Raw genomic sequence first — 57,671 nt, 5'->3', positions numbered from 1 at the left:
AGGTTTACACTCCGTACGCTACTATTTTAGATAATTCAACAACTTTAATAGAACAACTTTTAACAGTTATTTATCAAACCAAACAATTCAAATATGACACCAATGAAGATTTTACCAAATTCTTAGAACAACTTTGGAGTTTTTGTTGCAATCATGAGCAACTGAAAGGAGTTAGTTCACAAATACTTTCAATGATAAACCAATCAGACGTACTTATTATTATGGCCGAAAAAATAGCAATAGAAAGTTTGTAGATAATTCACTATATTTTTTACTTTTACCCTATGAACAAAATTGAACATATTGGTATAGCCGTTAAAGATCTAGAAAAATCTAATTCGTTATTTGCTTCTCTTTTCGGAAAAGAGCATTACAAAATTGAAGAAGTTGCTAGCGAAGGTGTAAAAACTTCGTTTTTTAAATCAGGTCCTAATAAAATTGAATTATTAGAAGCTACAAACCCTGATAGCCCAATAGCTAAATTTATAGAAAAAAAAGGAGAAGGAATTCACCATATTGCTTTTGCTGTTGATAACATAAAAGAAGAAATTAAGCGTTTACAAAATGAAGGTTTTACTGTTTTAAATGAAACTCCTAAAAAAGGAGCCGATAATAAACTAGTAGCCTTTTTACATCCTAAAACCACCAATAGCATACTTATAGAGTTATGTCAAGAGGTAGAAGAATAGGAACATTTTAAAAATTAAATATTTGTATCTTGCAACTCCTTAAAATCAGTATTTACGAATGACAACCTCTTTTGATTCTTTTCAAAAACGCCGATTACAATCTTCTTATGTATCAGTAGTAGTTAGTATTGCACTCGTACTTTTTATGATTGGTGTTTTAGGCCTAGTTTTGTTAAAATCTACAAAAGTTGCGAATCATTTTAAGGAAAAAGTAGTTATGACGCTTTTCTTAGAAAATGAAGTTGCTGATAAGAATATTAAAAGTCTTAAAGAAGCAATTAAAAAAGAAGTGTTTGTTAACAAAGTAGTTTACATTTCTAAAGAAGATGCAGCCAAAGAATATAAAAAAGATTTAGGTGAAGATTTTTTACAGTTCCTAGGAGACAATCCTTTGAAAAATGGAATAGACATTTATCTAAAAGCTGATTATGTGACTCCTGAAAAAATGAGTGAACTTGAAGAATCTTATACTAAAAATAAATTTATTGCTGAAGTAAGTTACGACAAACCTTTAGTTAAGCTACTTACCAAAAACATTCAGCGTATTAGCTTTTGGTTATTGGTGTTAAGTGGTTTTTTCGGATTGGTTGCTATTATTTTAATTAATAGTTCTATTCGGTTATCAATTTACTCAAAACGATTCAATATAAAAACCATGCAAATGGTGGGTGCCACCAAAAGCTTTATTCGTAAACCTTTTATTTGGCAGAGTATTAAACTAGGATTACTAGGAGCTTTTATAGCTATAAGTGGATTGGGTATTTTAATTTATTATGTTGATAAATACATTCCTACATTAGAACTCCTAACAGATTATGCTGCTTTAGGATATGTAGCCGGAGGAATTATATTGATTGCTTTTTTTATTACATGGATTAGCACCTTCTTTGCTACACAACGATTCTTAAATTTACAAACCAACGATTTGTATTACTAAAATATTTATGAAAAAAGATAATTCATCAAAACAAGAATTTCTATTCGGTAAGCGAAATTATATTATCATGCTAATTGGTATTGCTGTGATTGCCTTAGGATTTATTTTAATGGCAGGGGGTGGTAGCGACGACCCTAACGTATTCAACCCTGATATATATGGTTGGCGTAGAATTCGTTTAGCTCCTGCCTTAGTAATTATCGGATTAGGTATTGAAATTTATGCTATTTTTGCCAATCCTAAAAAATAAGCATGGATTTATTAGAAGCAATCATTCTTGGAATCATTCAAGGACTTACCGAGTTTTTACCTGTATCCTCTAGTGGTCATTTAGAAATAGCTAAGGTGTTATTTGGAGATACTTCTGTACCTCAAGAAAGCCTAACATTTACAGTGGTTTTACACGCTGCAACAGCACTAAGTACCATAGTAGTATTTAGAAAAGAAATTGCTGAAATTTTCAAAGGCCTTTTTCAGTTTAAATGGAATGAGGAAATGCAGTTTTCGGTAAAAATTATTCTTTCTATGATTCCTGCTGTAGTTATCGGTTTAGCTTTTGAAAAAGAATTAGAAAGCTTTTTTGGAGGAAAAATTTTATTAGTAGGATTCATGTTACTAGTTACTGCTGTGTTGCTTTTATTAGCTGACAAAGCTAAAAACACTAACAGAAGTGTTTCTTTTAAAAGTTCTGTAATTATAGGTATTTCTCAAGCAATTGCGATGTTACCTGGAATTTCACGTTCGGGAGCTACTATTTCAACATCTGTGTTATTAGGTGTAGACCGAACTAAAGCTGCTCGTTTTTCTTTTTTAATGGTAGTACCTCTAATTTTAGGAAAAGTAGCTAAAGATATTTTAAGTGGAGATATTAATTTTCAAAGCTCAGAAATAGTTCCATTATCAGCTGGTTTTATTGCTGCTTTCATCTCTGGATTATTAGCATGTACTTGGATGATAGCCTTAGTTAAAAAGAGTAAATTATCATACTTCTCATTATACTGTGCTATTGTAGGTTTAATTGCCATTGGCTATTCTTTATTTTTCTAGATGACAGCAGAAGATTATAAAAACGGACAGGTTTTATTGATTGATAAACCTTTAGAATGGACTTCTTTTCAAGTAGTGAATAAGCTACGTTGGCATATTCGTAAATGTTTTGATATTAAAAAAATTAAAGTAGGACATGCTGGAACTCTTGACCCGTTAGCAACTGGTTTGTTAATTATTTGTACTGGTAAACAAACCAAAAACATTAACGAATATCAAGGGCAAATAAAAGAATATACTGGTACGTTTGTTATTGGTGCTACTACGCCTAGCTACGATTTAGAAACCGAGATTAACGAGACGTTTCCTACAGAACACATAACAGAAGAATTACTACATAAAACTACAGAACAGTTTATTGGTAAAATTCAGCAAAAACCGCCTATTTTTTCTGCTATTAAAAAAGATGGAAAACGTTTATATGAATTAGCCCGCAAAGGTGAAACTACTGAAATTAAAGCTCGTGAAGTAGATGTTAACACCTTTGAAATTACCAAAATTGATTTACCTAAGGTAGAATTTAGAATCGTTTGTAGTAAAGGAACTTATATTCGATCTATTGCGAACGATTACGGAGAAGCGTTAAATTCTGGAGCATATTTATCTGTTTTAAGAAGAACTAAGATTGGAGACTTTTCTGTAGATAATGCGTTAAGTGTTGATGAGTTTGTAGAGAACTTATAAGAATCTACTATACCAACTTTCAGTAATAGGTACTTCCCAATAATTTTCTAATTCACCTTTTGTTTGTACTAAGTTATCAAAAACGATTGTTTTAGCTGATACAGACTTCTTTTTAAGCAACTTTTTAAATTCTTTGACGTCTTTGTACTGAATAAATTCTCCTTGCTTAAAACACACATTCATTTTATCTAATAACTCTACTTCGTACTCTTGTTGTAGTTGTAAAATAAACGCTACTTGCTCGTCAATATCTGCATTGGTTAACACTGAACCTTCTTCCGCAGAAAAAATAATGAAACGATTGTATTTCAGTTCAAAAGAAGCTTTGAAATCAGCTTTTTCAGACTTCCATACGTCTACAAAATCTTGTATCTTTTCTTTTAAATCGTCAATTTCTTGAGGATAAAACTTACGACTTGAAGGATATACCCAAACTTTGGCTTCTTCTGATAAACTACTGAATTCTACAAACATACTTTTTCATTATGGCCGCAAAGATACAGAAAACAAATCCCCTTTTTGACAAAAATAAAAAGGGGAATTTCTAGCTATTTAATATGTTTTATTACTGAAGCATTGACACTATATCTTCCTGCGTATTTTCTCCTTTGTTTTTATTGTACCAAACTTGCAAATCTGTTTTAAAATCAGCATCTAAACTACCATGCTTCCCTTTATATTCAACAACCATTTTAGTTGCTGTGGTAGGTCTTGGCCCCCAAGTATTAATAACTTCATTTTCTTGATTTAAGGCTATTAATTTTGGAATAGATCTTCCACCATTTGTTAAGAATTCATCCATCAATTCTAAGTTTTCATCTCGTAAAACTAGTTTTAAACTGATATTCGGGTTTTCTGCTGCAATTTTATTAATTACAGGTAAGTTTTGTGCTGCATCACCACACCACCCTTCAGTTAACACTAACCAAGTTTGCGGAACTTTTACGTCTTTAATTTTAGCAAGCGTTTCTTTAGTAAGTTTTACCGTTTTATCTAAACGCTTCATGCGCTTATCATTTAGCTTACTGTAGTTTAATAAATCATCTGATTGATTAGGCCCGGTAGATTTTCCTTGCACTAATAAATCACTTACTAAATCTTTATATTCATCGTAAGAGAATGCCTTTTCTAAGCTATTTTGAATAATTTTTTTCATCGTAAATGTATTGTTATTACAAAAGTATTTTATCTATAATGAATCTTAGGTAACCTAAGTTACAATTCACTATCAACTTGAATAACATAGACGAAAACATAAATACAACCTTACACTTCTGCCGATTCTTCTGCCTTAGCTTGTAAATTGGTAATAATATCTTTAGTCATAGAGGCTAAATCAAACTGATGCCTCCATCCCCAATCTTTTCTTGCAGCAGAATCATCAATTAACTGTGGCCAACTATCAGCAATTGCTTGTCTAAAATCTGGGTTGTACGTAATAGTAAATTCTGGAATGTATTTTTTTATTTCTGTGGCTATTTCAGCAGGTGTAAAGCTAATTGCTGCTAAGTTGTATGATGTTCTTATTTGAATACTTTTTTCATCTGCTTGCATTAACTGAATGGTTGCATTAATTGCATCATCCATATACATCATTGGTAAACGTGTGTTCTCTGATAAAAAACACTCAAATGTTCCTTTTTTCAACGCATCAAAGTAAATATCTACAGCATAATCGGTAGTTCCTCCACCTGGTAGAGTTTTCCAACTAATAATTCCTGGGTAACGAATGCTTCGTACATCTACTCCATATTTATCGTGGTAATAATTACACCAATGTTCTCCAGCTACTTTACTTATTCCGTAAACCGTAGAAGGTTCCATAATGGTTTGTTGTGGCGTATTCATTTTTGGTGATGTTGGTCCAAATGCTGCCATTGAACTTGGCCAGTATATCTTTTGAATATGTTTTTCTTTAGCTAGCTCTAACACGGCTAATAAGGAAGTCATATTCAAATCCCAACCTTTTAACGGATACTTTTCAGCGGTTGCTGATAACATAGCTGCCATTAAATATACTTGGGTTACTTTATATTTTTGAACAACACTTAAAATTTGCTCTTGGTTGGTAGCATCGATGATTTCAAAAGGTCCAGAACTCATCATTTCTGCATTTCCTTCTCTAATATCTGAAGCTATTACATTATCTGCTCCATAAATAGAGCGCAGTTTTTGGGTTAATTCTGTTCCTATTTGCCCGCAAGCTCCTAAAATTAATATCGTATCACTCATTTTTAATTATTCAAAAATATATGTTTGCAAAGTTATTAAATTTAAGATTTCGCAAAAAGTATTTATTCTTTTTTAACTATCTACAAAAGAGTTTGCTAATTTACTGATTTCAAATTTCTATTTTAATTCTACAAAGAATACCAAGTAAAATATGTACTTTTATCACTTAATTACTTTATTAAAATGAGTCGTTTTTTATTTGTTTTTGTTTTATTATTTTTTACAATTACTTCTTGCCAAAAAAAGAATGAGCAAAAAAAAGAGTTACCTACAAAAACTCAAATGAATGTTTCAATTAAACATACTGATTACTCCAAAGTAAACCAAAATTATATTGATAATATTAAACCTTGGAAAGAATATTTTATTGTTGAAGATTTTTTGCAAGAGTTGAAAAACACAACACCTATAGAAGCTCTAAATAATGCCTTAGAACTAAAAACCCTTACCAAACAATTGAAGGATAGTTTGAATATTGAAACACTTAAAACACCTGCTTTCAAAGCTCGTGTTAATGTTTTTGAAAATGAAACTTTACGGCTGGCTGACATGACTTTTATACCTTCTATTTCTGCTGACGAAATAAATAATCAAGTTGAAAAAATTATGGTAATTTTTGGAAGTGTTAATGATAAGATAAATACTGTTTATGCTAAGAAGAAATTTGATAGTGAAGTAAACCTAGATAGCTTATTTAAGAATCAATAGTTTTTAAGGCTTCGTATATTAAATTGCTTTCAAAACCTCTGTACAAAAGATAGTCTGCTATTTTCTTTTTTCGTTTGAAATGATTGGTTTCTGAAACTGATGCATTTTTTTTCTCTACCAATTCATAAAGAGTTTTTATATATGCCTCTTCGTCAATTTCTTTCAAAGCTGATTTTATATTATAAGCAGAAATATCTCTAAATTTCAATTCTCTAACGATTCGGTCTTTTCCCCATTTTTTTATTCTGAATTTCCCTCTTGCAAAACTTTTTGCAAAGCGTTCTTCATTCAGGAAATTATGCTCTAACAAGTGTAGTAAAATATGCTCTCTTGCTTCTGGAATTAAGCTATAATCTTTAAGTTTTTTCTCTACTTCTTTATGACATCGATCTTGATACACACAATATTGCTCAATCTTCCTCTTTATTTCTTCAACTGTAAAAACCGGTTTGTTCATAGCGCGAAAATATAAATTCTATTTCCATTGATTCAAAAAAGAAATTACCTTTTCTTTATAACTAGCTCCTATGGGAATTTCTGTTGAATTTATTTCAATATCGTTACTGGTAAAGGCTGATATTTTATTCGTATTGATAATATAAGATCTGTGAACTCTTAAAAAATTACTATTTAATTTTTCTTCAATATCACTTATTTTATACTTAGTAACAATACGTTTATCATTAACAACATTAACTTTTATATAGTCTTTTAAGCTCTCTATAAATAATATATCTCCAATAAAGATTTTGTGGTACTTACTTCCTGATTTCAATAACAAAAACTCTTCTGTGTTTTCACTTTCTTTAGTTATAGGTATATCACTCTGCTTTTTTGACCTTAAAAAACGATCTACTGCTTTAAAAAAACGCTCAAAAGTTATTGGTTTTAATAAGTAGTCTAGCACTTCCAAATCATAACTTTCAAGGGCGTAATCTCTATAAGCTGTTGTAAAAATTGTTTTTGGAGGGTTTTTAATTGTTTTTAAAAAGTCTATTCCTGTAATATTTGGCATTTTTATATCTAAAAACAATAAATCTACTTCTTGAGAACTTATAACCTCAAATGCTTTAAGTGCATTGTCACAGCTCCCCACTATTTCAAGTGCTGGTATTTTTGATATATGATTCTCTATTAATTCTCTTGCTAAAGGCTCATCATCAACCACTAAACATTTTACTTTCATCAACTATTTAATTTGAATAAATCTTTAAAACTACATTAAATTCATTTTTTTTATTCTCTGTTGTCAAGTTATATTGGTTTTGATAGATTAAATCTAATTGTTTTCTAACGTTTGACAAGCCTATACTCTCTTTTTTTAAGACATAATCTTTGGAAACCGTATTAGATATTTTAAACTTAAAGCTATCCTCTGAGCTTAAAAGCTCAATTTTAATTTCAGGCGACCCACTATCTTCTCCTGCACCGTGTTTAAAAGCATTTTCAACTAACGATAGCAATATCAATGGTGGTATCTTGATATCTTTTTCTACATTATTTATCAAGGAAACTTTTAAACGTGAGTCATACCTTAGTTTTTCTAACTCTATATAATTTTCTATTAATTTAATTTCATTAGAAAGTAATACAAACTTGGTATTGCACCTATACAATACATAATCTAACATTTCTGACAGTTTACCTATTGAGGTTGGTGTTTTTGGCGAGTTACTCAAAGACAAACTATAAATATTGTTAAGGGTATTGAATAAGAAATGTGGGTTTAATTGTGCTTTTAATGTTTTTAATTCTGCTTCTGTTTTTTCTTTTTCAAATACCAGTTCTTTTTCTTTAACTCTCTTATAATCCAAAAAATATTTTACTGAAAGAAAGACCAACGTTGTTAAATACATATTGGGAATATAACCAAACAACAACTTTTTCCAATCGGTTAAAATCTCCAAAAGAGGCTCTTGTGTAAACATTCCTTTCCTTATTAATGTTTCCCCAACATGTACAACCAAGGTTCTATTAAACGCTGCAAATAAATATGTTCCTAGTAAAAACAAAACAACGGTCATTACATATTTTTTCTTCAATAAAAACTTTGGAATAACATAATAGGCTAAAAAGTAGGAAGTAATTATCTTGGGAATCATATGACACATAGACATTACAAAAGTTCCTAAAAAAGTAAACTCTTCTTGGTATATAAGTGAGTCTTTAGGAAAGTCTAAAACAAGAAACACACACCAAAATAGTACGTGTTGTAACACCCTACTCTCTGAAAAAAACTTAATAACTGCTTCTCTTGTAATCATAGTTTGTAAATATATAAATACCTTGAGTACTTATAACTCCAAATCGACAAACTTAGCTTTTCACCCCCTGAACAAAACCTTTCTTCCCCTTAAATTCTTCACCTATTGAATAGTTCTTTATACGTCGATTATTTGTAGTGTTTTATCTATTACAACAAACCCGCATGTCTTTTAAATTCATCTTTGCTGCATAATTCAAATATTAAGTAATAATGAAAAAGTCTTTATTTATTCTACTACTATTTATTTCTATTCAGCTATCTGCTCAAATAACACTTACAGGTAAAGTTGTAGAAAGAAACACCAAACAACCTTTAGAGTTTGCTACTATTATTTTAACCAACCCAAATACAAATGAAGTTGTTGCTGGAGAATCTACTAATAGCCATGGAGAATTTTTAATGAATATTAAAAAAGGCCAATATAATATTAAAGTGGAGTTTATAGGTTTTAAAAATTATTCAATGAATAATGTTTCGCTAACCAAAAACCAATCACTTCAAACTATTCTTCTTCAAGAAGACTTACAAGCCTTAGATGAAGTAGAAATTACAGTCGAAAAATCTACCACGGAGTACAAACTAGATAAACGTGTATTCAATGTTGGTAAAGATTTAGTTTCTAAAGGTGGTTCTGTTAATGATGTTTTAAATAACGTTCCGTCAGTAAGTGTAGATATTGAAGGAGGTATAAGCTTACGAGGCAATCCGAATGTTCGTATTTTAATTAACGGGAAGCCTTCTGTTTTAACAGCAAACAACGGCTTAGAATCAATTCCTTCTGAAAACATAGAAAAGGTTGAAGTAGTTACCAACCCTTCCGCTAAGTACGATGCTAGTGGAACTGCCGGAATCATCAATATCATTTTAAAGAAAAATAAAAACGGTGGTTTTGGTAGCTCTCTACAATTAACCACAGGAATTCCTGACAATCATAGCATCAACTACAATATGAACTACAAAAAAGAGAAATTTAATTTATTTTCTAATATTGGGTATCGTTATATGTCTTTCGATGGAAATGGTTATTTGAACAGAACTAACCTCGATAATGGGACAGTAACCTCTTATTCTAACAGAGTAACTAATACTACTAGAAGCCGTAGTACTTTTAACCTTTATTTTGGAAGTGATTATTACATTAATGATAAAAACACTCTTACTCTAAGTTACTACCATAGAAACAATACAAGTAAAAACAATGTTGATTATACCTTTAACTTTTTAGACAGCACACAACAAACAGATAGCATTCTTACTACACAAGAATCATATAAAGAACCTCAGAAAGCAAATCAAATTGAATTAAATTACGTAAAAACATTTACTAAAAAAGGACAGAAATTTACCGCTAACTTTCAATACGATTTTTGGAATGATGACGAAAATGAATTAGTTAAAGAGCAACAACAATTCCCTACGACCTCAGCTGTAAATATTTTACGAAGTAGAGACATAGAAAGTAGTAAAGATTTTTTATTCCAAACTGATTTTAAACTACCTATCTCAGAAAAATCACATGTAGAAATGGGGATAAAAGGAGAAATTAGAAATATTGATAGTGATTATAAAGTTTGGGATAATGCTGTTATAATTGATAGTTTAAATAACTTATTAAAATATAATGAACGTATTTATGGAGCCTATGTTCAATACGGAAATAAAAAAAACAAACTACAATATTTATTAGGTTTACGTACTGAGCATGCTAATACTGGAAGTACCGACAGAAACAATCAATTTAAAACTAGTAAAAAGTATACTGATTTATTTCCTACTGCCCATTTTACATACAGCTTTAATCAAGCTACTAATTTGCAATTAAGTTATAGTAGAAGAATTAGACGTCCTAGTTTTTGGCACTTAAACCCTTTCGGTGGAATTTCTGACCGTAGAAACATACGCGTAGGTAACCCAGATTTAAACCCTATGTACACGAATTCTTTCGAGTTAGGCTTATTAAAGAGGTGGAGCAAATTCACCTTAAATCCATCAATTTATTACCAACGAACTACCAATGTATTTGAAACTTTGGTATCAACAAATTCTTTTGGAGCTTTAATATCCAAACCTATCAACTCAGGAATAGAGGAAAGATTAGGAGCTGAGTTAGCTGTTCAATATTCTCCTTATAAATGGTGGAGATTATCAAGTGAGTTTAACTACTATTCTTTTAATCAGAGAGGAATATATACTGTTGATGACAACACATGGTCTACTCGTTTAAACTCTAGAATGAAGTTTTCAAGATTAACTATTCAATCTAGCTTAAATTATCTTGGAGAGAGACAAAGCGGGCAAATTTTTACTGAAGCTCAGTATAGAGCTAACATAGGTGTGAGCAAAGATTTTTGGAACGACAAGGCCACACTTACTTTAAACGTGAACAATATTTTTGACTCTAGGGTGAGTAAACAGCTAATTACTGGTGAAAATTACACCGCAACAAGGTATAACAAACCTATTGGTAGATACACTTCTGTAACTTTTACTTATCGATTTAACAGAACAAAAAAAGACAAAGATCGATTACCTGATTAACTTTTTGTTCTACACAATTAAAAAAGGGTTAAAAGTAAATTACTTTTAACCCTTTTTACAGTTAACTAAAAATCAATTATAAAACGCTACGTAACCACATTTTGAACTTAGTGATTAAGTAGAATAATATCGGCACTACAATTAATGTTAAGAAGGTTGCTATGAATAATCCGTAAATAACAGTCCATGCTAATGGGCCCCAGAAAATTACATTGTCCCCTCCTACATATATATGCGGATTTAACTCACTAGCTAAGGTGAAAAAATTAATATTTAGCCCTGTTGCTAATGGAATTAACCCTAAAATGGTTGTGATTGCCGTTAATAATACTGGTCGTAAACGTGCTTTACCTCCTCTAATAATGGCTTCACTAAGCGTATTTATATCTACAAACTCATCTGTTGATAGCCCATATGCTGCTTTTTTACGGTCTATAAGTAGCTGTGTATAATCTAGCAGTACTACTCCATTATTTACCACAATTCCTGCAAGGGAAATAATCCCCATCATAGTCATCATAATTACGAATGGTTTTGCTGTAATGATTAACCCTCCAAATACACCTATTAAACTTAAAAAGATAGCTAGCATGATAATTGCTGGCTTAGAAACAGAGTTAAACTGGAAAATTAAAATCAAGAAAATTAATCCTAATCCGCCAAAAAATGCTTTCATTAAGAATGCCATTTGCTTCTCTTGTTCTTCAATCTGCCCTGTGTAATCCACTTTTACTGAATCTGGTTTTTCAGTAAACATTTTCATTTCATTTTGAATTTTTGATACAATGGCTGCAGCATCTGTATACCCTGGAGCTAAAGCTGAATATACCGTTACCACTCTTTTTACATCTTTATGCTTAATAGCACTAAACCCTGAGGTATTTGTTTGTTTTGCTACTGCAGATACAGGAATTTCTTTAATGGTACCTGAAGACATATCTCTAAAAGTAATTTTTTGATTGAAAATTGCACTTTTATTATATCTGTTTTCTTTGTTAAAGCGAACGTAGATATCATAATCATCACCATCTTCTTTATAAACTCCTGCTTTCGAACCAAAAATAGCATTACGCAACTGGCTTCCAACTTGCGAAGAACTCACTCCTAATTCTCCAGCTTTTTTACGATCAACATTTACCAACATTGATGGTTTAGATTTGTTTACATCAATCTTTAACTCATCAATACCTGCAATACTTTTTGAATTGATAAAGTCCCTCATCTTTTCAGCAGTATTAATTAACTCTGCATAATCATTTCCTTCTAATTCGATATTAATAGGATATCCTGCTGGTGGACCTACCGCTTCTTTTTCAACTGAAATTTCTAACCCTGGATAAATTCCACGTAAAGCTTCGGTTACCTTCTTTTGTAACTCTTTACTATCTGCTCCTCTACGATATTTGTATTCACGCATGGAAGCAGTAATTTTTCCTTTATGAGGCATTTCCGCAGTTGAACCTCCATCTGTTTGTGGGTTTCCTGATCCTGCTCCTACTTGTGAAACGGCACTTTCTACTAAGAAATTATAACCGTTATCAACATATTCTGGTGAGTTTAATACTTTATATACACGCTCTTCCAAATCTTTCATTATCAGATTTGTCTTTTCAATATCAGTTCCTTGAGGATACTCGATATACACAATAATCTGGTTTGGTGTGTTGTCTGGGAAAAACTCAACTTTAGTACGTTGACTTCCTATTGAGGCTCCAAAACCTCCAAAAGCAATAAATAACAAGACTAAAGTACCTAAAGAAATAATGTATGGTCTCCATCCTCTTAAGGCTGCTCTCAACATTCTTTCATAAAAACGTTCCCAACGCGGTAATACTGTATTTTGAAAACGATTTGCCCATGGACGTAAAGCTAATCGGTAAATCCACAACATAATAGCTGTAAAAATCATTACCGTTCCCAATGCTTTGTACGTTCCTCCTAATAGCGCAATTAGCAAACCTATAATTGCCATAGTAGCCGATAAGATAATAATACGTCTTAAAGGCATGTTTTTATCTTCAACACTCATAAACTGCGATACTAGCACAGAGTTAAAAAATATTGCCACAAATAATGATGAACCTAATACTACAGATAATGTTACAGGGAAATAAATCATAAACTGTCCCATGGTTCCTGGCCACATTCCTAATGGAATAAATGCTGCTACTGTTGTTGCTGTAGAGATAATAATTGGAAATGCAATTTCTCCAATTCCCTTTTTAGCAGCTTCAATTCTAGGCATACCTTCATCCATTAAACGATATACATTTTCAACTACTACGATTCCGTTATCTACCAACATTCCTAGTCCCATAATTAACCCGAAAAGAATCATGGTGTTCATGGTATATCCTAGCCAACTCAATATCATTAATGACATGAACATTGACATAGGAATGGCAAATCCAACAAATAAGGCGTTTTTGAACCCTAAGAAGAACATTAATACTAATACTACTAGGATAACCCCAAAGATGATATTATTTACCAAATCATCTACCTGACCAATAGTTTTTGAAGATTGATCGTTAGCGACGGTTACTTTTAAATTACTTGGAAATATATTGGCTTTGGTATCTTCTACTATTTTCTGAATTTTTTCAGCAGCCTCTACCATGTTTTTTCCTGAACGTTTTTTAACATCCAGCATAACTACTGCTTCTCCAAACTCACGTGCATAGGTAGTTTTATCTTTATCTTTAAAAGAAACCTTTGCTATGTCTTTAAGGTAAATTGAGTTTCCTCTTTCTGATTTTACAACAAAGTCTTGTAACTCTTTCGGGTCTTCAATTTCTCCTAAAATTCTAACAGTACGTCGCTGTCCACTAGCAATTAAATTACCTGCCGACATTGTTAAGTTGCCTCCGTTAATTGCGTTAATTACATCTTGGAAACTTACTTGTGCTGCCATCATTTTGTAAATATCAACAGCTACCTCAACTTCTTTTTCTTCTGCTCCACGAATATCTACTTTTTTAATTTCTTGTAAATCTTCTATTTCATCTTCTAAATACTCCCCAAATTCTTTTAATTTATCTACTGGATAATCTCCAGAAATGTTGATGTTTAAAATTGGCATTTCTTCAGAAATACTTAGCTCAAAAACATTCGGTTCTACTTTAGCTCCATTAAACGTGGGCCAATCTTCTCCAGACGTTTCTTGATCTATTTCATCTTTTATCTTTTGTTTAGCTTGATCTACTGATATGTTTTCGTCAAACTCAACTACTACCATCGAATAATCCTCCTGCGATGTAGACGTAATTTCTACTACATTACTTACCGTTTTAAGTCTATCTTCTAACGGATCGGTAATTAATTTCTCGATATCTTCAGCTGTATTTCCTGGATACAGAGAACTTATATAAATTTTGGTTTCTCTAATTTCTGGGAAATTTTCTCTTGGCATACTTAAAAAGGCAGAAATACCTGTTATAAGTATCATAACCATCATTACGTAGATGGTTGTTTTATTATTTATTGCCCAAGAAGACAAACCAAACTCTTTATCTACTTGTTTTTTTTGTTTTTTATCAGTCATTAGACTTTAGTTTTTAGTCGTTAGTGTTTTTAAGATACTTTTGGAGACTGCTTATCATCTTTGATAATTCTTCTAATCTTTCTCTTAAATTATTTTCTTCTTCTATTGAAATATACTTTTTGATTTTTAGCGATTGCTACACAAACCACACATTCTTTAACAGAACCTAATGCTATTTGCAAAAATCTAGAAAATTGCGGGTTTGTATCTCCTGAGCCTTCTGCAATATTTAATGCAACAGAAGTGGCTGCCCTTATGAATTGTGACGTTAATCGATAGTTTTCTTCTTTTGGAAACGTATTGCTAACTTTATAAACAATATCTACAAAATCAAGTGATTTTTGATACATTTTTAAATTTTCGAACTGGAATTTAATTTCTTTCATTCTACCGACCAAAAAACTATTGACTAACAGCTAACACCTTAACCTCCTGTCCATTTTTTACACTACGAGCTCCTTCTTTTATAATTTTTGTCCCGCTTTCAATTCCGCTTAAAACTTCAATAATATCTTCTTGTGTTTTCCCTGTAGTTATAATTGTTTGTTTAGCAGTTCCCACCTGATCTTTTATATCTTCTACCACATACACATATTGCTCACCATTTGCGTTTTCTGAAATAATACTTTGCGGAATTAAAATTGCTTTTTCATTAGAATAATCATTGATTTTTAATTTAGCTGTTAAATTAGGCTTAATCTTACCTTCATGGTTAGGCACTCCTACTTCTACCTTAAACGTTCTATTTGCTGGGTTAATAAAGTTGCCTGCTTGACGAATTTTAGAAGTTAATTTCTCTCCTAATACAGGAAACTCAACCTCTACATTTTTTCCTTTTTTAATAGATGTAATATAACTTTCAGGTACATCTGTTTCGATATACATGTTTTTTAGGTTTACAATTCTAAAAACTTCCGATCCCATTCCTGGTGCTACTACAGTTCCTTGCTCTTTTATTACGTCATCAATCACTCCTGAAAAAGGTGCTGTAATTACCGATTTTGCCAACTGTCTTCTTAATTGACTAACCGCATTGGTTTGTGCTTCATAATTTGTTTTTGCTTGTAAAAACTGAATTTCAGACCCTATTTTTTGATCCCACAAACGCTTTTGACGCTTATATGTCGTTTCTGCTAATGCAGCTTGTGCCTCTATTTGAGCTAATTGATTTGCTAAACCTCCATCGTCAATTTTTGCTAAGGTTTGTCCTTTTTTAACATACTGACCTTCTTTCACGTAAATACGTACTAGAAGCCCTGGCATTTCTGGGTAGATTAATACATTTTGCTTTGTTTGTACTGCTCCCTGTAATTCTAAATAGTGATTAAAAGCTTCTTCCTTTGCTGAAAGAACTGTAATTAATGGAATTTTTTTGTTTGTATCTAATTCAGAAATTTTATCATTTAAAATTTTAATTTCATCAGATAGTGTTTGCATTTGTGTATCTAACGATGCTTTTTTCTCTCTAATTTTGGCTAAATCGTTAGATGCTATTACGTCTTGTACAGACTTCTCTTTTTTACCTCCACATGAGGCTAAAAGCAATGTAATTAAGAATAGTGAATATATTTTTCTCATTATAGTTGATTTTATTTTAGTGGTATGTTTAATGCGTTTTCTAATTGTGCCTTTTTAGCTATTACGTTCAACATTGATTGTACATAATTGTTCTGTTGTGTATATAACTGGTTTTGTGCTTGTAGTAAATCGAAGCTTGAAGAGATTCCTTCAAAAAACTTTACTTGTTGCTTTTTTTCTATTCGTTCAGCTAACGCTAAATTTTTCTTAGCTGTTTCGTAGTTTTCAATTCCTAATTGATACTCACTTTTAGCTCTTTCTACTTGTAAGTTTAACTTTTGCTTTGCTTCTTCTAATCGAATATCTGCATTTTCTAATGCTATTTTTGCTTGTGCTGTTCTTGAACTTCTTCCCAAACTACTGAAAATAGGTACATTTAAACTCACCCCAAATAATGAATAGTCAAACCATTTTTGATTGCTGTCTAAGAAATTAAAATCGTCTGAGTTGGCATTAGCTCCGTAATTGATAAATGTTGATAGGCTAGGTAATGCCTTACTTTGCTCTAACTTCATTAATAAGCGCTTACTTTCTCTATCGTTTTGAGCTATTTTAAAATCAATATGATTATCAATATTAAATTGAGCAGCTAATAAGCTTAAATCGGTATTGTCAACAACCAAATTATCTAAGGTGGAGGTTAAGGTTAATTGTGTTTTAATTGTATTTCCTAGTGAAACATTTAACATTTGATATGCAATTTCTTTTAATCGTTCAGCATTTCTTAAGTTGCTTTCAACGTTTCCTAAAGTAATTTGCAATTGTTCTACGTTTTCTAACTCTGTCAACCCATTATCGTAGGTTTTTTGAGTTTCATTCAAGTTTTTCTCTAATATTTTTTTGTTATTCTCTAAAATCTCAATTGATTTTTCAGTAACCAATACATTTCCGTAAGCATTGATAACAGCTTCACGTGTTGCTAATTCTGTTTTTTCTTTTGCCTGTTCTGATATTTTCAAATATGTTTTTGCCGATTGTAGCCCTACTAAATAAGAACCATCGAACAACAACTGAGTTAAAGTTACCGATGCATTCATTGTTTGTTTTGTTCCAAATCGTAAAGGAATAAAACCTGTTGGTGTTGTTACTTCTTTTCCATTTCTTACAGCACCATCAAAATATTCTTCTACAATATCTATTGTACTTTGGGTATTATCAAAAGCTGCAACTGGTAATAAAGACACTTGTTGTTTTATCCAGTTTTGATAATCAACTTTTCCATTAATTTGTGGTAAACCTATTGTAGTTGTTTCCCATTTTCTCTTTTTGGCTGCCTCTATATTATTTAAAGAGACTTTATTTTCGTAACTGTTTTTTATAGCATAATCAATCGCTTCTTGCATTGATAAACTCATTTCTTTTTCTTGTTCTTGGGCGGTAATACTCCCTATAAAAAAGAACACAAATACACTGTATATGTATTTCCTCATTGTTTTTAGTTTAGATTTATGTTTTTTAATTGTTTTTCTAATTCTTTTACTCCCTTTTCTGTAGCAATAGCTCTTATATGATATTCTAAAATTTCATACTCCATCTGCATAACTTCTTGCATGTCGTTACTGTATAATTCACTTTCAAACACCCCAAAGACCAATGTGAAATAAAAGTTTACTAAAAGATCACTCTTTATTTCTGCTCTATATAATCCTTGGTTAACGCCTTTTTCTAAATTATCTATATTACAATCTCTAAACATGCACACCTCTCTTTCTGCTAGCTTTGTATAGGTTTCTGGATAGTACTTTTTTAACTGATACATAGGAGACGTTTTTGCATTCTTAAACATTTCTTTAAAAATTGCTTTTACTGCAAACTCTTCTTCTACCGCATTGTAATTTTGACTTTTAACCTTGTCAATAGCTTCACTTATTGTATTATGAACCGCCTCAGTACTCGCATCAACTAAAGCCGTTTTGTTAGGAAAGTACTTGTATAATGTCTTTTTTGACACACCAAGCTCTTTCGCTATATCATCCATCGTTGCGCTTTTAAACCCTAGGGTTAAAAACATCTCACCTGCCTTATCTATAATTTTATCTTTCACAATTGCTTGCAAAAGTACAACAGGAAACTCTAGAAACAAAAAAAGTTTCCTAAGTTTTAATCTTTTTTACCATTCCTTTATAATTAAAAATTATGTTTACCGTATTTTTACAAAAATTTTTAGATTTGGACATATTATTATATCAATCAGACTTTATATCTTATTTAGAATCTCAAAAGGTTTCGAGAGAGCCTAAAAATCTTTATGAACCGATAGAATACATCCTACAATTAGGAGGTAAAAGAATTCGACCAATGTTAACTTTAATTGCTGCTGATGTTTTTTCAAACGATTATCAAAGAGCATTACCTGCTGCATTGGCTGTTGAAGTTTTTCATAATTTTACTTTAGTACACGATGATATTATGGATGATGCTCCTTTGAGAAGAGGAAAGGAAACTGTACATGAAAAGTGGAATATAAATACGGGGATTTTATCTGGTGATGCAATGCTTATTTTAGCCTATCAATATTTTGAAAACTATGAATCTACTGTTTTTCAGAAGCTAGCTAAGTTATTTAGCAAAACAGCCCTTGAAGTTTGTGACGGTCAACAGTTAGATGTAGATTTCGAAACTAGAAATGATGTAACCATTGATGAATATATTAAGATGATTACATTAAAAACATCCGTTTTAGTTGCTGCGGCTTTAAAAATGGGGGCAATTGTAGCAAAAGCTGATGAAGAACAAGCACAACATTTATATGACTATGGTCTAAACTTAGGTATTGCTTTTCAGTTACAAGATGATTACTTGGATACTTTTGGTGATTCTAAATCTTTTGGAAAACAAGTTGGTGGCGATATTATTGAAAATAAAAAAACATTCCTTTATTTAAAAGCTTTAGAGCTAGCTAATAATACCGACAAAGAAAATTTATTACGCCTTTATAACGAAAAACAAAAAAATAATACTGAGAAAATAGCTACTGTTTCTAACATTTTTAAAGAAAATAACATTCCTCAAGAAACACACAAACTTATTGAGTATTATACAAATAAGTCATTTGAAAGCCTCGAGCACCTTACTATTACTAGTAAACAAAAAGAGGGCTTACGTGTTTTTGGTAAAAATTTAATGAGCAGAAAAGTTTAAAAAAAAGCTTTTTATTTGAAAAATTATTTTATTTTTGCAGTCCAAATTTAAAGGGTCCTATAGCTCAGTTGGTTAGAGCACCTGACTCATAATCAGGTGGTCCATGGTTCGAGTCCATGTGGGACCACTTTAAAAACTCATAATCAATAGATTATGAGTTTTTTTTTCAAACAGGGGGACAATCAGGGGCTCTTTTTTTATAACTAAGTTAATATTTCCTATTAATTATTTTTTTCTAGTTACATTTGTTTGAGAATTCTTTTTACTATTAAGTAGGCTAATGGAAAACACAAAAAATAAAATTAGAGTAATAACTAAAAACTTCAGAGCTATAAATAATGCTGACATAGTAATTGATGGCATAACAGTAGTCGCAGGAGAAAATGGGTGTGGAAAAAGCACACTCTCAAAGTTATTATACTATTTATATCGTACAATTTCTAACTATGATTCATTAGTATCTAGAAAACTTGATTCAGAATTAAATAGTGTTTATCGATTTTTAGATATTACGCTTATTGAAATTTCCAGAAGAGGCAAAAACAGATACTCTAGAACCGAACTATATAATGATTTATCGCATTTAAGAGAACGTACTAGATATTACAAAGTAGATCAAAACTTATTAAATGAATGGGTTGAGTTTATTGAAAGAGTAGAACTAGCAGTTACACTTAGTTCCATCCCAAATGATGCTTTTTACAAAAGATTAGATTACATAGCTGAGGATATAGTTATAGAAGAATCAAATTCTAAATCTTCAAATGACAAAAATCCTTTCTCAAAAATAAAAGGTTTAATAAATTTTCATTTCCAAAAAGCTTTTGGACAACTTGAAAACAGAACTACTAATCTTTTTAAGGAAGGATTAAGAAATGCTTTCCACGACACTAAACTTCCACAAACCTTCAGTGTTTTTGAACTTGGTAGCGAAATAGTATCATTAAATAAAAATAACCTTTCTATTCCTTACTCCATCCAAAACACTGTATACATAGACACTCCTATGACCATTGGAATAGATACCTTTGATAGTAATCACTGGGATGATTTAGAGAACGCACTTAGAGAACCATATAAGAAAAATAAAAATGAATTTTTCTCTAATTTGATTTCTAAAGAGATTATCAATGGTGACGTTGTCCTCGACGATTCTATTCTTGGCATGAATGATTTTGTATTCAAAAGACCTGATGGAAAAACATTTAACTTACTAGACTGTGCAACTGGCATAAAATCATTTAGTATAATCCAACTTTTGTTAAAAAACGGAACTATCAATAATAAGACACTTTTAATTATTGATGAACCTGAATCTCATCTCCATCCTCAATGGATTATCGAATATGCTCGCCTAATAGTTTTATTAAATAAGCATATTGGGGTTAGTTTTTTTATTGCAAGTCACAATCCGGACATGGTAAGTGCATTAAAAATTATAGCTGAAAAAGAAAAAACACTTGAAAAATTAAATTTTTATTTAGCTGAAAAAGAAAATAAAAAATCCAACCTTTACAATTACAAGGATTTAGGAACAGACATAGAACCTATATTTGAATCCTTTAATATTGCTCTAGACAGGATGGACTTATATGGCAGTGAAGATGAGTAATTTTAAATACAACAAAGAGTTAACAATAAAATATCCTCTTGCCGTTAATTACCCTAATATTCTTGAGGACATATATTCCATTTTAACTAAGGAAGGCTGTAATTCATCATCATCTTCCTTTAAGGATAAGGAAATAACAGTTATAGATGGAGATAAATTAGAAGGGGAAATTTCTAGAACAGCAGGTAGAAGACAATATAAATCAATTGATATTATTTTTATTATTGAAAATACTTTAGTTCGTAAAGAGACATTAATTCAACTAGTTGAATTAAAGTGTAATTGTACGACTTTTGCTTCTTTAGGCGACAAAAAAAGCTTTACACAAAAAGTTCGTGGGGCAGAATCTAACTTGGGGCAATTTACTCCAACATCTAATACTTACTATATTATTTTCGAAGATAATTATATACAACAAGCAAGAAGATATTTATTTAGGTCACACCCAGTTTTAAACAGTCAATTTAAAGCTATAAAAGCCAAACAACTTTTTGAGTTGTTTTTCAATTAAATACTCATCCAGTCTACCAAGCCTAATTACTTAAACTTTAACTTTAAATGCTATTTTATTTCTCACCTATTAAAACACCAAGAACTCAAATATTCCTTCCTCTAATGTTCATTTGATTGATCTTAACAGGGTTTCTTTTATCTCTAAAAATTATTAAACCAGTTCCTTATATACTTTCTAAGAGAAAAATAAACTATAATCAATATTAAAACTATGAATACAGCTGTAAAAATTTTTGATTGTAAATTGTCTGCTATTATTCTTAGATTTTCTGAGGGATTATTTTTTTGCATTAACATAGTTATAAGAAGTTAAAAATTTGATACTAAAATAACAAACCTATCCAAAACAGTCTAGTTATTAAACAACATATTTTTAGTACATTTGATTAAGTAAGAGACTTCTTACATTTTTAAGATTCGGTTTTATCCTTTCATTTTTCCAATCTTTGAGTCTTACCTTTACCCCAGGAACATTCTTTCTTGCCCTTTCTCCATTGACTGTAATTAATAACCTAACTGGAATCAACCCATCTTTATTGATCTTATCTTTTCGTAGTGTGAATGAATATTGCAATTTAATTTTCTTTAATTTAAGTTAACTTAACCCATTATATACCTAGAATTTTTTCATTAAAAAAAGGGGGTATAGGGGGATATTTGTTTCGTACAATTTAATTAATTTTGATTAAACACCACTAACAAAAAGTCTTTAATTACTGTATTACATAGAGTTAAATATTAAAAAACTGTATTAAACAAAAAAGGTAGCCCATGTGGGACCACCTTTAAAGCTTCACTTTTTGTGAAGCTTTTTTGTTTTCACTAATTAATATTAATGGAATTCTGTTAATTCATCTATTTTTTTAATCTTCTTTAACCTAAAACTCATTTCCAACACCCAAGTAATAAAAAAACGTATTTTTTTGTAAATTTAAAGCACTCCTCGAGAAGTATTTTTTTCACTCTGAAAAAATAAATTAACAAATCACAAACGACTTAACTTTACAGTACCTTTTAGATTAGTAAATGAAACTAAATTACAACTCTTCACAAACTAAAGTGCTCTTAGTAAACTTTTATCGCATAAACTTTATAAAGATGACTGCCATGACTACCAAAGAAACCGATTTTCATAAAAATACAAGCATATACACTACTAGAAAAGGTCCTCGAAAATCTTTTGGTACTTACTAGAGACTACATTACCTCAATCAACTTTAGTGTTAAAATTATAGCTATTTTAATTATAACCTCCTTTGTTTTACTAATTTTTTCAATGTTAGCTTCTAAGCCTAACAGCCTCTCATTTCTCAAAAGGTTCAAAAGAGATATTGTATCTAAATACAAGAAAAAGAGGAAAACTTATTTATGATTGGTATGCCTAGCGACAAAACTTTAGAAGAATTTGAAGGAGTGTCTAATAAAGTGTTGAAAAGCTAAGAGTTGCAAATAGGAAACCAAGCTCTAATTATGTATTTATTTAGAACTAACATATAGCCATTTTTTAGTGGGTCTACTCATTTTAATTTTAGTCTTGTTTTTTTGCAAATCTTTTATAATTTTTCCGAATTAGTATTACTGATAAGGGTAAATACTTTCTTTTAAAAGAAAATATTTAATTACCTCCCTATTTGTGAATGATAAATATCATTGTCCTTCAATTCTTGAATTAATAATTTAGAGGCTGTTTAATTCATTTTCTTACCTATGAAAGTACTTGTATATAGTTCAAAAAAAATTGAGATCCCTTATTTAGAAAAAGCGAACAAAGAAAAACATGAACTAACATTTATAAAAGAAGCTTTATCTTTAAAGACCGTAATGTTATCTACGGGGTATGATGCAATATCTATATTCGCAGCAGATGAAGCTAATGCTGTTATTCTTGAAAAACTAAATGAGTTAAACATTAAGCACATTACTTTAAGGTCTGCTGGATACGACAATATAGATTTAAAAGCGGCATCTAACCTAAACATAAAGGTTGCAAATGTACCTGCTTATTCACCTTATGCTATTGCTGAACATGCTACTGCATTATTATTAGCTTTAAATAGAAAACTGATAGAGTCTAATAAACGTATAAGTAATTTTAATTTTACTCAAGACAACCTTCTTGGTTTTGACTTAAACAACAAAACAATAGGCATTGTTGGAACAGGAAAAATAGGTTCGGTTATGTGTAAAATTATGCATGGTTTTGGGTGTAAGTTACTGGGATATGATATTAAGGAAAGTAAAAAATTAGTGAATTCTTATCAGTTGCAATATGCACCTTTAAAAACCCTATGTAAAGAGGCTGATGTAATTTCTTTGCACACACCTTTAACTACTGAAACTTATCACTTGATTAACGATAGCTTGATTTCTGAAATGAAGGAAGGTGTTATTATTATAAATACAGCTAGAGGTGCTATTATAAATACAGAACATATAATAGCAGGGTTAGAAAAGGGGAAAATTGGTGCTTTAGGTATTGATGTATACGAAAAAGAAAAAGGTGTTTTTTTTAGTAACGATTCTCAAAAAGCTCTTGAAGATCTTCTTTTAATGAAGTTAATAGCAATGCCAAACGTACTCATTACTGGCCATCATGCCTTTCTAACCAAAGAAGCGATAACCAACATTGCTGAAACCACTATTTATAATTTAAATTGTTGGCAAGAGAATAAAACAACAGAAAATGAATTAACTAATGTGTAGTGTTAAATAAAAAATTACCTTTTATAAATATTTTTTAAATACTTTTTATTTCTTTCTTCGTCTAATACCTCTAAATCATACCTTATCTCTATTTTCGTACCTATAGGTGCATAATAATAAATAACCCAAGCGTCTGCCTCTTTTGTTCCAATACAGCCATTAGAGTATGCTTTTCCTAAAGTTGTTGGATTAGTTGTTGGGTGTATCATTTGTCCATAGCGTAATCCATTTATTTCTGTTTCTATAAAAGGAATTTGAGGGAGCTTAGTTATTCTATTATCATCTCTTTTGGTTGTTAAGTACTCAAAGTTGTTAACTGGATTTGCATATCGTGGTTTACGAATATGATTTACTATAAAACCTTTTCCCGTTTTTGTTTTTAAATCCTCTACTCTATCGGACATTTTAAGATATTTCTCCTCATTTTTCCCTACTCTTATAGGAAAATCATACAACTTCAAAGAATCTTCATATATCTTAAGTCTAAATTCTGGAATGTTAATATCGATACTAGTTCTTTGAAAAGAATCGAGTATCTTTTTTGAAGTTATAGAATCAGGAATAACTATTAACGCTCCTTTGGGCAAGACAATCATTTTTTTCTGATCATAAACAAAAGAATCTATAGCTTTCATCCTATAATAATCAGTATTTTGAAGTGTATCTATAATCCAAGGATTTGACCTAACCAAAAGATGTTCTGTTAACATATAAGGAACTAACGAATCATACTTTTTAACAATAGAATCTAAATACTCAAAATAATTCTCAACAATAATGTTGTTATGAACTTTAACCACAACAGGCAAAGTAGATTGAAGTAAAACTTTATTATCTATTGATTTTTCCTTTGAAATTATATTTTTATCATCAGGAAAGTGTAGCTTTAAGATAATCAAAAAGGCAAGGACGGAAGTTATTTTAAATATCTTAAGCATTTTTTGATTTTATCTGTATTTACATATAATAAAGTCTTTATAATCATTGTGATTATTTAGTAAAGATAAGTTTGTTAGTAGCATTTTTAAATGACAATTATCAGTTTATAGCTTTCTTTAATTTTGTCTCTTGGTTAAACATAAAATGATTTGTAAGCCCCTCTACTGCTTCATTATAACCAATATTGAAAATTTCATTAAGATGTTTTTTATCAAAAATACCATACTTGCTTATCTCTTTAGGTGAAATTACCAGTGTACAGTCATTAAATTTCACATAATCATCCTTAAAATACTTTAGCCTAAAAGCACGTTTCATAACATTATGAGAATATTTTAAATCTTTAATTGTTATAGTATTAAAACCATTAACATAACTGCCTATTATAATATCGCATTCTGGTTTTAATAACTCCACAGGAAAGTTATTAAGAGTTCCTCCATCTATATAATAAGAGCTGTTAATTTTAACAGGAGCAAAAACACCAGGAAAAGCTGCAGATCCTAATACTGGTCTTATCAGTTCTCCTCTATTAAATGTTTTTAGAGTTCCATTTAAAATATCTGTCGCTGTAATTACTAATGGCTTTTTAAGATGACTAAAGCTGTCTTCATTTAAATAAGTATTAAACTGTTTATAAAACTTTTCAGTATCGATAAGCCCTGGTTTTCTAAATGCATATTTTTTAATATCAAATATTTGAACACTTTTAAAAAACTCTAACATCTCTTCCCAACCATAACCATAAGCATACAACGAACCAACTATAGCACCTACACTAGACCCAGAAATATGTGTTGGAAAAAGACCAAACTCTTCTAATGCCTTTATCGTTCCAACATGGGCAATCCCCCTACTGCCTCCACCTGAAAGAACTAAACCTATACTCATAACATATTTATTTAAAATTTTATACTTAAATTTATAATCAAAATATTTCATTTGAAATGATATCTATCAGTTTCACCATATGATTTTTATCATTTTGAACACCATTTGATTCAAATACATTTGATTATAACATTAAACCTAACTTATGCTACGCTTTGATGTCATGACTAAGCAGCTAAAGTCTTTTTTTATAGAGATTGGAGAATTATCTCTTTTTACCTCCCGTTTTTTTAAGGAAACCTTTAAACAGCCTTTTGAATTAAAGGAACTACTACAACAATGCTATCAAATAGGCAATCGTTCGTTACTTTTAGTGAGTATTACTGGTTTTATAATCGGATTAGTACTAACCTTACAAACTCGCCCTACTTTAATGGAATTTGGTGCTGTATCTTGGATGCCCTCTATGGTTAGCATCTCAATTGTTAGAGAAATAGGCCCAATTATTACAGCTTTAGTATGTGCAGGAAAAATAGGTTCTGGGATTAGTGCAGAATTAGGTTCTATGCGTGTTACCGAACAAATAGACGCAATGGAAGTATCTGGCATAAACCCTTTTAAATATTTAGTAGTTACTCGAATTTTAGCTGTTACTTTTATGCTCCCATTGTTAATAATTATAGCCGATACCATTGCCCTTTTTGGATCCTTTTTAGTTGAGAACGCAAAAGGAAATGTCTCTTTTGTATTGTTTTTTAATCAAGTACTAGATGCTTTGAAATTTGGAGATGTGGTTCCAGCCACAATAAAATCGTTCTTCTTTGGAGCTGCAATAGGGCTTATAGGTTGTTTTAAAGGTTATAATTGTAAAAAAGGAACCGCTGGTGTAGGTAAAGCTACAAACACAGCCGTAGTAACTGCATCTTTATTACTCTTTATTATTGATTTTATAGCCGTTTTTGTAACTGATATCTTTTTTGAATTATGAGTAAAAAAGTAGTTCTAGAAATTAAAGACTTATACAAAGCCTTTGGAGACAACCAGGTGCTTAAAGGATTTAACATGCAGCTTTATGAAGGTGAGAACCTTGTAATTATGGGAAGATCTGGCTCAGGAAAGTCTGTTATGATTAAATGTTTAGTTGGCTTAATAGAAGCTGATAAAGGAATTATTTCTGTAATGCATCATGATATTACTACCCTAAATCAAGAGGCCTTAGATGTTCTAAGAGCTGACATAGGCTTTTTATTTCAAGGAAGTGCTTTATATGATTCTATGACCGTACGTGAGAATTTAGAATTCCCATTACGTGGCCATACAAAAAAGAATGAAAAACTAATTGATACTGAAAAGTTGGTTGTTGAAGCTTTAGAAAATGTTGGACTGGCAACCGCCATAGATATGATGCCCTCTGAATTGTCTGGAGGGATGAAACGACGAGTTGCTTTAGCCCGAACACTTATCTTACAACCAAAAATTATTTTATACGACGAACCAACAAGTGGATTAGATCCTATTACTGCGAAAGAAATTATTATCTTAATGCAAGATATTCAAAAGAAATACAATACATCATCGCTTATTATTACCCATGATGTAGACTGTGCGCGAGTTATATCGGACAGAATGATATTACTTATTGATGGTATCGATTATGCAACTGGAACGTTTAAGGAATTATCCAATTCTAAAGACCCAAAAGTTAAAGCTTTTTTTAAATAAGTATCATGAAAAAAACAAACTCACAAAAATTTAGATTGGGATTATTTGTATCTATAGGCACCATTATTTTTCTTGTCGTTATTTATCTTATCGGACAACGACAAAGTATGTTTAAAAAAAACTTTACTATTAGTGCTTACTTTCAAAATGTTAATGGATTACAAAACGGTAATAATGTTCGTTATTCAGGAATTGATATAGGAACAGTAAAAGAAATAACCATGATTAACGATTCTACTATTAAAGTAGATATGGTTATTGACAAAAAAATAGCTGGTCATATACATAAAGATGCAGTAGCAACAATAGGCTCAGATGGACTCGTAGGCAATATGCTTGTAAACATAGTGTCAGGAGAAAGATTAGAGACAGCAATTAGCAATGGTGATGTTATTAAGTCTTCCAATAAGCTTGGAACTGATGATATTTTAAACACCTTAAATATTACCAATAAAAATGCTGCAAAACTTACTGTAGATCTTTTAAAAATAACCAATAAATTATTAGAAGGAAAGGGTGCTTTAGGTGTTTTATTAAATGATACGCTTTTGGCTAAAGATTTAAAACAATCTGTTGACAATCTTAAAAAAGTAAGCCAGGGAGCATCAAATACTGTTAACGAATTAAACCATATGATAGTTTCGTTAAAAACAAACGATGATACCGTTTTAGGCATGTTAATGAATGATACGATTTCAGGCAACAAACTAAAAACTGTTGTAGCCAATTTAGAAGTTTCAAGCTCAAAAGTTGATAGCCTTATTGGTAATATTAATGTTTTAGTTCGCGATGTTAACTCTAGTAAAGGTGCTTTTAATTATATCACAAAAGACACTTCCTTAGTAAATAGTCTAAAATCTACACTTAAAAATATAAATGAAGGAACAGAAAAATTTAATGAAAACATGGAAGCTTTTAAGCATAATTTTTTAACACGAGGTTATTTTAGAAAATTAGAAAAGGAAAAGAAAAAAGCTGAAAAGAAATCAAACAACTAATGCATTCCTTTTTTAGGAGAGCTATATTGTTATAAGTAAATTATTTTTTCTTTTTGGAGTCAGTACTCTTAAAACCAATTCTTCTTCTCGACTCTTGGTCTTTTTTTTCCAATTCTTCCTCCAACATTTTATACCTGCTTATATCTTTAATCGTTACAACTACTGCTGCTATATTATTTTCATTATCAATTATAGGTCTTCCACTCAATAAAACCCTTCTAATATCATTCGTCTCTTTGTTCATTAATAACACATCAATGTCGTTGGTAATCTTACCTCCCAAAGCTTGTTCTGCTGGAAGATTTTGTGCTGGAAAAGTCCTCCCTCCATGTGGGTTTAACACTTTAAAATGATCTGAAAAATCTATAGATATTTTAGAATCATCTTCTATCCCAAAAAGCTCATTTGCTACCTCATTGGCCAATATAACCTGTTTATTGGTATTCGCAACTAATACTCCATCACTAATATTTTCTAGAATCATGTTTAATTTTTGTTGATTCTCATATAATTCATTCATTCTTCTTTCATTCTCTTCTTGAAGTATTAGATCTTTGGTAATATCTCTTACAACAGCATACAATCTTCCTGTATTCATATCAGAAGTAGCATTCCAAGACAACCATTTAACACTTCCGTCTTTACATATCCATCGATTGTTAAAACTTACTAGATTAGCTCCACTTTCTAATTTTTTAATAGCTTCTTCTGTCATTTCAAGGTCATCAGGAAAAATATAATTAGCAAATGGATTGCTTATCAGTTCCTCTGTAGTATATCCTAAAAGGTTGCTTAATGATGGATTTACTTTTAGAAACCTCTTATTAGAGGCAATAACAAGACTGTCTATTGAAATATTAAAGAAAGTATCTGCTGCTTTTTGTGACTCTGTAATTACCTTCCTTTCAGTAATATCTGTAGAAATGTTCCCAATGGCATATACCCTATTGGAAATGTCAAATAAAGGAAATTTAACAGATAAATATGTGTGTGGCCCATCAGATTGTTCTACTATTTCTTCTATTTGAATTTCCTCCCCTGCTTTTATGACCTCTAAATCAGCTTCAAGATACCTATCTGCAATTTCTTTAGGTAAAATATCGTGGTTCGTTTTTCCTATTAAATTTTTCTCTGACCCCCCAAAAAAAGATTGATACTTCTCATTTACCAATATATATTCACCATTTATCTTTTTTACAGAAATAGCATTAGCCGTATTGTTTATTATTGATTGTAATAATTTTTGGCTCTTTAAAAGCGCTGCTTCCGATTTCTTTTTAGCTTTGAGTTGTGCTTTTAAAATAAAGAACACTGTTGTAAGCATCCCTAAAATAACAATTATTAATGCCAATGAAATCCAATTCCACAAACTACTACCAGTAGCATTCATTTGTTTCCAATAAATGACACCAAGCACTATAACCATTATACTATTTATGATGTAACCGTAGAGGTTTTTTCTTTCTAATGGGATTTTCATTTATATTCTATTTTAACATATCAATGTATTGAGCTTCGGTAATACCTAAAATGACAAATATTACCTAAACCACTATATATCAGTAAATTTACATAAATAATCATTACCAATATTTCTTTCTATACATTCTTTATATATGACGAATATCATTTCAAATAAAAAAAGTTCATTTTACCTTAGTTACCAATATCATGATTAATATAACATATATACTACAAAATTTAATACCATGAAAAAATCAATAATTCTTTCATTAATATTTGGATTCCAATTGCTAATTAGTTGTAATCAAAAACCAGATGTAGATAAGATTCTTGAAAATCAAGAAACAAAAGAGAGAATTTTTAAATCTATTGCAAAAGATCATGAATACATGACAGAATTCATGGAGACTATATACAATAATGAACATGTAATACAAATGATAATGCATAATAATATGATGATGAATAACATCATGGGAAATAAAAATATGATGCACCAAATAATGAATGACAGTATTAAGATACATAACATGTTGCAAATGATGCATCAAAAAGGTATCATAAGTAATGAATGCTTACAATCTTGTCTGGAAAATATGAGCACCAAGAATATTTCGAATGATAAAAAATAACAACATACCTCCAAAAAGTATTTAACTAAAAAATAGAAATCATGCATTACTACAGATATTACTTTGACATACATGTTATATGGTGGTTTTTATGGATTATTTTTATTATCTGCCTGTTCGCGATATCATACAATCTCTCCTTTCCAAAAACAAAAAAGGATAGTTCGTTAGGTATTTTAAAAAAACGCTTCTCGAAAGGTAAGATTTCAAAGGAAGTTTATGAAGAAGATAAAAAGATTTTAACGTCTGGTAAATAGATTATCCTTTAATTAAAAACAGAAAAAGCACTAAAATGAATTACCTACAGCGAGAGTTTCACTTATTTGTAGCACAAATATTCCCTGACCTCCTTAAATCAAAAGAAAAAAAAGATAAGGAAACTTTCAATAAACTAATATTGAAAGTTTTACCAAGTATTAGAAAGTACGTTAAACAGCGATTAGTTGCCGCTATTAAAAAAGGGCATTTTTCTAAAAACAAGTACAAGCCCGACGATTTTGTCGACCAACTATTTATAGAAGTTTATGAACATATCGAAGAAGTAAAAAAAGCCGAAGACTTCTATTTGTGGCTTTTTCGAAAAACCAATCAATTATTAGAAAACATTATCGAAGAAGAAGAATTTGATGAGCTCTTTTTTAAAAATATTGATGATTACTCTAAACTTGAATGGGATGAAATGGAAGAAAAATTTAGTGCTGATGCTGAAGGTGATTTATTAATGATGGATGAATTAGACGACAGCTCTTTCCATAAGAATGATTATACTTTAAATCATGTTTTTGTTGAAGACGACGAACAAAATTATATAGACAAACTTGATAAAGAATTAAGCGACGCTAAAACACAAAAACATATGCAGATGATACTACACAAATTTCCGTTACATATGCAATCAGTTTTTGAGCTTTATTCTAAGTATAATTTTAATGTAGATGAAATTTCAATAATTAAAGGGATTACCCAAAAAGAAGTAAATCGATTAATAGAGGAAACAAGAAACGAATTACGAAAGAGCTTTTTTAATAGGTACTTAACTGATGATATATAATACCAATATAGTAAAATAAAAATAGCAGCTTTACAAGCTCTTATACATGATATAAATCATTTGTACTAAAACACCAGTTCTACTTTTGTTTTATAAGCATCTTGGTTATTACTCTAATTTTAGGTAAATTAAACCCATTATCAAACTAACTTAACTATCATGTTTCAACAAGATCAAGATATTTTTGATATTCTTTTGGGTTCAATTTCTGAAGGTGTTATAGTAGTTGATAGTTATCAGAATATTGTTGAGGTAAATGATGCTACTGAAAAAATGTTTGGTTACAACAAAGGGGAACTTATAAAGCAACCTCTTAATACTTTAATTCCCAAAAACCATCATAAAGAACATCAAACTCATTTTAAAAGCTTTATGAAACAACAGGAAAATCGTCAAATGGGGCAAGGTAGAGATATTTCTGGTGTCCGAAAAGATGGTAGTATATTTCCTGTAGAAGCGGGGTTAAACCCTTTTTATATTTATGGAAAAAAATATGTTATGGCATTAGTTATAGACATTTCAACCCGTAAAGAGCAAGAACAAAAAATTAAATCATTAAATGAAAACCTAGAAAAAAAAGTATCAAAAAGAACCTATGAATTAAAAAATATGATTCTTGCATTGGAAGCTGAAAACAAAAAACGTATTAAGGCTGAAAAAGAAGCTAAATTGGCACTAAAAAAAGAAAAAGACCTTAATGAGCTAAAATCAAGATTTCTATCTTTAGTTTCTCATGAATTTAAAACTCCTCTAAGTAATATTCTAACCTCCGCTATACTATTAAGTAAATATAAACTAACAGAACAGCAAAAGAAACGTGACAAACATATTAAAATCATATCAGGTAAAGTACATTACCTCAACAACATATTAAATGACTTCTTAACTATGGAGAGGCTTGAAAAAGGTAAGATAAAATATTCTCCAAGTACATTTAAATTAAGTAAAGTGGTAAACGAAGTTGTTTATAACGCTAATATGCTATTGAAAGAAGGGCAAAAGATTAATTACCCAAAAGATATAGACTCTTTTTCTTTATATCAAGATGAGAAAATTGTAGAATTAGCGTTATCAAACTTGATACATAATGCCGTAAAATACTCGTCAGAAAATACTGAAATAAACATCTCAATTACTCAAGATGATACTAAAACAGTATTTAAAGTAAAGGACAACGGTATAGGAATTCCCCAAGAAGACAAAAAAAATATATTTAACCGTTATTTTAGAGCAAAAAATACTTTACATACTCAGGGAACAGGTATTGGGTTAAATATTGTCAAAAACCATATGGAAAATTTAAATGGTAAAGTTTATTTTGATAGTACAGAACAAAAAGGAACTGTTTTTACTATAGAACTACCTAACAGTACAAAATCATGAAAAAAGTACTATTAATAGAGGATGATGTTATTTTAAGAGAAAACACCTCAGAACTATTGGAACTCTCAAACTACGAAGTAATAACTGCTTCTAATGGAAAAATTGGTTTAGATAAAGCTATTAAAGTGCTTCCTGATATAATTGTTTGCGATATTTTAATGCCAGAAATGGATGGTTATAGTGTGTTTCAAGAACTAACAAAGCATAACACAACAAAACATATTCCATTCGTTTTTCTATCGGCAAAAACTGAACGACAAGACATAAGAAAAGGTATGAATATGGGAGCTGATGATTACCTTACCAAACCTTTTAATGAAGAAGAACTTATCAATACAATAGAAAGTCGTATTGCAAAAGCTACTATACTAAAGGAAGAAAGAGAAATGTCTCAAAATAATACACATAATAACATAGAAGAAATACAAACCTTAGGTGATTTAAAAGCTTTTTTAGAGAAAAATGGTTCCCTTCATAATTACAAGCAAAATGATATAGTTTATAAAGAAGGAGACAATTCTAACTTAATTTACTTAGTCTTAAAAGGCATTATTAAATGCTATAAACTTGACGAACAAGGAAAGGAATTAATTACTGAATTATATAAAGAAAATGATTTATTTGGATACTCCTCTTTTACCCAAAACATTCCATACCAAGAAACAGCTACGGCAATAAAAGATGCCCAAGTAATAAGTATTCCTAAAAGTGAGCTTAAAAACATTTTAAATAAAAACCATAAAGTAACTTTAGAACTCATGCAACTGTTAACAGATAGTCTTAAAGGCATGAAAAATCAATTACTACAAATGGCATATAGTTCTGTACATAAAAAAACAGCATCAACCATTCTTAAATTTGCTGAAAAACTAAATCGTAAACCAGAAGACCCTATAAGTATTTCACGAAGTGATTTAGCTAGTGTTGCTGGAATTGCCACCGAAACTTTAATCAGAACAATGTCTACCTTTAAGAAACAAGGTATAATAGAAATTGAAGGGAGAAATATCAAAATCGTAGACATTGAAAAACTTCAATATCTCTGTTAATTTTTTTAGTATAAATACGGTCATGACCAATATCATTTTTTGAAAAATATTTTCCTTTTAGATTTACTCTGATAAAAGAGGAATTTAAATAATGAAGAATATTTTATTTCTAACAGATTTTTCTGAAAATTCATGGAATGCGTTAAAATATGGACTTGATTTTTTTGCTGAAACAAGCTGTAATTTTTACATACTATATGTTAATAACAATATAAGTGGCTACCAAGAAGAAAATATGCTTTGGTTCGACCCAAAAAACATAGAAGACACTCACACAAACCCAGCAAAGAAACAATTAAAAAAAATATTAAAACGAATTTCTAAAGAAGTATCTCATAACAGAAAACATAGGTTTTATACACTTACTAATTATGGCTTTTTTATAGAATCTGTACGAAAACATGTTTTAGAAAAAAAAATAACCCTAATAGTTATGGGTACTCAAGGAGCTACAGCCTTAAAAGAGTTTATTGTTGGTAGTAATACTGGAGATGTTATAACCAAAGTAAAATGTACCACATTAGTGGTTCCTAAAAATGCTACATATTCAGCATTAAGAGAAATGGCTTTCCCAACTGATTTTGCTATTTCGTATGATATACAAACTTTACAACCCATTTTAGACATTTTAAAAAGTAATAATTCTTGCTTACGAATTCTTCATATCGGTCATAAAGAAGAGCAATTAAACACGGATCAAAAGGCTTGCAAAGAATTAATGGGTGATTTTTTTGATGGCTTTAATTATAGCTATCACTTTTTAACCAATAAGAAAGTAGAAAAAGGAATACAATGCTTTGTTGAAAGTAGAAACATTAACATTATAGCAATGGTTGCCAAGAATTTAAATTATTTCCAACAAATTCTATTTCATACTAAAACTGAACAAATAAGTTATCATACAGATATTCCTTTTTTGGTTCTTCATGAATAACATTTATAAAAATTAATCAATAATTATTTGATTATATATATTAAAAATTAACTTATACATGAATACGAATACACTTACCAACAATGCTATTCAAATTCTAGAAAACCGCTACTTATTAAAAGATGAGAAAGGGAAGCTAATAGAATCTCCCAATGAAATGTTTATACGAGTAGCAAAACATATTTCAAGTTGTGAAAAGAAAAAGACTTTTTACGAACAACAGTTTTACATCCTTTTAAGCAGTTTAAAATTTTTGCCCAACTCTCCTACACTTATGAATGCTGGAAGTAAAAAGGGGCAATTGAGTGCTTGTTTTGTATTACCTATAGAAGATAGTATGGATAGTGTTTTTACTACCTTAAAAAACGCTGCGCTAATACACCAAAGTGGAGGTGGTACAGGGTTTAATTTTTCTAAGTTGCGCCCCAAAGAAGACTTAGTTAGCTCTAATAGTGGTACATCATCTGGACCAGTTGCTTTTATAAAAATATACGATGCCGCCACAGAGTATGTAAAACAAGGAGGAAAACGAAGAGGTGCCAATATGGGAGTTCTAAACATTAATCATCCTGATATTGAAATATTCATAAAGTCAAAGTCTTCAAAAAAGGCGATTGAAAATTTCAACATTTCTGTAGGAATTCCTGATGCTTTTATGATTGCTCTAGAGAATAATCAAAATTGGCAATTGATTAATCCTAGAACAAAAAAGGTTAGTAAAACAATATCTGCTCAATTACTTTGGAAACTTATCGTTAATGAAGCTTGGAATACAGGAGACCCTGGAATAATTTTTTTAGACACAATAAATAAAAATAACCCTACACCAACCATTGGGTATATAGAAGCTACAAATCCCTGTGGTGAAGTTCCTTTATTAAACTATGAAAGCTGTAATTTAGGTTCTATAAACCTGTCAAAAATGGTTACAGTAAAGAATGATAATTATATTTTAGACTGGAACTCTCTTTCTGAAACCATTCATCTAACCATTCGTTTTTTAGACAATGTTATTACAACCAATTATTATTTACTACCAGAAATTGAAGCTATTACAAAATCTAACAGAAAAATTGGCTTAGGAGTTATGGGATGGGCTGAATTATTAATTTTATTAGAAATATCGTATGCTTCAAAAAAAGCACTAAGTTTAGCAGAAACTCTGATGCGTTTTATTAAAAATGAAAGTTACAAAGCTTCTGAAAATTTAGCTAAGGAAAAAGGGGCATTCCCTAATTGGAGTAAAAGTACGCTTACCAAAACTCCCATAAGAAATGCTACCTGCAATAGTATTGCCCCTACTGGAACCATTTCTGTAATTGCAAATACAACATACTCTATTGAACCTTTATTTGCTTTAGCTTATAAAAGAGTAGGCATCCTTAATAATCAAACTCAAATTGAAATAAATGAGCCCTTTATTAGAAAAATGAAAATGTTAAATCTTTGGAATAACAAACTCAAAAAGGAAGTGTTGGAAAAAGGAAGTATTAAAAATATAAATTCAATTCCTGAAAAAGTGAAATCTATTTTTCAAACTAGCTTAGAAATTCCTTGGCAATACCACTTAAAACATCAAAAAATATTTCAACAGTATACAGATAATGCCGTTTCTAAAACCATTAATTTACCTGAACAAGCCACTATAAATGACATTTCAAAAATTTATAAAACAGCTTGGAAATATGGACTTAAAGGTATTACCATTTATAGATATGGAGCTAAAAAGCATCAAGTGCTTCAAAAGTGTAATTTAAACACTAGCAAATATTGTTAGCATAGTAAACCTGATATATATCATGGCTGACCTTTATTCTATAGTGTATTTTTAAGCTATTAATTAAAAAGAGGCATTATGAAAAAAATATTAATTCCTACAGATTTTTCAGAGAACTCTTGGAATGCCATAACATACACCTTACAATTATTCAAGGATGAAGATTGTGTATTTCATTTACTAAACACCTACACACCTATAATTTTTCAATACGATTATACAAGTGCAAGTATGTCTCAGCTCAGTTTGATTGATACCATGAGAGATGTTTCGGAAACTAAACTTAAAGAATTTATCGAAAGAATACAGCAACAATTTAATAATCCAAAACACCGTTTTACATCTTCTTCAGTATTTAACACGTTACCTTTAGAAATTAGTAAGCTATGCAACGATAATGTAATAGACATGATAACCATGGGTACCAAAGGAGCCTCTGGAGTTAAGGAGGTTTTATTTGGTTCAAATACAATACACGTTCTAAAAAATGCCAAATGCCCTGTATTAGCTATACCTAGTGAATTTCCTTTTGAAACTCCCCATGAAATATTATTTCCTTCAGACTATGGAATTAATTTTCAAGAAAAGCACGTACAACCTATCATAGATATTGCTTCTATATATCATTCAAGAATTAATATATTAAATGTACGTTACGAACATGAACTATCGGAACAGCAAAAACATAATCGTGAAAAATTAGAGACATTTTTTAAACATATAGCTCATCTTTTCCATGATATAAAAAACCAAAATATCGCTGATGCTATTACAAATTTTCAACTAAAAACACGTATAAATTTACTAATGATGATTAATAATAAACATTCATTTTTTGAAAACTTATTTTTTAAATCAACAATTAACCAAATAGGTTTTCATCTAACCATTCCTTTTTTAGTAATTCCCAATTAAAATAGGAGTGCTATAAACATACTATCCATCTATATAAAGAAACTCTTTCAACCAAAAAAAGAACCTTAATTAACTGATAAATATCATTTTAAAAAAGACATTATATTGATAACTTAGTTGTCCAAATCAAGTTTAACCTTAAAATTAACAATTATGTCACTTATTAAATTTAACAACAAGAGAGAACTATTTCCCTCATGGACAAATGAGGGCTTAAGAAATTTTTTAAATACTGATTTTTTTGAAGAAAATAGTTTGATGCCCGCTATGAACGTTAAGGAACATGACGGAAATTTTGAAATCGAATTTGCTGCCCCAGGGCTTTCTAAAAAAGACTTCGAAATAACTATTGATAATAATATGCTTAACGTTTCTGGTGGAAAAAAACACGAGGTCGAAGAAAAAGAAGAAGATTATACTCGTAAAGAGTTTAGTTACAACTCTTTTAAACGATCTTTAAGCTTGCCTGAATCTATTAATACAGATCAAGATGTTAAAGCTATTTACGAAAACGGTATTTTAAAGCTAAACCTTCAGAAGAAAAAAGGAATCGATGAAAAACCCAAAAAAATTATTGAAGTACAATAAGAAAGTGAAGTAAAAAGTAGCCCTTTATGCTGCTTTTTACTTTATTAACCTAAATCCAAAGCTATGAAACTAAAACATACACTAGCAAAGTATGTAGAATGTTTAATCTAAATTACCCTACCAAAATTTACTATTAAAATTATTGATATTGTAGACCCAAAATCTACCGACGAAACAATTAATGACTATGTTAACTTAGTAATCAAGGCTTTAGAAAAGCTGCAACTTATTGCTCCTAAAACAGTATTGCAAAAAACATCGAAACAACTTCAATTAATTCATTAACTATTTTATTTATAAGAGCTACATTGGCTCGTTGAGCACCATGTCATTGGATAACAAAAAACTCGAGGTTGAAATTCAACCTCGAGTTTTTTATAAATATATATTACATTTATTCATTTAATCTCTTTTTATCAGATTTAGCAATTTTTTTTATCGTATCAAAAAGTGTTTCTTTTAAATCTTGATAACCTTTTAAAAACTCATTAACCTCTATAATCAATCTTCTATGTTCATTTTTATAAACCTCTTCTTCAATTACCTGATCTACTCCATCTACCATTACCTCTAACCCTCTCTCATGTGCTTGAACAATCTTAATCAAGTCATCAGTTTTCTTTCTTGAACTACTTAAAGATTCTACTATTTTAGTAGTTTTATTAAATTGATTTGGAGCTATCAATTCAAAAATGTATTTTCTAATTAAATCTTCAAAAAACAGTTGTTCATCCTTTAAAAAAGTAAGCTCTGATAACCATTGTTTTGAGGCTAAGTGCATATCTTCTGCACTAAACCATTCTACAAGTTTTAATTGTGTTTTTGTTGTTTTCATCGAGTTAGTCTTTAAGTTTAAACATTTCACATCACACAGTTAACTCTTTTATAACATGTAATTTAGGAATGATCACATTCCATTTTTTTTCTTTTTGTATTTTTAATCTTAAAGCATCCAAAGCTGTTTGTTCTCCATGCACAAGAAACACTTCTTCTGGTATATTTTTTATTTCACTCAACCAATTCAGCAAGTCTTGTTGGTCTGCATGCGCAGATAAACTCTCTATATTTCTCACCTTTGCTTTCACAGGAAAATATCGTCCAAAGAATTTTATTTCATGACATCCTTCCTCCAATTGTCTTCCTCTTGTTCCTTCTGCCTGATATCCTACTAATAAAATAGTAGTTGTCGGTTCATCTATCAATTGACTTAAATAGGTTAAAACCCTACCTCCTGTCACCATTCCGCTTCCTGCAATTATTATTTTCGGTCTGGAATCATCTATAGTTTCCCAAGTTTCTCTATACGACTCAATAATATTCATGTAACTACACATCGCTTTATACTCATCCATAGGTAGTTTATGCCATTGAGGATATCGTTCAAAAACTTCTAAAACATTATTCCCCATAGGGCTATCAACAAAAATTGGAATACCTGGAATTTTATTTTTCTTATAGAGTTTCCACAAGATATACATCAATATTTGCAAGCGTTCTACTGCAAAACTGGGAATTATTAAATTCCCTTTATTCAAAACCACCTCCTCTATAAGCTCTGATAAAATTTCTTCAATATCTTCTTGTGGGTGTAACTTATGACCATACGTGCTTTCTAAAAAAAGATAATCTGCCCATCGTGGTTTTTTGGGTTCTTCTAATAAATAATCATTTACCCTACCAACATCTCCAGAAAACACAAATCTTTTTTTGTTAATCTCCAACTCAATAAAAGTAGCTCCTATGATATGTCCATTGTATTGAAACCTATACGATATCTCTTTTGATAAAGATTCCCATTTTCCTTCTTCTTTTGGTTCAAATAATTCTATGGTTTTTTCTGCTTCAGTTACCGTATAAAAAGGTAACACAGGGTTGTGTTTACTATAGTTTTCTTCAGCAGCCTTTTGTGCTTCTTCTTCATGAATTTTTGCACTGTCTTTTAAAATAATTTTTGCAATTGCCAATGTAGGGCTTGTTCCTATTATTTTTCCTCTAAACCCTTGTTTATATAGCCTTGGTAAAAAACCTACATGATCTAAATGTCCGTGAGTTAACAATACTACATCAATCTTTTCTACATTAAAGGGAAGCTCTTTCCAATTCAGCTCTCTTAGTTCTTTGATTCCTTGAAACATACCGCAATCAATCATAAGCTGTTTATCAAAAGCTTCAATCAAGAATTTAGAACCGGTAACCGTACCAGCCGCTCCTAAAAAGTGAACTTTTGCTAAGTTGAGCATATTTATAGAGTTTTAACTATTACATAATTGATCTATTTCTGTGAGAATTCTTTTTTTTCTCATATCTGAAACTCCTAAATGATCTAAGTAAAAATTATCTTTTATCAGCTCTCTACACAACACTATATCTCTATTCAATAAAAACTGTTTTTCTCTTTTAGTTAATAGTGTAGATACAGTAATAGGGTACAGTCCTAAACGGTCAATTATATCTTTTAAACTATTCTTACTTGGGTAATCCCAACTTAACAAATACAAGCCTACACAATTACCATATTGAATGGCGTCTTTTGTAAAACGGGTGTTGGTTACTACCCAACCTTGAGTTAAGGTGGTTTCATGCTTTTTAAATGTGTTCCAATAATTTTTTACATCTTGATAACGAGAACGTATATATAGCGGAATTTTAATATTGCATACAAGTCCTCTTTCGCTATGAAACTTACATTCTACAACTGTAGTTTCATTATTTTTATGTGCCAAAACATCAACTTCATGTTCCACACATTCACCTTGCAAAATTGCTCCAACCGTAACTTTATATCCAGAGAACTTTAAAATAGTTCCTATAAAATGTTCAAAAGGAAAACCAGTGGGTCCTAATTCGTATATCGCTTTTTTTAATTTATATTTCGAAGCTAATACTGTCTTTTTTTTCTTTAACAAAGCGAAAGCTCTATTATAAATTTCTTTGGTAGTAATTCCTTCATATAACTCTTCTTGAACAGTTTGTAGAATATATTCTATTACTTCATCATTTGCCCCCGTTCTTTTAAGAGATTTTTTTAGCTTAGCTAATGAAAATTGTACCACCTCACCTGAAGCTTTCACAATTGATATTTTATTTGAACTAGTTTTCATTTTCAAAAAAATCTCTAACCAAAGCCTTTACTTGATTATCTGTCATACTATCAACTCTTTGCACTTTTTTAACCTTGGCATTTAACTCTTTATATGAAGTTTCTAACTCTTTCTTAAACTTTTCAAAAGTTTCTGCAGGACCAAAAATAGCTAATGAATCAGCCTTATCTACTTCTTCTACGAGATTACTAAAGTATTCTTTTGTTTGATGTTTTTCTCTTTCTAAGTACTTACTATCTTGAACTACATCTTGCGGACCTCCTTTAAATCGTGTTCCAGAACCTCCATGAATATGAAATGTTTCAATATTAGATTCTATTTTTTTCATATTCTCTATCCCATTTTCAATAGTTATAACAAGAGCTTTCTCTTTGTCTAACCAAACACCAATATTTTTCATTGTTTTATTTTTAGTTTCTTAAATCATGTAATACTAACACAGGTACTTTTAACATATACCCTACTTCTTTTACTAATGGTTTTGAGAATATAGTATCAAAAAACACGTGTTTTTTGTTTATAAAAGCTACCATATCACACTCTCTACTTTCATAAAACATTTTATCCCCATAAAAACAGTAAATGAAAAAGAATGCTTTAGTTTTTCATAGCACCCATGTAACATCTCTTTGTTTTTTTTTGATGTACATTTCTATACCGTCGTTATTAGTAATATGTAATACTATTAAAGAAGTATTACAGGCTCTAGCTATTTCAATTAGATAATCTAATTCTCTTTTTTGTCTCGGTTAAGTTAAAAAGGAACAACTCTATAAACTTCATTCAATAAAAAAATCCCTAAGAAGAATAACAGCACATATATGGCTTGTATAAATTTTATGTTAGTTTGTTTTAACAAGTTAATTGTTTGTTTAGGAAAAGTAAATAGAATAATACCCTTGATTAAAGCCAGCCAACCAAACAACGTTACCAACAGTTTAATATTTCCTTCCCATATATTATGCGCCAATACATTAAGCAAACCTATTATGATTGCAAAGAGCGAGAGAATAATTAAAAACCGTGCGTCTTGCAAATTATCTACTATTTGTTTTACTCTTTTTGGGTTAAAACTCAACACAAAGAAGAAGATAATACAATACCATCCCCAAAACTTTAGTAAAAAGACTGATACATCCATAACTTATTAATTTACACCTCTTTCAAAGGTAAGAATATAACTTACTGATTTTCATGATTTTTATCATAAAAACTAAAATACATACTCCTTTTTAACAATTCCTGAAAAACACTTTTTTTTCTAGGTGTTTTTTCCCTTTATTTTGGTTTATAAAAAATATTAAATTTACTTACTCAAAAATTAACCTAACTCATAGAAAATGAAAAACAACAAACCATTCTTTGTTTTACTTTTTATTACTGCTTTTCTTACCTCCTGTAATATTCTTAAAACAGCTCCTTACGATCAATATTCTTTTCAAAAAACCATTGAAATAAAAATAGATGCCAATCAGCTTATAGAAAAAGCTGAAACTCCTTATCAAGAAAATATTAATGAAATTGAAGAGTTACAAAATGAGGTTGCCAAGATTGTTGAATATGAAAAATTTAAACCTAACAATGAAATAACCTATAAAATGTGGTTATTATTAGCTAATGAAAATAAAAATTTACTTGCTGGTTTTTTTAAACGCTGGAAAGAAAAAGGGAAATTATCTTCTTTTTTCATTACTGAAGCAAAAGGACAAATTAGTGAGGCTTTTGATTTATTACTAAAGTATGAAAGCAAAAAAGAACCCACCACAAAAAACAAATTATTAGATTTTATTTCAACAAACTAATTTGCCATGGATTTCGAAAAAATATTACAAGAATTAAAAAACACATTAACCTCACTATTTAACAATAAGTATAGTGAGTTTTCAAAAGAATCAAAAAAAGATATAGAACTGTTTTTAAATGAGTCAAAAGATAAGCTTGAAAGGTGGACTTCCTTACTAGCTCAAGAAAAACTTACTCTAGATGATTTTGAGTGGTTGGTAAAAAGCCAAAAAGATTTATTTCAGCTAAAAGCTTTACAAGCCGCTGGTATTTCAGCAATAAGCTTAGGTCATTTCAAAAATAAAATTATCAATACAATTATTGAAACTATTAAATCCTTAGTTCTATAACAACAAACACCATAAACAAATAAGTGTTTATGGTGTTTGTTTTTTTTGACGTTCTTCTACTAAGAATTGCGGATTTTCTTGAAAATTCTTCCAGAAAGACAACAACTCATTAAAAACAGCTATGGTTTTAGCTTCCTCTCCATATTGAGCAACTATATAAGATAATAAGTTGTAGCACGCTGTATATTCACCACAAGCAATAACGCTATTTAACATATCATTGGTTTTGTCTTTTTTCGTAAACCACAAAGTAGTACCAAACAATGTACTTTTATTTGAATTTTCAATAATTGCTTCACCTATTTTACCTGTGTACTTCATTGTTTCTTTCCATCTTCTCTCATTCTCTGGTCGATTTGTTTGTTTTCCAGAAGTATCTTTACATCGTAATTCATATACCGTAGAGGTAATTATTTTATTAGGAAAAGTACTATAAATTGCATTTGCGTGTTGCCTCCTATCATTTTTAAGAAAAACTACACTAGCCATACGAATCAAAGATTTAGCTCTATTGAGTATATAAAAGCCAACTCTTCTTGGTGGTAAATATAACCTTTGATCTACCCCTGTTTCATTTTGCATTACTTTAGAAAGTAAAAAAAATGAAAACTGAATAAATACTAAAAAAGCCAGTATAACAACGCTAACAGTATACCAAACCCACATTTTTTGAACTCCGAAAAATACAGTTACCATTAATGACAGCAATAATGTAAAGGCACTAGATATATATGAGGTGTATTTACTGAACCATGTATCTGAAGCAAACTTAAAGCCTTCTCCAGGATAAGGTGAAGAAACATCACATAAAAAATACAAACTGTGATTTTTAGCACTGTCTTTACTCTCATTAGATGCTTCTGACACAAAAACCGAGGCTCCTTGATTATCAACAATACCACCGTCCATCAACCCAATTTCTTCTAAATTATTATGTTTTGGGGTAAAATCGTAAGGAAAACCAATTGGCTCAAACCCACCTGGAAAAGCTGTTGACGCCGCTATTACATCTCCTAACTTAATATCATTTATAACTCTTTTATATTTGCTATGCACTTTTCCATTTCCAAATCTTTTTTGATTCCCTTTAATATTCTGAAACCTAAACTGATGTGTACTATCAAAGTCTGTAGCATTAAAAATCACTCTTTCTAAATGTGTTTTTCCTTCATTAATAACATCTTGCACCTGCCCTAAAGTTGCGTTATTTGTAAAGTTATTATACTCTATAGCAAAGGCATTAATTGGGTTTTTCCGTTTGTGTTTATTTTCCGGTTGATTCCAAATTAAAGGCCATCTTAAATGACTCAATGCATTATTTGTTAACTCATCTTTAACCAACCACTCATAATACTCATTAAAAAACGCTTGAAAACCTTTTCCTTCAATTTGAGACTGTGCGTATTTAACACCTGTAATTGTTCCTCCAGAAACTGTAGAAATAGCTTTTACATTTTCTAACAAGCCTACTCTCTCTAACAATGATAGTGTTCCTAAGGAAAAACAGGCTGCTCTGTATCCGCCTCCTGAAAAACACAAGGCTATAGAGTTAAATTCTTTCATAGTTTATATGTAATTTTTTTACTTTATTCTCTTAAACTATGAAGTCTAGCCACATATTTCCCTATCACATCAAATTCTAGGTTTACTTTAGTGCCTATTGTAAAGTTTTTAAATGTTGTATGTTCATATGTGTACGGAATAATTGCCACACTAAACGTGTCTTTTTTTGAGTTTACTACCGTTAAGCTCACTCCATTTATAGTAATGGATCCCTTTTCAATAGTGACATTTGTTCCATCAAAACCATACGAAAAAGTATAAACTGTACTACCATCTGCATCTTCTACATTTTTACAAACACCTGTTCTGTCTACATGCCCTTGTACAATATGCCCATCTAATCGAGCTCCTAGCTTCATTGCTCTTTCAAGATTTACCTCATCACCCACCTGTAAATCGCCTATATTCGTTTTATTTAATGTTTCTTTAATCGCCGTAACAGTGTATTCGTCTTTATCAATTGCTACAACCGTTAAACAAACACCATTATGTGCTACACTTTGATCTATCTTTAACTCATTAGTAATTGTACTTCTAATTATAAGATGTAAATTCTCTTTTTCACGCTCAATACCTTTAACGATTCCAAGAGTTTCTATTATTCCGGTAAACATTCTATAAAAATTTAGTTACTTTTGTTAGCATCAAAAATACAACTTTACCTACGAAAGTAAACTATGGATAAAGCAAACAAAATTATTGTTGGAATTTCGATTGGAGACATCAACGGAATTGGTATCGAAATTATATTAAAAACATTTGAAGATAAACGAATGCTTGATTTTTGCACTCCTGTTTTATTTGCTTCAAATAAACTAATTTCATATCATAAAAAAGCTTTAAAGCTTAACACTAGTATCCATGGAATTACTTCTTTAGACAAACTTGTACATGGAAAAGTTAATTTATTAAATAGCTGGAAAGAAGAAGTTAAAATAGATTTAGGTAAAACTACTGAAGAAGGAGGTAAATTCGCCTTAAAGTCATTACAAGCAGCAGTGGAAGCTTTAAAAAAAGAGCAGGTAGATCTTATCGTTACTGCTCCTATTAACAAAGAAAACATTCAATCAGAAGAATTCAAATTCCCAGGTCACACAGAGTATTTAGAAGAAAACTTTGATGGAAAAAGTTTAATGATTTTAATGACAAATGATTTACGCATAGGTTTAATAACAGGTCATATCCCTGTATCTAAAGTTGCAGAAACGATTACTCCAGAACTTATTAAATCTAAAGTTGAAACAATGTATACTTCGTTACAACAAGACTTTAACATTAATAAACCTAAAATTGCAGTTTTAGGTTTAAATCCACATTGTGGTGATAATGGTATTATTGGCACTGAAGATGATGAAATTATCCGTCCAACCATTTCAGAAATCAAAGAGTCAGGTAAATTAGTTTTTGGTCCATATGCAGCCGATGGTTTTTTTGGCTCAAAAACGCACGAGCAATTTGACGGGGTCTTGGCTATGTATCATGACCAAGGGTTAGCTCCTTTTAAGGCTTTATCGTTTGGAAATGGTGTAAATTTTACTGCTGGTTTAAGTAAGATAAGAACCTCTCCAGACCATGGAACTGGATTTGACATTGCGGGTAAAAACAAAGCCAATCCTACATCTTTTAAAGAGGCCTTATTTACCTCATTACAAATATTTAAGAATCGAAACGAGTATGTAGAACTTATGAGAAATGCATTAAAAGCAAAATAGTTCATTTTTTTTACTCAAAACATAAAAGTAAAAACATTTTTTATATCTTTGCACGCTCAAATTGATAGTTGTAGATGAAAGACTTAAAACAATTCAACATACCTTTTATAGGTTTAAAAGAAGGAAGTCATTTATTTGAATATCAAATTGACAAAACGTTCTTTGAAGCATTTCAGTTTGATGAGTTTAGCGACGCTAACGTAAAAGCTGATATTACATTTGTAAAAAAAAGCACTTTAATAGAGTTTGCTTTTAATATAAGTGGAACAGTTAATGTTCCATGTGATATCACTAATGAGTTATTTGATTTACCTATTGATGGTAATTTAGATTTGGTTGTTAAGTTTGGACCTGAGTTTAACGATGATCACGATGAAATTTTGATACTTCCACATGAAGCTTATCAAGTAAACGTATCTCAGTACATTTACGAACTAATCGTATTATCAACACCAAGTAAAAGAGTACATCCAAATGTTATTGATGGCACGATGCAATCGGATGCTTTAAGAAAACTAGAAGAATTAAAAATAAACGAAGAAAAAACTGTTGAAGAAGAATCAACAGACCCTAGATGGGATAAATTAAAGGATTTACTAACAGATAAATAAGACATAAAATGGCACATCCAAAGAGAAAAATATCTAAAACTAGAAGAGATAAAAGAAGAACTCATTATAAAGCTTCTGTTCCTCAAATAGCTGTTGATCCTACAACTGGAGAGGCTCATTTATACCACAGAGCTCACTGGCATGAAGGAAAACTTTATTACAGAGGTCAAGTAGTATTAGAAAGTGCTGCAGCTGAGGCTTAAAAACTAGTTTTTAAAATAAAAAAACCCTCTATTTTGAGGGTTTTTTTATGTTTTTACATCAAAAAGCACATCTTTTGATGTTTTTTTCTATAAAAAAGTGAAATAATTTTCATTACTTTGAAAACTCGTTTTACTACAAAACAAACAACTATGACTAAAATAACTGCAGCTATAACAGCAGTAGGAAAATATATTCCAGAATATGCTCTAACAAACAAAGAGCTAGAAACTATGGTAGACACCAATGATGAATGGATTACTACTAGGACAGGAATTAAAGAAAGAAGAATACTAAAAGGTGAAGGTCTTGGAACTTCTTTCATGGCAATAAAAGCAGCAGAAGACTTACTTAAAAAATCAAATACGAAACCCGAAGACATCGACGTAGTTATTGTAGCAACTGCTACTCCAGACATGCCTGTAGCTTCAACAGCAGCTTATACAGCCTCTAAAATAGGAGCTGTAAATGCTTTTTCTTACGATTTACAAGCCGCTTGTTCAAGTTTTCTATACGGTATGTCAACTGCATCAAGTTATATTGAAAGTGGTCGATATAAGAAAGTATTGTTAATTGGTGCTGATAAAATGTCTTCAATCATAGATTATACTGACAGAGCCACTTGCATTATATTTGGTGATGGAGCAGGCGCTGCTTTATTTGAACCGAATACAGATGGCTTAGGGTTGCAAGACGAATATTTAAGAAGCGATGGAATTGGTCGTGAATTCTTAAAAATTGATGCAGGTGGGTCAATCTTACCTCCATCTGAAGACACTATTAAAAACAAACAGCACTTTGTTCATCAAGAAGGAAGAACAGTTTTTAAATTTGCTGTATCTAATATGGCCGATGTTTCTGAAAAAATGTTAACGAGAAATAACTTAACAAAGGAAGATATTCAATGGCTAGTACCACACCAAGCTAATAAAAGAATCATTGAAGCTACAGCTAATAGAGTTGGCTTAGAAGATGATAAGGTAATGATGAACATTCACAAGTACGGAAATACTACTTCTGCTACTTTACCATTATTGCTTAACGACTATGAAAAAGAGTTGAAAAAAGGAGATAATTTAATTTTTGCTGCATTTGGTGGTGGTTTCACATGGGGAGCCATCTATTTAAAATGGGCATATAACTCATAACTAAACAACTAAAATTTAGGAAAATGGACATTAAAGAAATTCAAAGTCTTATAAAGTTTGTAGCTAAGTCAGGTGCAAGTGAAGTAAAACTAGAAATGGAAGATATTAAAATCACAATTAAAACTGGAAGCGAAACTCCTGAAACTACTATTATACAAGCTCCTGCTCCTGTAGCATCAGCTCCACAAATGGTAGCAACTCCTGCACAACCAGCAACTTCAGCTGTAACCCCAGCAGCCGCTGAAACTACAGAGGACTCAAAATATGTAACTATAAACTCACCTATCATTGGTACTTTCTACAGAAAACCTTCTCCAGATAAACCTAATTTTGCTGAAATAGGAACTGAAGTAAAAGTTGGTGATACTGTTTGTATTATTGAAGCAATGAAGTTATTTAACGAAATTGAATCAGAAGTATCTGGTAAAATTGTTAAAATATTAGTGGATGATTCTTCTCCTGTAGAATTTGATCAACCATTATTTTTAGTAGACCCATCATAATTTTTGGTTTAGAAGTTTTAAGTTTAGAAGTTTAGCTAATTGCTAAATTCTTAAACAACTAAACCCAATAAACTCATAAACTAAAAGATATGTTTAAAAAGATATTAATTGCCAATAGGGGTGAAATCGCGCTACGTGTAATTAGAACCTGTAAAGAGATGGGGATTAAAACGGTAGCGGTTTATTCTAAAGCTGATACTGAAAGCCTACACGTACGATTTGCTGATGAAGCAGTATGTATTGGACCTGCACCAAGTAGCGAATCGTATTTAAAAATGGATCGTATCATTGCTGCTGCAGAAATTACAAACGCAGATGGTATTCACCCAGGATATGGTTTTTTAGCTGAAAATGCTAAATTTTCAAAATTATGTGAGGAGCACGACATTAAATTTATTGGAGCCTCTCCCGAAATGATTGACCGTATGGGAGACAAAGCTAATGCTAAAGCTACCATGAAAGCTGCTGGTGTACCTTGTGTACCAGGTAGTGACGGAGTAATCTCTACTTTTGAAGAATGTGAAAAAGTTGCTGTAGAAACAGGGTACCCTGTAATGCTAAAAGCCTCTGCTGGTGGTGGTGGTAAAGGTATGCGTGCTGTTTGGAAAGCTGAAGACTTAAAAGACGCTTGGGATTCTGCAAGACAAGAATCAAAAGCAGCTTTTGGAAATGACGATATGTATATGGAGAAGTTAATTGAAGAACCTCGCCACATTGAAATTCAAGTAGTAGGTGATGCCTACGGTAAAGCTTGTCACTTGTCCGAAAGAGATTGTTCGGTACAACGCCGTCATCAAAAATTAACAGAAGAAACTCCTTCTCCTTTCATGACAGAAGAATTACGTGATGCTATGGGAACTGCTGCTGTTAAAGCTGCTGAATACATTAAGTATGAAGGTGCTGGAACTGTTGAATTCTTAGTAGACAAACACCGTAACTTCTACTTTATGGAAATGAATACTCGTATTCAGGTAGAACACCCAATTACTGAAGAAGTAGTTGATTACGATTTAATTCGCGAGCAAATTTTAGTCGCTGCTGGTGTACCAATTTCTGGTAAAAACTACAAACCGCAATTACACTCAATTGAATGTAGAATTAATGCTGAAGATCCGTATAACGGATTTAGGCCTGCACCAGGTAGAATAACCTCTTATCATGCTCCTGGAGGTCATGGAGTACGTATAGATACACATGTGTATTCAGGGTATATGATTCCACCAAACTATGATTCTATGATTTCTAAGTTAATTGTTACTGCACAAACTCGTGAAGAAGCTATTAATAAAATGAAGCGTGCTTTAGACGAATATGTTATTGAAGGTGTTAAAACAACTATTCCTTTCCATAGACAATTAATGGATCATCCAGACTATGTAGCGGGTAACTATACCACTAAGTTTATGGAAGATTTTGAAATGAAATAATAATATATTTCAACATACAATAAAAAAATCAGTAAGCAACTTTACTGATTTTTTTATTTCGTAAATTCGCATAATGAATTTTTTATACAATTTACTTCTTTCTACAGTATCTCTTTTACTTCCAGTTATAGCTTTATTCAACAAAAAGATAAAGCTGTTTTACGAAGGAAGAAAAGAAACATTTTCAAAACTTGATAGTATTTCTAAAACTGATAAAGTTATTTGGTTTCATGCTGCATCTTTAGGAGAATTTGAACAAGGAAGACCTATCATTGAAGAGTTAAAACAAGGTTATAAAAACTATAAAATAGTTGTTACTTTTTTCTCCCCCTCAGGATATGAAATTAGAAAAAATTACCCATTAGCAGATGTTATTTGCTATTTACCTCTCGACACAAAATTAAACGTTAAAAAATTCATCAAACTAGTACATCCTGAAATGGCTATTATGATTAAATATGAATTTTGGCCTAATCTACTTTCAGAATTAAAAAAACAAAAAATTCCTACGATTTTAATTTCAGGCATTTTTAGAAGAAAACAATCCTTTTTTAAATGGTACGGAGGTTTTATGCGTAAAAAATTAACAGCATTTAATCACTTTTTTGTGCAAAACCAAGCCTCTAAAGACTTATTAAACTCTATCCACTTAACTAATGTAACGATAGCTGGTGACACTCGATTTGACCGTGTGTATACTATTTTACAACAAGACAACTCTTTAGATTTTATTTCAGAATTTAAAAACAATCATTACACTCTTATCGCAGGAAGTACTTGGAAAGAAGATGAAGAACTTATTGTAAATTACATAAACAATTACGCTTCTGATGATGAAAAATTTATCATTGCTCCACATAACATTCACCAAAAACAAATTAAAGAGTTACAAGACTCTATCAACAAAAAAACCATTCTTTATTCTGAAAAAGAAAACAAAGAATTATCAGAACATCAAGTTTTTATAATTAACACCATTGGCTTACTTACCAAGATTTACTCATATGCTGATGTTGCCTATATAGGAGGCGGGCTTGCAACTGGTTTACACAATATTTTAGAACCTGCTACATATGGTATTCCTGTTATTTTTGGTGGCAACAAATACAACAAATTTCAAGAAGCTATTGATTTACTTAAATTAGGGGGAGTAAAAACTGTTGTAAATGCTAACGAATTTTCTAGTAGTTTTGCTTTATTAAAAGCAGGCAAAAAACTAAGAAAGCAAATGGGAAATGTTAACCACAATTATATTTCAAAAAATGTAGGAGCAACAAAAACCATTATTACTTATTTAAAAAACATATTATAATGAATTTTATATTACAACCTTGGCCTTGGTTTGTTTCAGGTCCACTAATCGCAATGGTACTTTTCTTGTTTTTTTACTTCGGAAAAAACTTTGGAGTATCAACCAACTTAGAAACTATGTGTACCATGGCGGGCGCTGGTAAAATATCAGATTATTTTAAAAAGGATTGGAAAGAACGTGACTGGGCCATTATCTTTTTAGTTGGCTTAATAATTGGAGGATATATAGCTATTAATTATTTATCTGCAACATCAGGAGTAGATTTAAATCCAACTACTGTTAGCGAATTAACAAATTTGGGGTTTGCTGACGCAGGAAAAACCTATGTCCCTAACGAAATTTTTAGCATTGATAGTATGCTAACGTTAAAAGGCTTCTCTATTTTATTAATTGCAGGTATTTTTATTGGTTTTGGAACTCGATATGCTGGTGGATGTACTTCTGGACATGCTATTACAGGGCTTAGTAGTTTACAATTGCCTTCGTTAATTGCAGTAATTGGTTTTTTTATTGGTGGGTTAATTATGATTTGGGTACTATTCCCTTTAATTTTTGGTTAATATGAAAAACATAAAATTTTTACTTATAGGAGTTATTTTTGGAATTATCCTATCTAAATCTGAAGCTGTTTCATGGTATCGTATTTATGAGATGTTCAAATTCCAATCATTTCATATGTATGGTATTATTGGTTCTGCTGTAGCTATTTCAGCTCTATTTATGTATTTCTTTAAAAATGGAAAGATTAAAGATTATTTAGGGAATCAAATAAATATTAAAGAAAAGAAAAAAGGTTTTATAAGAACTTTAGTTGGTGGTACTATCTTCGGATTAGGCTGGGCATTAGCCGGAGCGTGTCCTGCACCTATTTTTGTGTTAATTGGACAAGGAATACTACCCTTGCTTATCGTGCTTTTAGGCGCGCTCCTAGGAGCTTTTATTTATGGGTTGTTGAGCGACAAACTACCAAATTAATGTTATTTATTATTAAAAGCTAACAACCGTAGCTGTATTTTTTTAACTATTTATTTTTCAGTCTGTAAAAAAAAGTATACTTTTGGTATTGAAAACAGAAATAATTGCTATTTGAGCAAATTGCTAACTCAATTATCACTCACTTTATGAAAAAAAATATGTTAAGCATCGTTATGGTGCTATTTTGTGTATGGGGCTATGCGCAAGAATTACCTACAGTTATACCGCCTTCGCCAACTGCTTTTGAACTTACAAAGTTTGAATTATTCCCAGTAGGTTTAAATACAGGAACACCAAGTGTAAGTGTTCCTCTTTTTGTTTATAAAACCAAAAACATTAAAGTTCCAATTAGCTTAAGTTACAGTTCTAATGGAATAAAAGTAGATCAACTAAGTTCAAACGTTGGTCTTGGCTGGAGCTTAAACATAGGAGGGATAATTACAAGAATTGTTAGAGGTAAAGAGGATGAAAACTACCGTTTAACACATCCTGTTAAAGAGGTGACTAGAAGTGATGTTCAAGGTATAGAAGATTTAGATCCGCAAGCAACTTTTCATCAAACCTCAGATGTTAACCCAGATATAGTGTCATTTTTATATGATGCCTCAACAGATTCCTTTGATTCCGAATCTGACTTGTTTTCTTACAGTATGGGTGGATATTCAGGAAAAATAGTAGTTGATAATAACGGTATTTATAGAACTATTCCTCATTCTAATATTAAAATAGAAAGATCAAATTCAAGTGGTTTTAAAATAACAACAGAAGATGGAGTAGCATACTATTTTAATGATAAAGAGGTTTTGTATTCAAGAACTAATTGTGATAACGCAGCTACATTACCTCCTGAACAAGCATACACAACTTCTTGGTATTTGAGTAAAATTGAACATCCATTAGGAGATATTGTAAACTTTGTATATGATATAAACGATACAGAGGAGTTTTATTTATCTAGTATTTCTCAGACATTAGAATTAGCATCTAGTTACCCTATTACGTCTGATGTTCAGGCTTTTCCAACAAACATGGGGCTCGTTACATGTGAAAATTTTAGTAGAGTTTATAGAAAAAGACTGATAGAGGTAAATAGTAATGACAGTATGAATGGTAAGGTTCTTATAGATAATTCGTTACTACATCCTGATTCTAACACCAGAAATTATAGATTAATCAAAGGTCTAAAAACTATAGATTCTAATGATAAAGTTATTTCAAAAGCAGATTTCTCTTATGACTTTACTACAAATGATAGAGTTTTCTTAAGAGAAGTTGTATTAAAAGACCCTTCAAATAAGTATGCTTTTCAGTATAATGATTTTAATGCTGTTCCCAAAAGGTTTTCTTACAGTCAAGATTTTTGGGGGTATTTTAATGGAAAGAACAATCAATTGTTATTACCAAACCTTCAAGAAACATACCCTGTTTTTAACAAAGCAACAAACCGTCTAGGAAACAGAGATTTAGATACTTTTTATGCTAAAAAAGGACTATTAACTAAAGTAGTCTATCCTACTAAAGGAAGTACCGTTTTTGAATATGAAGGAAATGATCACTATAGACTTGTGACAACGAAAATATATGATTATAAGTCTGTTTCTATAAGAGGAAATAATAGTCAATTCTCAACATTTAGCTTAGGCGATAATAATAATGAAAACTTCGATGCTCATATTAATTATACAGTTACAAGTTACGAAAATAGTGCAGAAGGATGTTATGAATACCCAGCAGATAAAGCATCAGCAACTGTTCGTATTTATGATATTTCAAACGAACCATCAATTTTAGTTTATGAGAAAGGTTTTATCCCTAGTACAGGGGCTAGTGGCTTTGTTGAATCGTTGTCATTAAATCAAAATAAAACATACAAATTAGAAATATTTAATTCTTCTAAGCCTGGAGACTGTATAGAGGCAAGTGCTAGTTTGAGAATTATAAAGAGAAAGTCTGAATATAAAAATATTTTAACAGGAGGAAATAGAATTAAATCTTTAAAGAACTATGATACAAATAATGCAATCCTCAATTCCAAATATTATTATTATTCGGGAATGAATGATTTAGTAAAATCATCAGGAGATGCTACTAGAGCAGGTTTAGGTCATGTGTCTAGTAGGACACAATACCATCTATATGGAGGAGCTTTTCCAAAAATGGTGAGTCAAGGTTATGTTAAGTTAAGCTCATCAGGTAGTTTTCCTATTACAAATTCTGGAAGCAATAATGTTTACTATAGAAAAGTTACTATAAGTCACGGAGGTGATAATTTTGAAAATGGAGGAGAAGAACATGAGTTTATTATAAACAGAGATGGGGTTGGAGAACAACTTTTAGGAACACCAAGAGTAATACCCAACTTTACCAATTTTGGTTGGAATAATGGGTTAGAGAAAAAAGTTAGTTTCTTTAAAAAACCTTTAAGTAAAACTAGTCCTAAAACTATAGTAAAAGATATTATTAAGAACTATAAATTAGATAGAACGATTTCTGAGGTTGCTAATTATAATGTTGTTAAAGATTATAATATAGTTACGTTTCAACCAGCCTATCCAACCTATAAATGTAAGGCTGAAGATTTAGATAACAGGATTTCTTTATGGCAATGTACAACAAATCATTCACATGCAATCACAGGATCTGGTTGGTTAGATTCAGTTACTTATTATAGTCCAGATCCTGTCTCAGGATATGGACCTATTACGATGGGAGATTTAAAATGTCGAAAGAGCTTTGGAACATCTAACAATGTTCTTGTTGGTTATATTGATGGTCATTGTTATGAAAAAGCAGAAGGTGAAGAGGTGTCTTTTCCGCAAATAGTACAGAACTTAAACGTAGTAAAATACAAAACAAATTCTTATTGGCATTACTTAGATCAAACTATAGAAAGACAATATGATATTAATGGAGAAAACCCAATTACTACAACCACTAATTATTTTTACGACAACCCGAGTCATTTACAACAAACTCGAGTTGAAGTTATGAATAGTAAAGGAAAAGTTTTAAAAACTGAAACCAAGTATGCACATGATGTAAACGATACAATATTAATTAATGAACACCGTATCGGAGAGCCAATAGAAACAAAAAGTTATAAAGAAAATATGCTTTTATCTTGGCAAAAAAAGGTTTATGATAATCAACATAATCCATTAAACTTATATCTGCCTAGTAAGATTAAAACCGCTAAAGATACTCAAGCACTAGAAGACCGCATTATATACCATAGTTATAATGATAAAGGAAACCCTACAGAAGTAAGTAAAAAAGACGGAACGAAAATCTATTACGTATGGGGGTATCAACAAACTCAACCTATAGCTAAAATTGAAGGTTATACCGATACTGAATTAACAAACATTCAAGGATTGATTAATGCTGCCATATCTGCTTCAAATAGCGATACAGACGCAGCTTCAGAAAACAATTTAAGAACAGCATTAAACAATATTAGAAACAATGCTAATATGGTAAACAGTCAGGTTACTACTTTTACCTATGACCCTTTAATTGGAGTTACCAGTGTTACCGACCCAAGAGGACAAACCATGTACTATCAGTACGATGAATTTAACCGATTAAAATTTGTAAAAGATGCCGACGGGAATCTTTTAAAAGAACACAAATACAACTATAAAAACTAATTGGCTATGAAAACTATACAATTAAAATACTTGTTAGCAACTCTATGTGTTGCTTTCAGCGTTATTAGCACAACTGCACAAAAAAAAGATCCTCCAAACAAGAAACCTTCAGATACAGAATCGTATAGAATTCCGCCAGAAGAAGGAGGCGGAGGGGAAACTACATATCCATGGAACAGAGATAAAGATGGTGATGGCTATGGAGATCCTAACGATCAAATTTATTATGCTACAAAACCTACAGGCTACGTAGCGAATAGAAGCGATTGTGATGACACCAATCCAAACATTCACCCAGGAGCTTTGGAGATCTGTGATGGTATTGATAATGATTGTGATGGGCAGATAGATGAAGCACCTAAACCAGCGGCTCCTTCAACACCAACAATTACTAAAAATTGTGGTAGTACAGTACTAACCAAAGGAAGCTCTCCTTCTGGAATTACTTGGTATTGGCAAAGTAGTAGCTCTGGAACCAGTACTGCTAATTCTAGTTCGAATATTACCAGAACTAGTGGAACTATATACTACTTAAGAGCTAGAAATAATACTACAGGGTGTTGGAGTAGCGCAAGAAGTGTTAGTTATAGTATCAATACGGTACCTAGTACTCCTTCAACACCAACAATTACTAAAAATTGTGGAAATACAGTACTAACCAAAGGAAGCTCTCCTTCTGGAATTACTTGGTATTGGCAAAGTAGTAGCTCTGGAACCAGTACTGCTAATTCTAGTACTACAATTACCAGAACTAGTGGAACTATATACTACTTAAGAGCTAGAAATAATACTACAGGGTGTTGGAGTAGCGCAAGAAGTGTTAGTTATAGTATCAATACAGTACCTAGTACTCCTTCAACA

The 57,671-nt window shown here is 30.8% G+C and carries 58 protein-coding genes and 1 tRNA gene (1 of these 59 running past the window's edge); 37 read left to right on the top strand and 22 right to left on the bottom strand.

Annotated elements, in window-relative coordinates:
- The 6 genes in view from ACKTSW_RS02390 to truB are tightly spaced (at most 58 nt apart) and all read left to right on the top strand, a layout consistent with a single transcriptional unit that may run on beyond the window.
- Positions 1 to 254, top strand: partial view of a hypothetical protein gene (locus ACKTSW_RS02390; RefSeq protein WP_408023676.1) — the final stretch only. It extends 289 nt beyond the left edge of the window; the window shows 254 of its 543 coding nt (coding positions 290-543); its start codon lies off the left edge, out of view; it ends in the stop codon at positions 252 to 254.
- A gap of 30 nt (positions 255 to 284) precedes the next feature.
- On the top strand, positions 285 to 689 hold the full coding sequence (mce, locus tag ACKTSW_RS02385; protein ID WP_408023675.1) for a methylmalonyl-CoA epimerase: 405 nt from the start codon (positions 285 to 287) through the stop codon (positions 687 to 689).
- A gap of 58 nt (positions 690 to 747) precedes the next feature.
- A complete protein-coding gene (locus tag ACKTSW_RS02380) occupies positions 748 to 1,626 on the top strand; it encodes a cell division protein FtsX (protein ID WP_408023674.1) in 879 nt (292 codons plus the stop codon).
- Positions 1,627 to 1,633: 7 nt separating this feature from the next.
- The gene (locus ACKTSW_RS02375; RefSeq protein ID WP_408023673.1) at positions 1,634 to 1,876 is read left to right on the top strand and encodes a DUF3098 domain-containing protein; all 243 of its coding nucleotides are present in this window, start codon (positions 1,634 to 1,636) and stop codon (positions 1,874 to 1,876) included.
- 2 nt (positions 1,877 to 1,878) lie between these two features.
- Positions 1,879 to 2,673, top strand: a complete 795-nt coding sequence (locus ACKTSW_RS02370; protein ID WP_408023672.1) for an undecaprenyl-diphosphate phosphatase — start codon at positions 1,879 to 1,881, stop codon at positions 2,671 to 2,673.
- Positions 2,674 to 3,357 carry a tRNA pseudouridine(55) synthase TruB gene (truB, locus tag ACKTSW_RS02365; RefSeq protein ID WP_408023671.1) on the top strand — a complete coding sequence of 228 codons (684 nt, stop codon included), beginning with the start codon at positions 2,674 to 2,676 and terminating at the stop codon, positions 3,355 to 3,357.
- Here truB and ACKTSW_RS02360 read toward each other — a convergent pair.
- The 3 genes from ACKTSW_RS02360 to ACKTSW_RS02350 form a co-directional block, all read right to left on the bottom strand.
- On the bottom strand, positions 3,352 to 3,831 hold the full coding sequence (locus tag ACKTSW_RS02360) for an ABC transporter ATPase (RefSeq protein ID WP_408023670.1): 480 nt from the start codon (positions 3,829 to 3,831) through the stop codon (positions 3,352 to 3,354). The two genes, truB and ACKTSW_RS02360, sit on opposite strands and share 6 nt — an antisense overlap.
- Positions 3,832 to 3,922: 91 nt before the next feature.
- The gene (locus ACKTSW_RS02355) at positions 3,923 to 4,513 is read right to left on the bottom strand and encodes a thioredoxin family protein (protein WP_408023669.1); all 591 of its coding nucleotides are present in this window, start codon (positions 4,511 to 4,513) and stop codon (positions 3,923 to 3,925) included.
- A 110-nt stretch (positions 4,514 to 4,623) separates the two neighbouring features.
- Positions 4,624 to 5,589 (bottom strand): NAD-dependent epimerase/dehydratase family protein, encoded by a 966-nt coding sequence (locus tag ACKTSW_RS02350; RefSeq protein WP_408023668.1) that lies wholly within the window; start codon positions 5,587 to 5,589, stop codon positions 4,624 to 4,626.
- Between the two features lie 183 nt (positions 5,590 to 5,772).
- Here ACKTSW_RS02350 and ACKTSW_RS02345 point away from each other — a divergent pair, with 183 nt between their 5' ends.
- The gene (locus ACKTSW_RS02345; RefSeq protein WP_408023667.1) at positions 5,773 to 6,297 is read left to right on the top strand and encodes a hypothetical protein; all 525 of its coding nucleotides are present in this window, start codon (positions 5,773 to 5,775) and stop codon (positions 6,295 to 6,297) included.
- Here ACKTSW_RS02345 and ACKTSW_RS02340 read toward each other — a convergent pair.
- From ACKTSW_RS02340 to ACKTSW_RS02330, 3 genes are read right to left on the bottom strand one after another with little or no spacing between them, the layout of a single operon-like run.
- On the bottom strand, positions 6,284 to 6,754 hold the full coding sequence (locus ACKTSW_RS02340; RefSeq protein WP_408023666.1) for a regulatory protein RecX: 471 nt from the start codon (positions 6,752 to 6,754) through the stop codon (positions 6,284 to 6,286). The genes ACKTSW_RS02345 and ACKTSW_RS02340 overlap by 14 nt on opposite strands.
- A gap of 18 nt (positions 6,755 to 6,772) precedes the next feature.
- Positions 6,773 to 7,483 carry a LytR/AlgR family response regulator transcription factor gene (locus tag ACKTSW_RS02335; protein WP_408023665.1) on the bottom strand — a complete coding sequence of 237 codons (711 nt, stop codon included), beginning with the start codon at positions 7,481 to 7,483 and terminating at the stop codon, positions 6,773 to 6,775.
- Positions 7,484 to 7,490: 7 nt separating this feature from the next.
- Entirely contained in the window at positions 7,491 to 8,561 is a 1,071-nt protein-coding gene (locus ACKTSW_RS02330) for a sensor histidine kinase (RefSeq protein ID WP_408023664.1), read from the bottom strand.
- A 212-nt stretch (positions 8,562 to 8,773) separates the two neighbouring features.
- Between ACKTSW_RS02330 and ACKTSW_RS02325 the strand changes: the two genes are divergently transcribed.
- Complete coding sequence (locus ACKTSW_RS02325; protein ID WP_408023663.1) at positions 8,774 to 11,101, top strand: TonB-dependent receptor domain-containing protein; 2,328 nt, start codon at positions 8,774 to 8,776, stop codon at positions 11,099 to 11,101.
- 76 nt (positions 11,102 to 11,177) lie between these two features.
- Here the strand turns inward: ACKTSW_RS02325 and ACKTSW_RS02320 are convergent, their stop codons facing one another.
- The 5 genes from ACKTSW_RS02320 to ACKTSW_RS02300 form a co-directional block, all read right to left on the bottom strand.
- Positions 11,178 to 14,645, bottom strand: a complete 3,468-nt coding sequence (locus ACKTSW_RS02320) for an efflux RND transporter permease subunit (protein WP_408023662.1) — start codon at positions 14,643 to 14,645, stop codon at positions 11,178 to 11,180.
- Between the two features lie 89 nt (positions 14,646 to 14,734).
- Entirely contained in the window at positions 14,735 to 14,995 is a 261-nt protein-coding gene (locus ACKTSW_RS02315) for a four helix bundle protein (protein ID WP_408023661.1), read from the bottom strand.
- A 52-nt stretch (positions 14,996 to 15,047) separates the two neighbouring features.
- Positions 15,048 to 16,223 (bottom strand): efflux RND transporter periplasmic adaptor subunit, encoded by a 1,176-nt coding sequence (locus tag ACKTSW_RS02310; RefSeq protein ID WP_408023660.1) that lies wholly within the window; start codon positions 16,221 to 16,223, stop codon positions 15,048 to 15,050.
- Between the two features lie 11 nt (positions 16,224 to 16,234).
- The gene (locus ACKTSW_RS02305; protein ID WP_408023659.1) at positions 16,235 to 17,653 is read right to left on the bottom strand and encodes a TolC family protein; all 1,419 of its coding nucleotides are present in this window, start codon (positions 17,651 to 17,653) and stop codon (positions 16,235 to 16,237) included.
- A 5-nt stretch (positions 17,654 to 17,658) separates the two neighbouring features.
- Positions 17,659 to 18,267: a TetR/AcrR family transcriptional regulator gene (locus ACKTSW_RS02300; protein WP_408023658.1), complete on the bottom strand. Its 609-nt coding sequence runs from the start codon at positions 18,265 to 18,267 to the stop codon at positions 17,659 to 17,661.
- A gap of 125 nt (positions 18,268 to 18,392) precedes the next feature.
- On the opposite strand from ACKTSW_RS02300, the gene ACKTSW_RS02295 reads away from it, so the two are divergent.
- The 4 genes from ACKTSW_RS02295 to ACKTSW_RS02280 all read left to right on the top strand — a co-directional run bounded on the left by ACKTSW_RS02295 (position 18,393) and on the right by ACKTSW_RS02280 (position 21,487).
- The gene (locus tag ACKTSW_RS02295) at positions 18,393 to 19,364 is read left to right on the top strand and encodes a polyprenyl synthetase family protein (RefSeq protein WP_408023657.1); all 972 of its coding nucleotides are present in this window, start codon (positions 18,393 to 18,395) and stop codon (positions 19,362 to 19,364) included.
- Between the two features lie 53 nt (positions 19,365 to 19,417).
- Positions 19,418 to 19,491: transfer RNA gene (locus ACKTSW_RS02290), tRNA-Ile, on the top strand.
- Positions 19,492 to 19,644: 153 nt separating this feature from the next.
- The gene (locus ACKTSW_RS02285; RefSeq protein WP_408023656.1) at positions 19,645 to 20,976 is read left to right on the top strand and encodes an AAA family ATPase; all 1,332 of its coding nucleotides are present in this window, start codon (positions 19,645 to 19,647) and stop codon (positions 20,974 to 20,976) included.
- Positions 20,969 to 21,487 carry a hypothetical protein gene (locus ACKTSW_RS02280; RefSeq protein ID WP_408023655.1) on the top strand — a complete coding sequence of 173 codons (519 nt, stop codon included), beginning with the start codon at positions 20,969 to 20,971 and terminating at the stop codon, positions 21,485 to 21,487. The genes ACKTSW_RS02285 and ACKTSW_RS02280 overlap by 8 nt, the downstream gene beginning before the upstream one ends.
- A 375-nt stretch (positions 21,488 to 21,862) precedes the next feature.
- Here ACKTSW_RS02280 and ACKTSW_RS02275 read toward each other — a convergent pair whose 3' ends face one another.
- On the bottom strand, positions 21,863 to 22,063 hold the full coding sequence (locus tag ACKTSW_RS02275; protein ID WP_408023654.1) for an Arm DNA-binding domain-containing protein: 201 nt from the start codon (positions 22,061 to 22,063) through the stop codon (positions 21,863 to 21,865).
- Positions 22,064 to 23,196: 1,133 nt separating this feature from the next.
- Here ACKTSW_RS02275 and ACKTSW_RS02270 point away from each other — a divergent pair.
- Positions 23,197 to 24,192, top strand: coding sequence for a 2-hydroxyacid dehydrogenase (locus ACKTSW_RS02270; RefSeq protein ID WP_408023653.1), 996 nt, complete (start codon positions 23,197 to 23,199; stop codon positions 24,190 to 24,192).
- A gap of 14 nt (positions 24,193 to 24,206) precedes the next feature.
- On the opposite strand, the gene ACKTSW_RS02265 is transcribed toward ACKTSW_RS02270, so the two are convergent.
- Positions 24,207 to 25,130: a L,D-transpeptidase gene (locus tag ACKTSW_RS02265; RefSeq protein WP_408023652.1), complete on the bottom strand. Its 924-nt coding sequence runs from the start codon at positions 25,128 to 25,130 to the stop codon at positions 24,207 to 24,209.
- A 100-nt stretch (positions 25,131 to 25,230) separates the two neighbouring features.
- Positions 25,231 to 26,022 carry a patatin-like phospholipase family protein gene (locus ACKTSW_RS02260; RefSeq protein ID WP_408023651.1) on the bottom strand — a complete coding sequence of 264 codons (792 nt, stop codon included), beginning with the start codon at positions 26,020 to 26,022 and terminating at the stop codon, positions 25,231 to 25,233.
- A gap of 163 nt (positions 26,023 to 26,185) precedes the next feature.
- Between ACKTSW_RS02260 and ACKTSW_RS02255 the strand changes: the two genes are divergently transcribed.
- From ACKTSW_RS02255 to ACKTSW_RS02245, 3 genes are read left to right on the top strand one after another with little or no spacing between them, the layout of a single operon-like run.
- Complete coding sequence (locus ACKTSW_RS02255) at positions 26,186 to 26,950, top strand: MlaE family ABC transporter permease (RefSeq protein WP_408023650.1); 765 nt, start codon at positions 26,186 to 26,188, stop codon at positions 26,948 to 26,950.
- On the top strand, positions 26,947 to 27,684 hold the full coding sequence (locus ACKTSW_RS02250) for an ABC transporter ATP-binding protein (protein ID WP_408023649.1): 738 nt from the start codon (positions 26,947 to 26,949) through the stop codon (positions 27,682 to 27,684). The genes ACKTSW_RS02255 and ACKTSW_RS02250 overlap by 4 nt, the downstream gene beginning before the upstream one ends.
- A 5-nt stretch (positions 27,685 to 27,689) precedes the next feature.
- Positions 27,690 to 28,682, top strand: coding sequence for an MlaD family protein (locus tag ACKTSW_RS02245; RefSeq protein ID WP_408023648.1), 993 nt, complete (start codon positions 27,690 to 27,692; stop codon positions 28,680 to 28,682).
- 40 nt (positions 28,683 to 28,722) lie between these two features.
- Here ACKTSW_RS02245 and ACKTSW_RS02240 read toward each other — a convergent pair whose 3' ends face one another.
- Positions 28,723 to 30,162 (bottom strand): PAS domain-containing protein, encoded by a 1,440-nt coding sequence (locus tag ACKTSW_RS02240; RefSeq protein ID WP_408023647.1) that lies wholly within the window; start codon positions 30,160 to 30,162, stop codon positions 28,723 to 28,725.
- Positions 30,163 to 30,391: 229 nt separating this feature from the next.
- Between ACKTSW_RS02240 and ACKTSW_RS02235 the strand changes: the two genes are divergently transcribed.
- From ACKTSW_RS02235 to ACKTSW_RS02200, 8 genes are all read left to right on the top strand, one after another.
- Positions 30,392 to 30,778, top strand: a complete 387-nt coding sequence (locus ACKTSW_RS02235; protein WP_408023646.1) for a hypothetical protein — start codon at positions 30,392 to 30,394, stop codon at positions 30,776 to 30,778.
- A 292-nt stretch (positions 30,779 to 31,070) separates the two neighbouring features.
- The gene (locus ACKTSW_RS02230; protein WP_408023645.1) at positions 31,071 to 31,829 is read left to right on the top strand and encodes a sigma-70 RNA polymerase sigma factor region 4 domain-containing protein; all 759 of its coding nucleotides are present in this window, start codon (positions 31,071 to 31,073) and stop codon (positions 31,827 to 31,829) included.
- Between the two features lie 159 nt (positions 31,830 to 31,988).
- The gene (locus tag ACKTSW_RS02225; protein ID WP_408023644.1) at positions 31,989 to 33,212 is read left to right on the top strand and encodes a PAS domain-containing sensor histidine kinase; all 1,224 of its coding nucleotides are present in this window, start codon (positions 31,989 to 31,991) and stop codon (positions 33,210 to 33,212) included.
- A complete protein-coding gene (locus ACKTSW_RS02220) occupies positions 33,209 to 34,261 on the top strand; it encodes a response regulator (RefSeq protein WP_408023643.1) in 1,053 nt (350 codons plus the stop codon). Before ACKTSW_RS02225 ends, ACKTSW_RS02220 begins: the two co-directional genes overlap by 4 nt.
- A 91-nt stretch (positions 34,262 to 34,352) precedes the next feature.
- Positions 34,353 to 35,195: a universal stress protein gene (locus ACKTSW_RS02215; RefSeq protein ID WP_408023642.1), complete on the top strand. Its 843-nt coding sequence runs from the start codon at positions 34,353 to 34,355 to the stop codon at positions 35,193 to 35,195.
- A 58-nt stretch (positions 35,196 to 35,253) separates the two neighbouring features.
- Positions 35,254 to 36,972, top strand: coding sequence for an adenosylcobalamin-dependent ribonucleoside-diphosphate reductase (locus tag ACKTSW_RS02210; protein WP_408023641.1), 1,719 nt, complete (start codon positions 35,254 to 35,256; stop codon positions 36,970 to 36,972).
- A gap of 78 nt (positions 36,973 to 37,050) precedes the next feature.
- Positions 37,051 to 37,887: a universal stress protein gene (locus ACKTSW_RS02205; RefSeq protein WP_408023640.1), complete on the top strand. Its 837-nt coding sequence runs from the start codon at positions 37,051 to 37,053 to the stop codon at positions 37,885 to 37,887.
- A 153-nt stretch (positions 37,888 to 38,040) separates the two neighbouring features.
- Positions 38,041 to 38,475, top strand: a complete 435-nt coding sequence (locus tag ACKTSW_RS02200; protein WP_408023639.1) for an Hsp20/alpha crystallin family protein — start codon at positions 38,041 to 38,043, stop codon at positions 38,473 to 38,475.
- A 394-nt stretch (positions 38,476 to 38,869) separates the two neighbouring features.
- On the opposite strand, the gene ACKTSW_RS02195 is transcribed toward ACKTSW_RS02200, so the two are convergent.
- The 5 genes from ACKTSW_RS02195 to ACKTSW_RS02175 form a co-directional block, all read right to left on the bottom strand.
- Positions 38,870 to 39,310, bottom strand: a complete 441-nt coding sequence (locus tag ACKTSW_RS02195; protein WP_408023638.1) for a hypothetical protein — start codon at positions 39,308 to 39,310, stop codon at positions 38,870 to 38,872.
- 31 nt (positions 39,311 to 39,341) lie between these two features.
- A complete protein-coding gene (locus tag ACKTSW_RS02190; RefSeq protein WP_408023637.1) occupies positions 39,342 to 40,715 on the bottom strand; it encodes an MBL fold metallo-hydrolase RNA specificity domain-containing protein in 1,374 nt (457 codons plus the stop codon).
- Between the two features lie 12 nt (positions 40,716 to 40,727).
- Positions 40,728 to 41,576: a restriction endonuclease gene (locus ACKTSW_RS02185; RefSeq protein ID WP_408023636.1), complete on the bottom strand. Its 849-nt coding sequence runs from the start codon at positions 41,574 to 41,576 to the stop codon at positions 40,728 to 40,730.
- The gene (locus ACKTSW_RS02180) at positions 41,566 to 41,976 is read right to left on the bottom strand and encodes a hypothetical protein (protein ID WP_408023635.1); all 411 of its coding nucleotides are present in this window, start codon (positions 41,974 to 41,976) and stop codon (positions 41,566 to 41,568) included. Before ACKTSW_RS02180 ends, ACKTSW_RS02185 begins: the two co-directional genes overlap by 11 nt.
- A 354-nt stretch (positions 41,977 to 42,330) precedes the next feature.
- The gene (locus tag ACKTSW_RS02175; RefSeq protein ID WP_408023634.1) at positions 42,331 to 42,717 is read right to left on the bottom strand and encodes a hypothetical protein; all 387 of its coding nucleotides are present in this window, start codon (positions 42,715 to 42,717) and stop codon (positions 42,331 to 42,333) included.
- Positions 42,718 to 42,916: 199 nt separating this feature from the next.
- Here ACKTSW_RS02175 and ACKTSW_RS02170 point away from each other — a divergent pair, with 199 nt between their 5' ends.
- Entirely contained in the window at positions 42,917 to 43,378 is a 462-nt protein-coding gene (locus ACKTSW_RS02170) for a hypothetical protein (RefSeq protein ID WP_408023633.1), read from the top strand.
- A gap of 6 nt (positions 43,379 to 43,384) precedes the next feature.
- A complete protein-coding gene (locus ACKTSW_RS02165) occupies positions 43,385 to 43,708 on the top strand; it encodes a hypothetical protein (RefSeq protein WP_408023632.1) in 324 nt (107 codons plus the stop codon).
- A 27-nt stretch (positions 43,709 to 43,735) separates the two neighbouring features.
- Here the strand turns inward: ACKTSW_RS02165 and ACKTSW_RS02160 are convergent, their stop codons facing one another.
- Together ACKTSW_RS02160 and ACKTSW_RS02155 are read right to left on the bottom strand one after the other, a co-directional pair.
- On the bottom strand, positions 43,736 to 45,271 hold the full coding sequence (locus ACKTSW_RS02160) for a patatin-like phospholipase family protein (protein ID WP_408023631.1): 1,536 nt from the start codon (positions 45,269 to 45,271) through the stop codon (positions 43,736 to 43,738).
- 23 nt (positions 45,272 to 45,294) lie between these two features.
- A complete protein-coding gene (locus ACKTSW_RS02155) occupies positions 45,295 to 45,885 on the bottom strand; it encodes a riboflavin synthase (RefSeq protein WP_408023630.1) in 591 nt (196 codons plus the stop codon).
- 63 nt (positions 45,886 to 45,948) lie between these two features.
- On the opposite strand from ACKTSW_RS02155, the gene pdxA reads away from it, so the two are divergent.
- From pdxA to ACKTSW_RS02100, 11 genes are all read left to right on the top strand, one after another.
- The gene (gene pdxA, locus ACKTSW_RS02150; RefSeq protein ID WP_408023629.1) at positions 45,949 to 46,983 is read left to right on the top strand and encodes a 4-hydroxythreonine-4-phosphate dehydrogenase PdxA; all 1,035 of its coding nucleotides are present in this window, start codon (positions 45,949 to 45,951) and stop codon (positions 46,981 to 46,983) included.
- A gap of 74 nt (positions 46,984 to 47,057) precedes the next feature.
- Positions 47,058 to 47,594, top strand: coding sequence for a YceD family protein (locus tag ACKTSW_RS02145; RefSeq protein ID WP_408023628.1), 537 nt, complete (start codon positions 47,058 to 47,060; stop codon positions 47,592 to 47,594).
- A gap of 8 nt (positions 47,595 to 47,602) precedes the next feature.
- Complete coding sequence (gene rpmF, locus ACKTSW_RS02140; RefSeq protein ID WP_047789948.1) at positions 47,603 to 47,797, top strand: 50S ribosomal protein L32; 195 nt, start codon at positions 47,603 to 47,605, stop codon at positions 47,795 to 47,797.
- Between the two features lie 150 nt (positions 47,798 to 47,947).
- Positions 47,948 to 48,943: a beta-ketoacyl-ACP synthase III gene (locus ACKTSW_RS02135; RefSeq protein WP_408023627.1), complete on the top strand. Its 996-nt coding sequence runs from the start codon at positions 47,948 to 47,950 to the stop codon at positions 48,941 to 48,943.
- A gap of 23 nt (positions 48,944 to 48,966) precedes the next feature.
- Complete coding sequence (accB, locus tag ACKTSW_RS02130) at positions 48,967 to 49,446, top strand: acetyl-CoA carboxylase biotin carboxyl carrier protein (RefSeq protein ID WP_408023626.1); 480 nt, start codon at positions 48,967 to 48,969, stop codon at positions 49,444 to 49,446.
- Between the two features lie 89 nt (positions 49,447 to 49,535).
- A complete protein-coding gene (gene accC / locus ACKTSW_RS02125; protein ID WP_408023625.1) occupies positions 49,536 to 50,873 on the top strand; it encodes an acetyl-CoA carboxylase biotin carboxylase subunit in 1,338 nt (445 codons plus the stop codon).
- Positions 50,874 to 50,946: 73 nt separating this feature from the next.
- Positions 50,947 to 52,185 (top strand): 3-deoxy-D-manno-octulosonic acid transferase, encoded by a 1,239-nt coding sequence (locus ACKTSW_RS02120; RefSeq protein ID WP_408023624.1) that lies wholly within the window; start codon positions 50,947 to 50,949, stop codon positions 52,183 to 52,185.
- A complete protein-coding gene (locus ACKTSW_RS02115) occupies positions 52,185 to 52,745 on the top strand; it encodes a YeeE/YedE family protein (RefSeq protein WP_408023623.1) in 561 nt (186 codons plus the stop codon). The genes ACKTSW_RS02120 and ACKTSW_RS02115 overlap by 1 nt, the downstream gene beginning before the upstream one ends.
- Before the next feature lies 1 nt (position 52,746).
- On the top strand, positions 52,747 to 53,160 hold the full coding sequence (locus tag ACKTSW_RS02110) for a DUF6691 family protein (protein ID WP_408023622.1): 414 nt from the start codon (positions 52,747 to 52,749) through the stop codon (positions 53,158 to 53,160).
- Between the two features lie 146 nt (positions 53,161 to 53,306).
- On the top strand, positions 53,307 to 56,810 hold the full coding sequence (locus tag ACKTSW_RS02105; RefSeq protein ID WP_408023621.1) for an RHS repeat domain-containing protein: 3,504 nt from the start codon (positions 53,307 to 53,309) through the stop codon (positions 56,808 to 56,810).
- Positions 56,811 to 56,816: 6 nt separating this feature from the next.
- Positions 56,817 to 57,671 (top strand): MopE-related protein (locus ACKTSW_RS02100; RefSeq protein WP_408023620.1); only part of this gene is annotated, 855 nt, incomplete at its 3' end.

Origin of the sequence: Tenacibaculum sediminilitoris (assembly GCF_964513795.1) — a bacterium.
GTDB classification, from domain to species: Bacteria; Bacteroidota; Bacteroidia; order Flavobacteriales; family Flavobacteriaceae; genus Polaribacter; species Polaribacter sediminilitoris.
This window is presented reverse-complemented; position numbering and strand designations above follow the sequence as displayed.

Excerpts from the sequence above, each read along its gene's own strand:
- mce (WP_408023675.1), top strand. The coding sequence starts at position 285 with ATGAACAAAATTGAACATATTGGTATAGCCGTTAAAGATCTAGAAAAA.
- ACKTSW_RS02380 (WP_408023674.1), top strand. The coding sequence starts at position 748 with ATGACAACCTCTTTTGATTCTTTTCAAAAACGCCGATTACAATCTTCT.
- ACKTSW_RS02375 (WP_408023673.1), top strand. The coding sequence starts at position 1,634 with ATGAAAAAAGATAATTCATCAAAACAAGAATTTCTATTCGGTAAGCGA.
- ACKTSW_RS02370 (WP_408023672.1), top strand. The coding sequence starts at position 1,879 with ATGGATTTATTAGAAGCAATCATTCTTGGAATCATTCAAGGACTTACC.
- truB (WP_408023671.1), top strand. The coding sequence starts at position 2,674 with ATGACAGCAGAAGATTATAAAAACGGACAGGTTTTATTGATTGATAAA.
- ACKTSW_RS02360 (WP_408023670.1), bottom strand. The coding sequence starts at position 3,831 with ATGTTTGTAGAATTCAGTAGTTTATCAGAAGAAGCCAAAGTTTGGGTA.
- ACKTSW_RS02355 (WP_408023669.1), bottom strand. The coding sequence starts at position 4,513 with ATGAAAAAAATTATTCAAAATAGCTTAGAAAAGGCATTCTCTTACGAT.
- ACKTSW_RS02350 (WP_408023668.1), bottom strand. The coding sequence starts at position 5,589 with ATGAGTGATACGATATTAATTTTAGGAGCTTGCGGGCAAATAGGAACA.
- ACKTSW_RS02345 (WP_408023667.1), top strand. The coding sequence starts at position 5,773 with ATGAGTCGTTTTTTATTTGTTTTTGTTTTATTATTTTTTACAATTACT.
- ACKTSW_RS02340 (WP_408023666.1), bottom strand. The coding sequence starts at position 6,754 with ATGAACAAACCGGTTTTTACAGTTGAAGAAATAAAGAGGAAGATTGAG.
- ACKTSW_RS02335 (WP_408023665.1), bottom strand. The coding sequence starts at position 7,483 with ATGAAAGTAAAATGTTTAGTGGTTGATGATGAGCCTTTAGCAAGAGAA.
- ACKTSW_RS02330 (WP_408023664.1), bottom strand. The coding sequence starts at position 8,561 with ATGATTACAAGAGAAGCAGTTATTAAGTTTTTTTCAGAGAGTAGGGTG.
- ACKTSW_RS02325 (WP_408023663.1), top strand. The coding sequence starts at position 8,774 with ATGAAAAAGTCTTTATTTATTCTACTACTATTTATTTCTATTCAGCTA.
- ACKTSW_RS02320 (WP_408023662.1), bottom strand. The coding sequence starts at position 14,645 with ATGACTGATAAAAAACAAAAAAAACAAGTAGATAAAGAGTTTGGTTTG.
- ACKTSW_RS02315 (WP_408023661.1), bottom strand. The coding sequence starts at position 14,995 with ATGTATCAAAAATCACTTGATTTTGTAGATATTGTTTATAAAGTTAGC.
- ACKTSW_RS02310 (WP_408023660.1), bottom strand. The coding sequence starts at position 16,223 with ATGAGAAAAATATATTCACTATTCTTAATTACATTGCTTTTAGCCTCA.
- ACKTSW_RS02305 (WP_408023659.1), bottom strand. The coding sequence starts at position 17,653 with ATGAGGAAATACATATACAGTGTATTTGTGTTCTTTTTTATAGGGAGT.
- ACKTSW_RS02285 (WP_408023656.1), top strand. The coding sequence starts at position 19,645 with ATGGAAAACACAAAAAATAAAATTAGAGTAATAACTAAAAACTTCAGA.
- ACKTSW_RS02280 (WP_408023655.1), top strand. The coding sequence starts at position 20,969 with ATGAGTAATTTTAAATACAACAAAGAGTTAACAATAAAATATCCTCTT.
- ACKTSW_RS02270 (WP_408023653.1), top strand. The coding sequence starts at position 23,197 with ATGAAAGTACTTGTATATAGTTCAAAAAAAATTGAGATCCCTTATTTA.
- ACKTSW_RS02265 (WP_408023652.1), bottom strand. The coding sequence starts at position 25,130 with ATGCTTAAGATATTTAAAATAACTTCCGTCCTTGCCTTTTTGATTATC.
- ACKTSW_RS02260 (WP_408023651.1), bottom strand. The coding sequence starts at position 26,022 with ATGAGTATAGGTTTAGTTCTTTCAGGTGGAGGCAGTAGGGGGATTGCC.
- ACKTSW_RS02255 (WP_408023650.1), top strand. The coding sequence starts at position 26,186 with ATGACTAAGCAGCTAAAGTCTTTTTTTATAGAGATTGGAGAATTATCT.
- ACKTSW_RS02250 (WP_408023649.1), top strand. The coding sequence starts at position 26,947 with ATGAGTAAAAAAGTAGTTCTAGAAATTAAAGACTTATACAAAGCCTTT.
- ACKTSW_RS02245 (WP_408023648.1), top strand. The coding sequence starts at position 27,690 with ATGAAAAAAACAAACTCACAAAAATTTAGATTGGGATTATTTGTATCT.
- ACKTSW_RS02240 (WP_408023647.1), bottom strand. The coding sequence starts at position 30,162 with ATGAAAATCCCATTAGAAAGAAAAAACCTCTACGGTTACATCATAAAT.
- ACKTSW_RS02235 (WP_408023646.1), top strand. The coding sequence starts at position 30,392 with ATGAAAAAATCAATAATTCTTTCATTAATATTTGGATTCCAATTGCTA.
- ACKTSW_RS02230 (WP_408023645.1), top strand. The coding sequence starts at position 31,071 with ATGAATTACCTACAGCGAGAGTTTCACTTATTTGTAGCACAAATATTC.
- ACKTSW_RS02225 (WP_408023644.1), top strand. The coding sequence starts at position 31,989 with ATGTTTCAACAAGATCAAGATATTTTTGATATTCTTTTGGGTTCAATT.
- ACKTSW_RS02220 (WP_408023643.1), top strand. The coding sequence starts at position 33,209 with ATGAAAAAAGTACTATTAATAGAGGATGATGTTATTTTAAGAGAAAAC.
- ACKTSW_RS02215 (WP_408023642.1), top strand. The coding sequence starts at position 34,353 with ATGAAGAATATTTTATTTCTAACAGATTTTTCTGAAAATTCATGGAAT.
- ACKTSW_RS02210 (WP_408023641.1), top strand. The coding sequence starts at position 35,254 with ATGAATACGAATACACTTACCAACAATGCTATTCAAATTCTAGAAAAC.
- ACKTSW_RS02205 (WP_408023640.1), top strand. The coding sequence starts at position 37,051 with ATGAAAAAAATATTAATTCCTACAGATTTTTCAGAGAACTCTTGGAAT.
- ACKTSW_RS02200 (WP_408023639.1), top strand. The coding sequence starts at position 38,041 with ATGTCACTTATTAAATTTAACAACAAGAGAGAACTATTTCCCTCATGG.
- ACKTSW_RS02195 (WP_408023638.1), bottom strand. The coding sequence starts at position 39,310 with ATGAAAACAACAAAAACACAATTAAAACTTGTAGAATGGTTTAGTGCA.
- ACKTSW_RS02190 (WP_408023637.1), bottom strand. The coding sequence starts at position 40,715 with ATGCTCAACTTAGCAAAAGTTCACTTTTTAGGAGCGGCTGGTACGGTT.
- ACKTSW_RS02185 (WP_408023636.1), bottom strand. The coding sequence starts at position 41,576 with ATGAAAACTAGTTCAAATAAAATATCAATTGTGAAAGCTTCAGGTGAG.
- ACKTSW_RS02180 (WP_408023635.1), bottom strand. The coding sequence starts at position 41,976 with ATGAAAAATATTGGTGTTTGGTTAGACAAAGAGAAAGCTCTTGTTATA.
- ACKTSW_RS02175 (WP_408023634.1), bottom strand. The coding sequence starts at position 42,717 with ATGGATGTATCAGTCTTTTTACTAAAGTTTTGGGGATGGTATTGTATT.
- ACKTSW_RS02170 (WP_408023633.1), top strand. The coding sequence starts at position 42,917 with ATGAAAAACAACAAACCATTCTTTGTTTTACTTTTTATTACTGCTTTT.
- ACKTSW_RS02165 (WP_408023632.1), top strand. The coding sequence starts at position 43,385 with ATGGATTTCGAAAAAATATTACAAGAATTAAAAAACACATTAACCTCA.
- ACKTSW_RS02160 (WP_408023631.1), bottom strand. The coding sequence starts at position 45,271 with ATGAAAGAATTTAACTCTATAGCCTTGTGTTTTTCAGGAGGCGGATAC.
- ACKTSW_RS02155 (WP_408023630.1), bottom strand. The coding sequence starts at position 45,885 with ATGTTTACCGGAATAATAGAAACTCTTGGAATCGTTAAAGGTATTGAG.
- pdxA (WP_408023629.1), top strand. The coding sequence starts at position 45,949 with ATGGATAAAGCAAACAAAATTATTGTTGGAATTTCGATTGGAGACATC.
- ACKTSW_RS02145 (WP_408023628.1), top strand. The coding sequence starts at position 47,058 with ATGAAAGACTTAAAACAATTCAACATACCTTTTATAGGTTTAAAAGAA.
- rpmF (WP_047789948.1), top strand. The coding sequence starts at position 47,603 with ATGGCACATCCAAAGAGAAAAATATCTAAAACTAGAAGAGATAAAAGA.
- ACKTSW_RS02135 (WP_408023627.1), top strand. The coding sequence starts at position 47,948 with ATGACTAAAATAACTGCAGCTATAACAGCAGTAGGAAAATATATTCCA.
- accB (WP_408023626.1), top strand. The coding sequence starts at position 48,967 with ATGGACATTAAAGAAATTCAAAGTCTTATAAAGTTTGTAGCTAAGTCA.
- accC (WP_408023625.1), top strand. The coding sequence starts at position 49,536 with ATGTTTAAAAAGATATTAATTGCCAATAGGGGTGAAATCGCGCTACGT.
- ACKTSW_RS02120 (WP_408023624.1), top strand. The coding sequence starts at position 50,947 with ATGAATTTTTTATACAATTTACTTCTTTCTACAGTATCTCTTTTACTT.
- ACKTSW_RS02115 (WP_408023623.1), top strand. The coding sequence starts at position 52,185 with ATGAATTTTATATTACAACCTTGGCCTTGGTTTGTTTCAGGTCCACTA.
- ACKTSW_RS02110 (WP_408023622.1), top strand. The coding sequence starts at position 52,747 with ATGAAAAACATAAAATTTTTACTTATAGGAGTTATTTTTGGAATTATC.
- ACKTSW_RS02105 (WP_408023621.1), top strand. The coding sequence starts at position 53,307 with ATGAAAAAAAATATGTTAAGCATCGTTATGGTGCTATTTTGTGTATGG.